The organism is Pseudonocardia oroxyli (assembly GCF_900102195.1).
Classification (GTDB): domain Bacteria; phylum Actinomycetota; class Actinomycetes; order Mycobacteriales; family Pseudonocardiaceae; genus Pseudonocardia; species Pseudonocardia oroxyli.
Window position 1 is genome coordinate 167,926 of the sequence record NZ_FNBE01000013.1, and the last position, 45,074, is coordinate 212,999.

Sequence of the window (45,074 nt, forward strand, 5' to 3'; positions counted from 1 at the left end):
CAGGTCGGGGCGCAGCGGGGCGAGCACGTGCACCCAGTCCTCGACGTAGTGCCGCTGCGCCCGGCGCAGCCGCCGCCGGTCCTCCTCGGCCAGGGTGTGAATCTCCCTGTGGTAGACGGCCAGCACGTCACGGTCCTGGATGGCGACGGCGATGTGGTCCTGGACCAGCGCGGAGAGGTGCTCCCGGTCGCTGCCGGGCCGGGCGAGGATCTCCTCGGCGCCGGACTGCAGCCGCTCCATCACCCGGTCGAGCAGGGCGACCAGGATCGCGTCCTTGCTGCCGAAGTGCCGGTAGATCCCGGACCCGACGATCCCGGCCTCGGCGCCGATGTCCGCCATGCCGACGGTGTGGAAGCCGCGCCGCGCCGCGAGCTCGGCGGCGGCGGCGAGGATGCGCTCGCGGCGGTCCGGGTCCCGGCGGGGCCGGTGTGTGCGCGAGGGTGCGGTGGACACCTGGCCAAGTGTGACAGTCTCGCGGTACGGTCCGCTACGAGTGAACGGAAAATCACTTCAGAGGGAGTCAGGGTGGACTTCACCGAGTCCGACGAGCACCGCGACCTTCGGGCCGCCGTCGGCGCGATCGCCGCCCCCTTCGGCGGGGCGTACTACGCCGAGCACGCCCGGGCGGGCACCGAGTGCACCGAGCTGTGGCACGCGCTCGGCGACGCGGGGTTCGCGGGGGTGAACGTCCCCGAGGAGTACGGCGGGGGCGGCGGCGGGCTGGTCGAGTTGGCCCTGGTCTGCGAGGAGATCGCCGCGCAGGGCGCGCCGATCCTGTTGTTGCTGGTCACGCACGCCATCTCGGCCGAGGTGCTGGTCGAGTACGGCACCGACGCCCAGCGCAAGGAGTGGCTCCCCGGCCTGGCGAGCGGGCGTCGGAAGGTGGTCTTCGCGATCACCGAGCCCGGCGCCGGGTCGAACACCCACAAGCTCACCACCCGGGCCCGCCGGGTCGGGGACGAGTGGGTGGTGACCGGCGAGAAGTACTACATCTCCGGGGTGGACGAGGCCGAGGCGCTGCTGCTCGTCGCCCGGACCGGGGACGAGGGGCAGCTGTCGCTGTTCCTGGTCCCCACGGACGCGCCGGGGCTGCAGAAGTCCGTCCTGCCCGTGGACGTCATGCTGCCGGAGAAGCAGTTCACGCTGCACTTCGACGAGGTGCGGCTGCCCGCCTCCGCGCTGGTCGGCGAGGAGGGCCAGGGGTTCCGGCAGGTCTTCCACGGGCTCAACCCGGAGCGGATCACCGGCGCGGCGCTGTGCGTCGGGATCGCGCGCTACGCCCTGTCCCGGGCCGCGCGGTACGCGGGCGAGCGCGAGGTGTGGGGGAAGCCGATCGGCACCCACCAGGGCGTCGCGCACCCGCTGGCCAAGGCGAAGATCGAGACCGAGCTCGCGGCGCTGATGACCCGCAAGGCGGCGTGGCTGCACCAGCACGGGCATCCGGCCGGGGAGGCGGCGAACATGGCCAAGTACGGGGCCGCGGAGGCGGCGCTGGCCGCCTGCGACGCGGCGATCCAGACCCACGGCGGCAACGGCGTGGCGCAGGAGTTCGGCCTGCTCCCGTACTGGGGCCTGGCCCGGCTGCTGCGGATCGCCCCGGTGAACCGGGAGATGGTGCTCAACTTCGTGGCCCAGCACAGCCTCGGACTGCCGAGGTCGTACTGATGAGCTCCCTGATCCAGCGGATCAACGTGGGTGACCAGCTCACCCGCAGCGCGTTCGCGCGCCCGGAGCAGCTCGCGGTGGTCGACGGGGACCGGCGCTGGACCTACGCCGAGCTCGACGCGTGGGTGAACCGACTGGCCCGCGGCCTGGTCGAGCGTGGGTACGCCGTGGGGGACGCGCTGGCCCTGGCCTCGGCGAACAGCGCCGAGTTCCTCGCCGTCTACTACGCCTGCGCCAAGGCGGGCGTGGTCTGCGTGCCGATCAACCTGGGCTGGCGGGCCTCCGAGGTCGCCTACGTGCTCGGGCACTCGCGGGCGCGCGGGCTGGTGGTGGAGCGCGGGCTGGTCGAGGCGACGGCGCCCGCGGTCGCCGAAGCCGGCGTCGCGGACGTGGTGGTGGCGGAGTCCCTGGCCGACCTGGAGTCCGCGGACGCCTCCCCGGTCGAGGTCGACGTCTCGGACCGCGCCCCGCTGAGCTACCTCTACACGTCCGGCACCACGTCCTTCCCGAAGGGCGTCGTGGGCACCCACCTGGGCATCCACCTGGAGTCGATGTCCGCGGCGCTGGACAACGGCTGGTCCGCGGCGGACCGCTTCGTCGCGATGATGCCGATGTTCCACACCGCCCAGCTGAACGCCTTCTGCACGCCCGCGATCACCGTCGGAGCCACGATCCACGTGCACCGCGGCTTCGAGCCCGAGAGCTTCCTCGACACGATCGAGCGCGAGCGGATCACGCAGGTGTTCGGGCTGCCGATGATGTACCGCGCGGCGCTGGAGCACCCGTCGTTCGGCGGGCGGGACCTCGGCAGCTTGCGCCGCGCCACCTACGCCATGGCCGCGATGCCGGAGTCCCAGATCAAGGCCTGCCTCGACGGGTTCCGGTGCGAGTTCAGCCTGCTCTTCGGGCAGACCGAGATGTCCCCGATCACCACGCTGTTCCGGCCGGAGCACCAGCTCACGCACGTCGGCGCCGTCGGCACGCCGCTCACCGGCGTGCAGGTCGGGATCATGGCCGAGGACGGCACGCTGCTGCCGCGCGGCGCGACCGGGGAGATCGTCTACCGCGGGCCGTCGACCATGCAGGAGTACCTGCGCAACCCGGAGGCGACGGCGGAGGCGTTCCGGCACGGCTGGTTCCACTCCGGAGACGTCGGCCGGTTCGGCGAGGACGGCGTGCTCTGGTTCGCGGACCGCTCCAAGGACGTGATCAAGACCGGCGGCGAGAACGTGGCGTCCCTGGAGGTCGAGCGCGCCGTGTACGACACCGCGCCGGACGTGGCCGAGGTCGTGGTCGTCGGGCTGCCGCACGCGCGGTGGAGCGAGGCGATCACCGCGGTCGTGGTCCCGAAGCCCGGGGCGGTGCTCGACCCGGAGGCGCTCCGGACGGCGCTGAAGGACCGGCTCGACGGGTACAAGGTGCCCAAGGCCGTGATCGTCGTCGACGAGCTGCCCCGCACGTCGACCGGGAAGATCCAGAAGAACGTCGTCCGCGACCGGTTCGGGGAGCACTACTCATGACCGTGCTGACATCCCTGCTCGACACCTCCGCGGAGGCCTACGCGCACAACCGCGCGGCCCAGCTGGAGGTGATCGCCCAGCTCGACGAGCAGCTGCAGCTCGCCGTCGCGGGCGGCGGCGAGCGCTACACGCAGCGCCACCGGGAGCGCGGCAAGCTCACCGTGCGGGAGCGGCTGGAGCTGCTGCTGGACCCGGACAGCCCGTTCCTGGAGCTCTCCCCGCTGGCCGCGTGGGGCACCGAGTTCACCGTGGGCGCCTCGGTGCTCACCGGGATCGGCGCGGTGTCCGGCGTGGAGTGCGTGGTGATCGGTCACGACCCCACCGTGCGCGGTGGGGCGATGAACCCGTACTCGCTGCGCAAGACGCTGCGCGCGTTGGAGATCGCGCGGATCAACCGGCTCCCGGTGATCAACCTGGTGGAGTCCGGGGGCGCGGACCTGCCCACCCAGGCGGACCTGTTCGTGCCCGCCGGTCGGATCTTCCACGAGCTCACCGAGCTGTCGTCGCTGGCGATCCCCACCGTCGCGCTCGTCTTCGGCAACTCCACGGCGGGCGGGGCCTACGTCCCCGGCATGTGCGACTACGCGGTGCTGGTCGACCAGCGCGCCAAGGTGTTCCTCGGCGGTCCGCCGCTGGTCAAGATGGCCACCGGCGAGGAGTCGGACGACGAGTCGCTGGGCGGCGCCGAGATGCACTCCCGCGTCTCGGGCCTGTCGGACTACTTCGCCGCCGACGAGCAGGACGCCATCCGGCTCGGCAGGCGGATCCTGTCGCGGATCAACTGGCACAAGCTCGGCCCGGACCCGGCGCGCGACCCCGTGCCACCGCGCTACGACCCCGAGGAGATCCTCGGGATCCTGCCGCCGGACCCCAAGGTGCCCTTCGACCCGCGCGAGGTCCTCGCCCGCACCGTCGACGGTTCGGACTTCGACGAGTACAAGCCGCTCTACGGCACGTCCCTGGTCACCGGCTGGGCGAGCATCCACGGCTATCCGGTCGGGGTCCTGGCCAACCACCGCGGCGTGCTGTTCAGCGAGGAGGCCAAGAAGGCGTCCGAGTTCATCCTGCTGGCCAACCAGACCGACACACCGCTGGTCTTCCTGCAGAACACCACCGGCTACATGGTCGGCAAGGACTACGAGCAGGGCGGGATCATCAAGGACGGCGCCAAGATGATCAACGCCGTGACCAACAGCCGGGTCCCCCACCTGACGATCAACATGGCGTCGAGCTTCGGGGCGGGGAACTACGGCATGTCCGGCCGCGCCTACGACCCGCGGCTGATGTTCGCCTGGCCCGGCGCCAAGCTCGCGGTGATGGGGGCGGCGCAGCTCGCCGGGGTGATGTCGATCGTCGGGCGGGCGTCGGCCGCGTCGCAGGGGAGACCGTTCGACGAGGAGGGAGACGCCGCCCGCACCCGGGCGATCGAACAGCAGATCGAGGCGGAGTCGCACGCCTTCTACGTCACCGGGAAGCTCTACGACGACGGCGTCGTCGACCCCCGGGACACCCGCACCGTGCTCGGCCTGTCGTTGTCCGCCGTGCACTCCCAGACCGTCGCAGGCCGCCGTGGCTTCGGCGTCTTCCGGATGTGAGGCCGGTGATTCGGACACTCTTGGTGGCCAACCGCGGTGAGATCGCCGCCCGCGTCATGCGCACCGCGCACGACCTGGGCATCGGCACCGTCGCCGTGTACTCCGACCCCGACGCGGACGCCCCGTTCGTGCGGCTCGCCGACGAGGCGGTGCGGCTCCCCGGTGCCGCCCCGTCGGAGACCTACCTGCGCGGCGACCTGGTGATCGCCGCGGCCCGCGCGACGGGTGCGGATGCCGTGCACCCCGGCTACGGCTTCCTGTCGGAGAACGCGGGGTTCGCGCGGGACTGCGCCGCGGCCGGTCTGACGTTCGTCGGCCCGACGCCCGAGGCCATCGCGTCGATGGGCTCCAAGCTCGAGGCCAAGGCGCTCATGGAGTCCGCCGGGGTCCCGGTGCTGCCCGGGGCCACCGTCGGGCCGAAGTCCGACCTCGGGGCGCTCGCCGCGGAGATCGGGTACCCCGTACTGGTCAAGGCGGCCTTCGGGGGCGGCGGGCGCGGGATGCGCGTGGTCCACACCCCGGCCGAGCTGGGCGCCGCCGTGGACGGCGCCCGGCGCGAGGCGGCGTCGGCCTTCGGGGACGGCACGGTGTTCCTGGAGCGGTTCGTCGTCGACCCGCGCCACGTCGAGGTGCAGATCCTCGGGGACACCCACGGCGAGGTCGTCAGCCTGTTCGAGCGGGAGTGCTCCATCCAGCGGCGCTACCAGAAGATCGTGGAGGAGGCGCCGTCCCCCGCGGTGGACCCCGCGCTGCGGGCCGAGCTCGGCGCGGCGGCCGTCGCGGCCGGGAAGGCGATCGGCTACACCGGCGCCGGGACCGTCGAGTTCGTGATGGACCAGCGCGGCGAGTTCTTCTTCCTCGAGGTCAACACCCGGTTGCAGGTGGAGCACCCGGTCACCGAGCTGGTCACCGGGCTGGACCTGGTGGCGTTGCAGCTGCGGGTGGCCGAAGGGGAGCCGCTGCCCGCGTCGGTCACCCGGGCCGCCCTCGACGGGCACGCCATCGAGGTGCGGCTCTACGCCGAGGACGTCCCGGCGGGGTTCCTGCCCGCGACGGGCACCCTGCACCGCGTGCGCATCCCGGAGCTGCCGGGCGTCCGCGTGGACAGCGGCGTGGCGGACGGCTCGGTGGTCGGCCCGCACTACGACCCGATGCTGGCCAAGGTGATCGCGCAAGGCCGCACCCGCGCCGAGGCCGCCCGCACCCTGGCCCGCGCCCTGCAGCAGGCGCAGCTCCACGGCGTCACCACGAACCGGGACCTGCTCGTGGCGATCCTGCGCGAGGAGGAGTTCCTCGCGGGCCGCACCGACACCGGCTACCTGACCAGGCACGCCGAGCTCGTGAGTGGGAAGTGGTGCTCTGGCACCACTTCCCACGCACGGGCGCTTGCGGCGGCGCTCGCGGCACAGGCGGCGGACCGGGCGTCGGCGCGGGTGCTCGGGGGCCTGCCGTCCGGGTGGCGGAACGTGGGCGGACTGCCGCAACGGCGCAGCTACGAGGGCTTCGACGTCTCCTACGCGTTCCGCCGGGACGGGTTCACCGCCTCGGTCAACGGCGAGCCCCTCGAGGTGCGCGTGCTCGCCGCGAGTGCCACGGACGTGGACCTCGAGGTCGGCGGGGTGCGGCGGCACTACGCCGTGCACGCCGTGGCCGACACGACGTTCGTGGACGGGCCGGACGGGTCCGTCGCCCTGGTCGAGGTGCCCCGCTTCGCCGATCCGGACGCCGTCGCGCACGCCGGGTCGCTGCTGGCCCCGATGCCCGGCGGCGTGGTCCGGGTGCTCGCCGCGGAGGGCGACGCGGTCACGGCCGGGCAGCCGCTCGTCGTGCTGGAGGCGATGAAGATGGAGCACACCGTGACCGCGCCCGTGGACGGGACCGTCGCCGAGGTCCGGGTCGCCCAGGGTGACCAGGTGGAGACCCGACAGGTGCTGGCGGTGGTCGAGTGAGCGTCACGTACGAGGTGGTGGCCGGGGTCGCCTGGCTGACCATCGACCGGCCCGAGGCGCGGAACGCGTTGAGCAGGGACGTGCGAGACGGGCTGTGGGAGGGCACGCGCCGCTTCGTCGCCGACCCCGACGCGGCGGTGCTGGTCCTGACCGGTGCGGGGGACAAGGCCTTCTGCGCGGGCGGGGACCTCAAGGAGATGGCGGAGACCGCCCTGGAGATCCCGCCCCCGGACTTCCTGCCGCAGTTCGGGCGCAACGTCGAGGTGCGCAAGCCCACGATCGCCGCCGTGAACGGGGTGGCCTACGCGGGCGGGTTCCTGCTGGCCCAGCAGTGCGACCTCGTCGTGGCGGCCGAGCACGCGCGGTTCGCGGTCACGGAGGTCAAGGTCGGGCGCGGGTCGCCCTGGGCCGCCCCGCTGTCCTGGCTGGTGCCGCCGCGGATCGCGCTGGAGATCCTGCTCACCGGGGACCCGCTCGACGCCGCCCGCGCCCAGGCGTTCGGGCTGGTCAACCACGTGGTGCCCGCGGCGGACCTGCGGGCCCGCACCCAGGAGCTCGCCGAACGGATCGCGGCGAACGCGCCGCTCTCGGTCCGGGCGGCCAAGGAGACGGCCTACCTCGGCAGGCCGGACGTCTGGGACCGGGCCGAGGAGATCTGGGCGCCCGTCTACCGTTCGGCGGACGCCCAGGAGGGCCCGGCGGCCTTCCGCGACAAGCGCACCCCGGTCTGGAAGGGGATCTGAGTGCCCGTCTCGATGCCGCTGCTCGCGGCCGACCTGGAGGCCGAGTCGGCGGTGCTGCGCGCGCTGCTCGCCGAGCTCGACGAGCCGGACTGGAAGCGCGCCACCCCGGCGGTGGGCTGGTCCATCGCCGACCAGGTCTCCCACCTGGCCTACTTCCACGACGTCACGGTCACGTCCGCGACCGAGCCGGAGGTGTTCGCCGCCGAGAAGGCCGAGCTGGAGGCGCGCGGCGGGGTGAACCCGGACGAGGTCGCCGCGCGCTACCGCGGACTCTCCGGCGGCGAGCTGCTGGCCTGGTTCGACGCCTCCCGTGCCCGGCTCGTCCGCACGTTCGCCGCGCTCGACCCGGCGCTGCGGGTACCGTGGTTCGGCCCCGCGATGAGCGCGGCCTCGTCGCTGACCGCGCGGATCATGGAGACCTGGGCACACGGCCAGGACGTCGCGGACACCCTGGGCGTGATCCGCGAACCCTCGGCGCGCCTGCGGCACGTGGCGCACATCGGGGTGGGGGCGCGGGCGTTCAGCCACGCCGTCCGCGGCCGTCCCGTGCCGGACGCCCCCGTGCGGGTGGAGCTGGACGCGCCGGACGGCTCGCTGTGGACCTGGGGGCCCGCGGACGCCGCGGACCGGATCACCGGCACCGCCCTGGACTGGGCGCTGCTGATCACCCAGCGGCGGCACCGGGACGACCTCGCGCTCGTGGTCACCGGCCCGGCCGCGCAGGAGTGGGTGGAGATCGGACAGGCCTTCGCCGGTGCACCGGGCACCGGACGCGAGCCGGGGACGTTCGCGTGACCCGGCCGGTGGTCGTCGGCAACTGCTCCGGCTTCTACGGCGACCGGCTGCGGGCGGCGCGGGAGATGGTCGAGGGCGGCCCGATCGACGTCCTCTGCGGGGACTACCTCGCCGAGCTGACCATGCTGATCCTGGCGAAGGCCCAGGCCAAGGACCCCGACGCGGGTTACGCCAAGACCTTCCTGGCCCAGATGCGGGACGTCCTCGCCCTGTGCCTGGAGCGCGGGATCAAGGTCGTGTCGAACGCGGGCGGGCTCAACCCGGCGGGCCTCGCCGCCGCGATCGAGGCGCTCGGGACCGGGGCCCGGGTGGCCTACGTGGAGGGAGACGACCTGCGCGGATCGCTGGGTGCCGTCCGCCCGCCCGTCGAGGGGAAGCCCGTGTCCGCGAACGCCTATCTCGGCGGGTGGGGGATCGCGGAGGCCCTGTCGGCCGGGGCGGACGTCGTCGTCACGGGACGGGTCACGGACGCGTCGCTCGTCGTCGGCCCCGCGGCCTGGTGGCACGGCTGGTCCCCCGCGGACTTCGACGCCCTGGCCGGTGCGGTCGTGGCGGGCCACGTGATCGAGTGCGGGCCGCAGGCGACCGGCGGGAACTACTCGTTCCTGTCCGAGATCACCGACCGGCGCCATCCCGGCTTCCCGATCGCGGAGGTCGCGGCGGACGGCTCGTCGGTGATCACGAAGCACCCCGGGACCGGCGGGCTGGTCTCCGTCGGCACGGTCACGGCGCAGCTGCTCTACGAGATCGGCGCCCCCGCCTACCTCGGGCCGGACTGCACCACGCACTTCGACACCATCGCGGTGGCGCAGGCGGGGGAGCACCGGGTGCGGATCTCCGGGGTCCGGGGCAGCGCGCCGCCGCCGACGCTCAAGGTGGCCCTGAACGACGCGGGCGGCTACCGCAACACCATGACCCTCGTCCTGACCGGCCTGGACGTCGAGGCCAAGGCCGCGTGGGCCGAGGAGCTGCTGTTCTCCGTGCTCGGCGGCCGGGACCGGTTCGCCGAGGTGGACGTGCGGCTGCTGCGCTTCGACCGGCCCGACGCGCCGGCGAACGAGCAGGCGACCGCCCACCTGCGGATCACCGTGAAGGACCCGGACCCGCGGCTGGTCGGCCGGGCGTTCTCGAACGCGACGATGGAGCTGGCGCTCGGCGGCTACGCGGGCTTCCACACGACCACCCCGCCGACCGCGGAGTCGGCCTACGGCGTCTACCGCCCCGCCGCCGTGCCGCGGGAGGCGGTCACGCACACGGTCGTGTTGCCGGGCGGGGAGCGCCGGGTGATCCCGGACCCGGAGGTCGGCGCCCCCGCCGCCCCGCCCCGCACTGCCGGCGCATCCGCAACGGTTGCCGAGGTGCGGATCGATGCCCCCGCGGCTCCGCCCCGCACTGACGGCGTATCCGCATCGGAAGCCGAGGTGCGGATCGGTGCCCCCGTCGCCCAGCCCCGCAGTGACAGCGCATCCGCACCCGGCGCCGAGGTGCGGATCGGCTGTCAGCGCAAAGGTGCCGCGCTGAGGGACCTGCCCCTCGGGACGGTCTGCGGAGCGCGGTCGGGGGACAAGGGCGGGGACGCCAACATCGGGGTGTGGGTGCGCACCGAGGCCGAGTACGCCTGGCTGCGCGGGTTCCTCACCGCCGACACCGCCCGCGACCTGCTCGGACCCGAGGTCGCGGACCTGGAGATCGAGGTGCACGCGCTGCCGAACCTCAAGGCGCTCAACCTCGTGGTCCACGACATCCTGGGCGCGGGCGTCGCGTCGAGCACCCGCCCCGACCCGCAGGCCAAGGGTCTGGGCGAGTACCTGCGCAGCCGCGTGGTCCCGATCCCGGAGGAGCTGCTCTAGGAGGACGCGCCCGGGACCACCCGGTCCAGCCAGGCGAGCAGGTCCGCGACGACCTCGTCCCGGTTGGTCTCGTTGAACACCTCGTGCCGGGCCCCGGGCCACACCGACAGCGTCACGTCCTTCACCCCGGCGGCGGCGAGCCGGTCGACCAGGGGCGTGACCAGGGCGAGCCCGGCGTTCACCGGGTCCGCGTCACCGACGGTGATCAGCACCGGGAGGTCCGTGCGGATCCCGGAGACGTCGACGACCGCGCGGCCGCCCGCGAACATGCCCTGCGTGCCCTCGACGTCGAGCCCGAAGCCGCAGTCCGGGTCGGCGACGTAGAGGTCGACCTGGGCGGGGTCGCGGGAGAGCCACTCGTACCCGGTGCGCTGCTCGAACGGCGCGTTGAAGGACGACAGGTCCATCGGGCCGGACAGGTCGAGCGCGGGTTCGAGCAGGTCCAGCAGCGCGGTGCCGGACAGGACCAGCCCGTCGACGGCGTCGGAGTGCCCGAGGATCCACTGCTGCGCGGCGAACGAGCCCATCGAGTGGCCGAGCAGCACCACCGGCACGCCCGGGAACTCCGCGCGGCCGAGCTCGAGGAGCACCCCGATGTCGTCGACCAGCGCGGGCCAGCCGCCCGGGAGCACCCCCTGGGTCACGGCGGTGGCGCCGTGCCCGCGGTGGTCCTGCGCCTGCACCGCGAAACCCCGCTCCACCAGCGCGGACGCCAGGGGCGCGTACCGGCGGGCGTGCTCGCCCATCCCGTGGGTGAGCTGCACCAGCCCGCGGGGCTGGGCGGTCGGGGTCCAGCGGTAGGCGGTGATCTCGGTGCCGTCCCGGCCGGGGAAGGTGAAGGTCTGCACGGGGACTCCTCTGCTGCGCTCAGGTGCGGGTCCATGCTCCCAGGACGAGCAGCGTCTTGGTGCCGGCGATGGTGGCCGCGGTCCGCAGCCGGTCGATGACGTGCTGCAGGTGCGGGACGTCTCGCACCCGGACGTGCACGAGCGCGTCCGGGTCGCCCGCGATCGTGTAGACGGCCTGCACCTCGGGGACGGTGGTCGCGGTGGCGACGATGTCCGCCACCCCCGTCGAGCCCGCGTAGCGCAGCTCGGTGAACGCCTCCACCCCCCAGCCGAGCTTCGCGTGGTCCACCCGCACCGTGAACCCGGTGATCACGCCGATCTCCTGCAGCCGGTCCACCCGCCGCTTCACCGCCGCCACCGACAGCCCCACGACGCCCGCCATGTCCGAATACGTCCGCCGCCCGTCCTCCAGGAGCAGCCCGAGCAGTCGGTGATCCAGGTCATCCACGTCCGCCACGCGCAAGAGACTACGGCCGACAACGGCGTGCACGGCAAGATTTTGCGTTCTCGGGGGCACTTCCCCCGAGTCGCTTGCGCCCCGCGTCGTCGCTCGCTGCACTGTGACCATGGTGACCCTCGACGACCGCTACGCCGCGCACCGGGGCCGGGCGCTGCTGACCGGCATCCAGGCACTCGTCCGGTTGATGATCGAGCAGCGCGCCCTGGACGCCGAGCGGGGGCTGGACACCCGCGTCTTCGTGTCCGGCTACCAGGGCTCGCCGCTGGGCGGGTTGGACTCGGAGCTGCTGCGCTCGCAGCGGTTCCTCAACGGCATCGTGTTCCAGCCGGGGGTCAACGAGGAGCTCGCCGCCACCGCGGTCGCGGGGACCCAGCTGCTGGGCCAGGTGCCGGGGCGGCGGCACGACGGCGTGGTCGGGTTCTGGTACGGCAAGAACCCCGGGCTCGACCGGGCGGCGGACGCCATCCGGCACGGCAACCTCGCCGGCACCGCGACCCTCGGCGGGGCGGTGGCGATCATCGGTGACGACCCGGCGTCGAAGTCCTCGACCGTGCCGAGCTCGTGCGAGCCGATGGCACAGAGCCTGGTCATGCCGCTGCTGGCGCCGGGCACCGTCGAGGAGATCATCGGGCTGGGGCTGCACGCGGTGGCGCTGTCCCGGGCGTCCGGTCTGTGGACCGGGTTGAAGATCGTGGCGGACAACGCCGACGCCTCCGCGACGGTGGACCTCGCGCACCTGCACGACGGCATCCCGCTCCCGCCCGCGCAGGCCCGCCCGGCCGCGGCAGCACTCGTCGGGCCGTCCGCGCTCGACGCCGAGCACGACATGCTCACCCGCCGGCTCGACCTGGCCCGCCAGTACGCGCGCGAGACCGGCCTGAACCGCGCGGTCTTCGCGCCGGCGGGCGCGACCCGTGGGCTCCTCGCGAGCGGCACCGGGTTCGCGGTCCTGCAGCGTGCGCTCGACGACCTGGGCCTCGACGAGGCCGCGTGCGCGCACCTGGGCATCCGGCTGATCCGCCTCGACATGCCCTGGCCGACCGACGCCGCCGAGCTGCGCAGGCTCACCGCGGGCCTCGACGAGGTGCTGGTGGTGGAGGACAAGGTGCCGTTCCTGGAGGGGCACCTGCGCGAGGCGCTCTACCGCGTCCCGGACGCGCCGCTGGTGATCGGCCGCCGGGACGACCACGACCGCCCGTTGCTCACCGCGCGCGGTCAGCTCGGGGCCGAGGAGGTCGCGCAGGCGCTGGCCGCGCGGATCGGGGCGGACCGGCTGCCGCGCCCGCTGGTCGAGGTGCGGCGCCCGTCTCGGATCACGCTGCCGCTGGCCGCCCGCACCCCGTTCTTCTGCTCGGGCTGCCCGCACAACACCTCGACCAAGGCCGCGGACGGCACGCTGGTGGGGGTCGGGATCGGCTGCCACGCCATGATCGCGATCAACCCGGAGGGCCGCGGGACGCAGATCGGCCTGACCCAGATGGGCGGCGAGGGCACCCAGTGGCTGGGCCTGGCCCCCTTCACCGACGACCGGCACTTCGTGCAGAACCTCGGCGACGGCACGTTCCACCACTCCGGCTCGCTCGCGATCCGCGCCGCGGTCGCGGGCGGGGCGACGATGACCTACAAGCTGCTCTACAACGACGCCGTCGCGATGACCGGCGGCCAGCAGGCCGTGGGGCGGCTGTCGGTCCCGGAGATCGTGGCGCTGCTGGAGACCGAGGGCGTCCGCAAGATCGTCGTCACCACCGACGACCCCGCGAAGTACCGCGGAACCGCGCTCGACGTGCGGCACCGGGACGACTTCGCCGAGGTGGAGGACGAGCTCGCGGCGCTCGACGGGGTGACCGTGCTGATCCACGACGACCGCTGCGCCGCCGAGGAGCGCAGGCTGCGCAAGCGGGGCAAGCTCCCCACGCCGGCCGAGAAGGTCGTGGTCAACGAGCGGGTGTGCGAGGGCTGCGGGGACTGCGGGGACCAGTCGACGTGCCTGTCGGTGCAGCCCGTCGCGACGGAGTTCGGCCGCAAGACCCGCATCCACCAGTCGTCCTGCAACTCCGACCTGTCCTGCCTGAAGGGCGACTGCCCGTCGTTCCTGCTGGTGGAGCCGGGCACGGTCGTGCGGACCCCGCCGGAGCTGCCGGTCGCCCTCGTCGAGCCCGAGCCGCGGTTCGACGGCGACGAGACCCTGGTCCGCATGCCCGGCATCGGCGGGACGGGCGTGGTCACCGCCTCGCAGATCCTGCAGATGGCCGCACACCTGGACGGGCTGTTCGCGGCGGGGCTGGAGCAGGTCGGGCTGGCGCAGAAGGGCGGCCCGGTCGTCTCGGACGTCCGGATCGCGAAGCAGCCGGTCCGCGGCGCGGTGCGGGCCTCGCGCGGCACCGCGGACGTGCTGCTCGGGTTCGACGTGCTCGGCGCGGCCGCGGCGGCGAACCTCGCCGTGGTCCGGCCCGAGCACACCGTGGCGGTGCTGAACACCGCGGTCGTGCCGACCGCCGCCATGGTTCGGGGCGGGGTGCTGGACACGGCCGACGACGCCGTCGCCCGCATCGCCGGCGCCACCGCGAGCGTGGTGGCGGTGGACGCGCAGGCCGTGGCCGAGACCCTGTTCGGCGACCACATGCCCACCAACATGGTGCTGCTCGGCGCCGCCTACCAGGCAGGCTGCCTGCCGGTGTCCGCCGGAGCCCTGGAAGAGGTGATCCGGCTCAACGGGGCGTCGGTCGAGAAGACCCTGACCGCGTTCCGGTGGGGTCGCGCCGCGGTACTCGACGCCGCGGCCGTGCGCGCGGACCTGCACCCGCAGCCCGGCACCGGCCCGGCGGAGACCCTCGACGAGGTCCTCGCGGTCCGCGTCGAGGACCTCACCGGCTTCCAGGACGCCGCGCTGGCCGCGCGCTACGCGGAGGAGGTCCGCCGCGTCGCGTCGATGGCAGGCGAGCGGGTCGGTGCCGCCTACGCCCGAGGCCTGCACAAGCTGCTGGCCTACAAGGACGAGTACGAGGTCGCCCGCCTGCACCTGGACCCGGCGGAGAAGGCCCGGCGGGACGCCGAGTTCGGGGCGGACGCGAGAGTCTCGGTCCTGCTGCACCCGCCCGTCCTGCGGGCCCTGGGGATGAAGAACAAGATGCGGCTCTCCGGGCGCACCGCCGAGCTGGCCTTCCGCGGGCTGCGGGCGGCGAAGGGCCTGCGCGGCACCGCCTTCGACGTCTTCGGCTACGCCGGGGTCCGCCGCGTCGAGCGGGAGCTGGTGGGGGAGTACCAGGCGCTGGTCCGCGAGGCGCTGTCCCGCACCGCCGACGAGGACGCCCTCGTCGAGATCGCGGAGCTGGCCGACCTGGTGCGGGGCTACGAGGACATCAAGCTCGCCAACGTGGAGCGGTTCCGGGCCGAGGTCGACCTGCGGCTGCGCCGCCTGTGAGTGGTAAGTGGTGCTCTGGCACCACTTCCCACTCACGAGCGCCGGAGGCGCTCTACCATCCGCGGGTGGACCTTCCCGAGCGAGCGGCGAGCGTGCTCGACGCGCTGGACCTGCCCGCGGGCCGGGTGCTCACCGGGCGTGCTACGCGCACGCGGTGCCGGTCGTCGCCCGCGGGGCGGGGACCGGGCTGTCCGGCGGCGCGAACGCCGTCGACGGGTGCGTCGTGCTCGCCCTGGACCGCATGGACCGGGTCCTGGAGATCGACCCGCTCGAGCGGCTGGCCGTCGTCCAGCCGGGCGTGGTGAACGACGACCTGCGCGCCGCCGCCGCGAAGGAGGGTCTCTGGTACCCGCCGGACCCGGCCAGCTCGCCGTGGTCGACGATCGGCGGGAACGTCGCCACCAACGCGGGCGGGCTGTGTTGTGTGGAGTACGTGCTCGGCCTGCAGGTCGTGACCGGCACCGGCGAGCTCGTCCGGCTCGGTCGCCGCACGGCGAAGGGTGTCGCGGGCTACGACCTGGCCGGGCTGATGGTGGGCTCCGAGGGCACGCTGGGGATCGTCACCGAGGTCACCGCGGGCTGCTGAAGCGGGCGGGGCTCGCGGCGGAGCTGAGCCCGGCGGTGCTGGCCCTGCACCGCTCCGTCAAGCAGGCTCTCGACCCGCGGGGCATCCTCAACCCCGGCAAGGCCTTCTAGCGACAAGGGGAGCTCCCATGTCCTCCGACACCGACGTCGGCCGGGACGAGCAGCTGGTCCGCTCGGGTGTGCGCCGGGCCGGGCGGCGGCTCATCCCGCTGTTGATCGTGCTGTACTTCGTCAACTACCTGGACCGGGTCAACATCGGGTTCGCGGGCCCGAACGGCATGAACGACGAGCTCGGGCTCTCGGCCACGATGTTCGGGGTCGCGGCGGGCGTGTTCTTCATCGGGTACCTGCTCCTCGAAGTGCCGAGCAACCTGCTGCTGCACCGCTTCGGGGCCCGGCGGTGGATCGCGCGCATCCTCGTGACCTGGGGGATCGTGGCCACGATCATGGCGTTCACCCCGAACGCGACCGTGCTGATCGTGCTGCGGTTCCTGCTCGGGGTGGCGGAGGCGGGCTTCTTCCCCGGCATCATCCTGTACCTGACGTACTGGTTCCCGGCCGGGCAGCGCGCCCGGATGACCGCCTGGTTCATGACGGCCGTCCCGATCTCCACCGCGCTCGGCGCCGTCGTGTCCTCGCTGATCATCGAGCACGGCCACGGGCTGTGGGGGCTGTCCGGCTGGCGGGTGATGTTCCTGGTGGAGGGGATCCCCGCGATCCTGCTGGCCGTGGTCGTGTGGTTCGCGCTGACCGACCGCCCGGCTGCGGCGAGGTGGATGCCCGCCGACGAACGAGACGCCCTGGAGCGGGCCGTCGCGGCCGAGGGCGCGCAGGTCTCGGAGGAGGGGCCGAAGTCCGTCCTCGGCGCGCTCAAGAGCCCGCGGGTGCTGGCGCTGAGCTGGGTGTACTTCGGCATCGTCTACGGCCTGTACGCCCTGGGCTTCTTCCTCCCGACGATCGTGAAGAACTTCGCGGTGCAGTACGGCACCCGGTTCACGACGGTGCAGCAGGGGCTCATCACGGCGATCCCCTACGCCGTCGGGCTCGTCGCGATGATCCTCTGGACCCGGCGCGCCGCGAACCCGACGATCCGGGTCGCCGTCCCCGCGCTGGTCGGCGGCCTGTCCATCCCGGTCGCGCTGTACATGGCGAACCCGTGGCTGGCGGTCGTCGCCGTGACGGTCTGCGGCGGCGGGGTGCTCGCCGCGCTGCCCGGGTTCTGGTCGCTGCCGACGGCGTACCTGACCGGTGCCGCGGCCGCGGCCGGGATCGGGTTGATCAACTCGCTGGGCAACCTGTCCGGGTTCGTGGCGCCCTACGTCACCGGCGCGTTGTCGGACGCGACCGGCAGCAACCGCACCGGCCTGTGGGTGGTGGGGGTCGTCATGGTCTCCGCGGCGGTGGTGACCTGGGCGCTGCGCGCGCGGGCCCGGACCTGAGATCCGACGGATGGATGCGGCGGCCACGTTCGCCGCCGTTCGGGATCTCGGCTGCTGGGCCGAACGGCGGAGCCGAGACCCGGCCGTGGTGTCGGCGGTGGCGCAGGGGGCACCATCGACCCGTGCGCCCGTATGTGATCGCCTCGGCGGCCGTCTCACTCGACGGGTACATCGACGACGTCGCCGACGCCCGGCTCCTGCTGTCCGACGACGAGGACCTCGACCGCGTGGACGAGGTCCGCGCCTGGTCGGACGCCCTGTTGGTCGGGGCGGGCACCATCCGGGCCGACGATCCCCGGCTGCTCGTCCGCTCCGCGGAGCGGCGGGCGGCGCGGGTCGCCGCGGGCAGGCCCGCGTCGCCGGCGAAGGTCACGCTGACCCGCTGCGGCAAGGTCGACCCGCACGCGCGGTTCTTCACCGCGGGGGACACCGCCCGGTACGTCTACACCTGTGACGCGCAGGTGGCGCGGCTGCAGCGCACCCTCACCGGCGCCACCGTGGTCGGCGCGGGCGACCCGCTGACCGTCGAGCGGCTGCTCCACGACCTGCACGAGCGCGGGATCGAGCGGCTCATGGTGGAGGGCGGCGGCGCCGTGCACACCCTGTTCCTCGCGGCGGGCGTGGTCGACGAGCTGCACGTGGTCTACGCGCCCTTCTTCGTGGGACAGCCGAAGGCGCCCCGCTTCGTCAACGCCGCGGCGTTCCCCCAGGGGCCCGGGAACCGGATGACGCTGGGTAAGTCCCGACAGATCGGGGACCTGATGTTCCTGCAGTACTTCCCCCGGTCGTCGTGAGAGCGCTGTGAGGGCACTCTGGACCACCCCGGGCGCGGCCGCCCTGGTCGAGGGCCCGGACCCGGTGCCGGGACCGGGCGAGGTGCTCGTCCGGACGCTGCACTCCGGGATCAGCCGCGGGACCGAGGCGCTGGTCTTCCGGGGCGGGGTCCCGGCCACGCAGGCCGCGGAGATGCGGGCGCCGTTCCAGGAGGGCGAGTTCCCGGGGCCGGTGAAGTACGGGTACCTCAACGTCGGGCGCACGGCGGCGGGTGAGGTGGTGTTCTGCCTGTACCCCCACCAGGACGTCTACGCGGTGCCCCCGTCCGCGCTGGTGCCCGTGCCCGACGACGTGCCGGCGGCGCGCGCGGTGCTCGCCGGGACCGTCGAGACGGCGGTCAACGCCCTGTGGGACGCGGGCCCGCGGGTGGGGGACCGGATCGCCGTGGTGGGGGCGGGGATGGTCGGCTGCTGCGTCGCGGCGCTGCTCTCGGACATCCCGGGGGTGCGCGTGCAGGTGGTGGACCCGCGGGACCGGTCCGCGGTGCTCGCGCCGTGGGGGGTGTCCTGTGTGGACGATCCTGCGGAGGACTGCGACCTGGTGTTCCACACGTCGGGCACCTCGGCCGGGCTGCAGCGGTCCCTGGACCTGCTCGGTGTGGAGGGCTCGGTGATCGAGCTGTCCTGGTACGGGGACGCGCCGGTGTCGGTGCAGCTGGGCGGCGCCTTCCACCCGCGGCGGCTGACCGTGCGGTCCTCGCAGGTCGGGATGGTCGCGGGGGCGCGGCGGGCCCGGTGGGGCTACGCCGACCGGATGGCACTCGCCCTGCGGCTGCTCGCCGACCCGCGGTTCGACGCGGTGATCACGGACGCGGTGCCGTTCTCCGCCCTGGCCGAGCGCCTGCCGGGAATCCTGGGTGAACCGTCCGGCCTCTGCGTCCGTGTGGACTACTGAAAGGGGCTCACATGTTCGGGATCACGGTGCGCGACCACATGATGGTCGCCCACAGCTTCACCGGTGCGGTCTTCGGGCCCGCCCAGCGCCTGCACGGTGCGACGTTCGTGGTGGACGCGACCTTCCGCCGCCCCGAGCTCGACGCCGACGACCTGGTCGTGGACATCGGGCTCGCGTCGGAGGCGCTCAAGGCCGTGCTGGCCGAGCTGACCTACCGCAACCTCGACGACCTCCCCGAGTTCGCGGGGCGCAACACCTCCACCGAGTTCCTGGCGCAGGTCGTCGCCGACCGGCTGGCGGGGCGGATCGCCGCAGACGAGCTGGGCCCCGGTGCCAGCGGGCTCACCGCCCTCGAGGTGACGCTGCACGAGTCGCACGTCGCCTGGGCCACCTACACCCGCCCGCTGTGATGCGCGCGGTCCTCCCCGCGGACGTCGACGACCCCCGCCGCCCGAGCGGCGGAAACGTCTACGACCGCCGGATCCTCACCGCGCTCGCGGGACCCGACGCGGCGGTGGCGCCGGGTTCCGCGAGTCTGGGGGGTCTCGCGGCCCCCGGCGCCCCCTACCCTGTCGCGGAGGTCCTCGCCGCGGGAGCGTGGCCGCATCCCGCCCCCGCCGACCTCACCGCGCTCGCCGCGGCGCTCGCGGCGGTCCCCGCCGGCGAGACGGTCCTGCTCGACGGGCTGGTGGCCTGCGCCGCGCCCACCGTCGTCGTGCCGGAGGCGGGGCGGTTGCGGCTGGTCGTGCTGGTGCACCTGCCGCTCGGCGACGAGGCGGGCGCCCACCCGGCGCTCGAGTCCCGGGAGCGGGCGGTGCTGCACGCGGCCGCCGCGGTCGTCGCGACGAGCGCGTGGTCGGCGGTGCGGCTGCGCGCGGTGCACGGGCTCGCCGACGTCGCGGTCGTCCGGCCGGGCGTCGACCCGGCCCCCGTCGCGCCGGGCTCGGGCGGCGGGGCCCTGCTCTGCGTCGGCTCTCTGACCCCGACCAAGGGGCAGGACGTGCTGCTCGCGGCCCTCGACCGGCTCGCCGACACCGCCTGGACCTGCCGGCTCGTGGGCTCGCCGGACCGGGCGCCGGAGTTCGCCGCCGCGCTGGCGCGCCATCCGCGGGTCGCCCTCGTCGGGCCGCTCACCGGGGCCGCGCTCGACGCGGAGTTCGCCGCCGCCGACCTGCTGGTCCAGCCGTCGCGCCGCGAGTCCTACGGCATGGTGGCCACCGAGGCCCTGGCCCGCGGCCTCCCGGTCGTCGCGTCGGACGTCGGCGGGGTGCGCGAGGCGGTCGGCGACGCGGCGCTGCTCGTCCCGGCGGAGGATCCCGCCGCTCTGGCCGCGGCGCTGCGCCGCGTCCTCGCCGATCCGGCCCCGCTGCGCCGCGCCGCCCTCGCCCGACGCACGGGCCTGCGCACCTGGCCGCAGGCCGCGCGGGAGCTGCACACGATCCTGGTGGGAGTCGCCGCATGACCATGACCGAGCGCCGGTCCCGGTCCGGCACGAAACGTGTCCTCACCCATCCCCGCACCCGCACCGTGGCGGCGCTGGTGCTGCTGGGGGTCGTGGTGTGGCGGCTCGGGGCCGGGCCGTTCGTGGACGGCCTGCGCGCGGTGGACCTCCCCGCGGTCGCCGCGGCACTGGCGATCGGCGCGGCGACCACGGTGTGCGGGGCGTGGCGGTGGGCCCTGGTCTCGCGCAGGCTCGGGATGCCGATGCGGCTGCGCCCCGCGGTCGCCGACTGCTACCAGGCGCTCTTCCTCAACACCGTGCTCCCGGCGGGCGTGCTCGGGGACGTCGGGCGGGCGGTGGCGCACGGTCGTGCCACCGGAGACGTCGGGCGCTCCGCCCGCGCCGTCATGATCGAGAAGTCCGCGGGCCAGATCGTGCTGGTGCTGGTCGGTGCCGCGGTGCTGGCCGTCGAGCCCGCGGTCCTGCAGGTGCTCCACATCCCGTGGGCCCTCGTCCTGGGGGCCGCGGGACTCGCGGTGGGCCTGGTCCTCGCCGTCCGCCGGGTCCGGTCGGCGCTGGGCACCCTCCTGCGCGACGCCGTGCGCGGGACGTCCCCGGCCGTGCTCGGCCTCTCCCTGCTCGCGCTGGTCGGGTACCTCGGCCTGTTCCTGGTCGCCGCGCGCGCCGTGGGGGTGTCCGCGCCGACCGTCGAGGTGCTGCCGCTGCTGGTCCTGGCGCTGTTCGTGATGGGTCTGCCGGTCACCGTCGGCGGGTTCGGCCCGCGCGAGGCCACCGCCGCCCTGGCCTTCGGCGCGGTCGGCCTGGGCGCGGCCCAGGGCCTGAGCGCCGCGGTGGTCTACGGCGTGCTCACCATGGTGAGCACGCTCCCGGGCGCGCTGGTCCTGCTGGGCAGGCGGATCGGGCTAGCGGGGAGGACTCAGGTGGCGCTCGCGTCGAGCACCATGACCTCCCCGGCCCCCAGCAGCGTGACGTAGGCCTGCCGCCCGTTCGGCAGCATCGACACGCTGGTCGGCGACGGTGCCGGGATGGTCGCGGTGATCTGGTTCGTGGCGGTGTCGATCACCGAGACGGAGTTGCCGTCGACGTTCGCGGTGTAGAGGTAGTGCCCGTCCGCGGTGTAGGCGATGTCCTGCGGCTTCTTGCCCACCGGCACGGTCGCGACGACCGCGTTCGTGGCGGTGTCGATCACCGAGACGGTGCTGCTGTCGAAGTTGACCACCGACACGCGGGAGCCGTCCGGCGACAGCGCCGTGGCGTGCGGGCTGGTCCCGACCGGAATGGTGGTGCGGACGGTGTTCGTGGCCACGTCCAGCACGGAGACCACGTTGGACTCGTGGTTGGCCGTGTAGAGCGTCTTGCCGTCCTTGCTGAACACCACCCAGTGCGGGTTCGGCGGCACGGTGATCTCCTGGACCACCGTGTCCGTGGTCGTGTCGATCAGGTCCAGCTTGCCGTCGTCGTGGCTGGGGACGTAGAGCAGCTTCCCGTCCTGTGTCGTCGCCGACGCGAACGGCCGCTTGCCCACCGGGATGGTGGTCAGCAGCGTGTTCGACGACGTGTCCAGCACGCCGATCAGGTTCACCGTCTTCTCGGTGTTGTAGATGCTCACGTAGGCCCGCGAGCCGTCCGGTGAGAACGACACGAACTGCGGCGGACCGGCCGGGATCGGGATCGTGGCGGTGACCTGGTTGATCTTGGTGTCCAGCACCGTGACGACGCCCGCGTCCCGGTTGGCGATGTAGGCGAACCGGCCGTTCGGCGCCACCTCCAGGTACCCGGGGGTGGGGCCGACGGGGATCGTGCCGTTCACCGTCGGGACGGCGATGGCCGTCGCGACCTGCGGGGCGGCCTGCTCCGCGGCCGGCACGGCGGCGTTCTGCGCCACGGTCGGGACCGGGCCGGTCGGTGCGGCCGCGTCGTGGTCGTGGGTGGCGGCGGCCGGCGTGCCGGGCCGCACCAGCACGAAGACCAGCACGGCGGCCAGGGCGGCGGCGAGCACGGACGCACCGACGGCCACCCAGGTCCGCCCGCGCCCGGACTTGGGGGCGGAGAGCGGCGGCGGGGGCGTCCCCGCCCCGATCACCACGGTGCGGTCGCCGTCGTCGGTGGGCGGTGGCTCCGCGCCCGCGGGCGGGGGCGGGACCTCGCCCAGCGTGATCCGGGTGGTGGCGTCCGGGTCCGCGGGCGCGGCGACGGGCTCGTCCGCGACGGGCTCCTCCACCACCGGCGGTTCGGGAACGGCTGGTACGGCAGGCAGGGGTGGCTCGGCCACCGGCGTGGCGGTGCGCAGGTCCGCGGGCGGCGCGGCGAGCACCGACTGCACGGTGCGGTCCAGCGGCCGCGCGGGTGCGGCGGGCGCCGCCCCGCTCTGCAGCGCCACCTTGGCCGCCGCCGCGAGGGCCGTGGGGGTGGGGAACCGGCCGTCCAGGGACTTCGCCATGCCGCGGGTCACGACGTCGTCGAGCGCGGCGGGCAGCCCGGCCTGCGCCTCGCTCGGTCGCGGCGGGTCGGTGTAGAGGTGGTTGAACATCAGCGACGGCAGGTCCTCGCCGGGGAACGGGCCGGTCGCGGTGAGGCACTCGTAGAGCAGGCAGGCCAGCGAGTAGACGTCCGTGCGGCCGTCGATCGTCTGGTTGGTGAAGCGCTCCGGCGCCATGTAGTCGAGCGTCCCGACGGTCACTCCGGTGATCGTCACCGAGGTGCGCGCGGTCCCGACGGTGCGGGCGATCCCGAAGTCGACGACGTACACGAACCCGCCGGGGGTCACCAGCACGTTCGACGGCTTGATGTCCCGGTGCACCAGCCCGTCCGCGTGCGCCGCCTCGAGCGCCTCGGCGACCTGGGTGATCACCGCGACGGCCTCCTCGGGGGCGAGCGGGCCGGTGCGTTCGAGCATGGTCCGCAGGTTCTCGCCGTCGACCAGGCGCATGTCGATGAACAGCCGGCCGTCGAGCTCGCCGTAGTCGTGGATCGGGATGACGTGCGGCTCCCGCAGCCGCGCCGCGACGTGCGACTCCCGCCGGAAGCGCCGGAGGAACTCGGGGTCCTTGGCCAGCCCCTCCGGCAGCAGCTTGAGTGCCACCATCCGGTCCCGCCGGGTGTCGAACGCGCGGTAGACCTCGCCCATCCCGCCGACCCCGAGGAGCTCCTCCAGCCGGTAGTGCCCGATCTGCTGCAACGCCGCCTCCCCCGCCTCGCCGGTTCCTCGGTGCAACGGGCCCCGGCGTTAACGATCGAGCGCGCCGCCGTGTCCGGGCAGCCCGCCGTCTTCGGGCACGGGGGCGTCCGCGACGTCCGGCAGCCCCTCCGACACCACGATCCCCAGCTCGGCCAACCCCGTGGCCAGCCGGGCGTAGTAACCGGTCACGGCCGTGAAGGCGGCCTCGACGGCGGCCACCAGCCGGGCTCCCGCCGCCTCCCGGACGGCCTCCTCGTGCTCTTCGAACGCGAGGATCCCGTCCCGCAGGGCGAGCGTGATCTCCGACAGCAGCCGGACGTCCTCGGCCGCGAGCAGCCGGCACGCGGGAACCAGCGCGCTCGGCGCCCGCCCGCCCCGCTCCACCTGCCCGACCAGGTCCTTGAGGTGGGCGGCGACCCCGCGCACCTGCCGGTACCCCGCCGTCTCGGCCAGCGCGGCCAGGGTCCGGTCCGCCGTGCGCAGGTCCACGTCGTCCGCGCAGTACCCGGCGGTGAGCCGCCACAGGGTGCGCAGGTCGTCGTCGAGCAGGCCGTCGAGGTAGCTGACCAGGAAGCGGCGGTGCCCCTCGACGAGGAACTGGGCCTTGTAGGGGGTGAGCTCGCCGGGATCGTCCGGCCCGGTGGCCGCCCGGTCCGCGAACCCGACGTCCGCGACCAGCGCGTTCTGCATGCCGACGACCAGGTAGATCGTGCGCACCCACGTCGTGAACAGGTCGTCCAGCGAGAGGAACCGCAGCCCCTCCGCCGTGGGCACCACACCCCAGCGGCCGCCGAAGCGCAGCCTGCGCAGGGTGCCGATCTCGTACATGCCGAGCTGGGCGTCGATCTCGGCGTGCGCGTGGTGCAGCACGCGCTGGTAGGCGTCCGTGCCGTCGAGCCCGCAGTTGTTGAGCACGATGTGCGGCCCGCCCACGTGCAGGTGGACGAACTCGGTCATGTCATAGACCTTGCCGCTCACCGCCATCCACGGCGCCGCGGCGGTGGCGGGATGGCGGACCAGCTCCGAGACCTCCAGCATCCGACCCTGCTGGGCGTGCCCGCCGTAGGTGGTGAAGACGTCCAGCTGCAGCCGGTCCTCCGCGACCAGCCCGCGCACGAACTCGTCCGGATCGGTGCGCGGCCGCGCGACCTCCTTGAGCGCCTCGATCACCGAGACCGCGAAGTCGGTGCGCCCGCACACGTAGACCCGGGCGGTGCGCAGCAGGTCCCAGGGGTCGTGCGCGGCGATGAGATCCGGCACCCGGGCCCGGGTGCCGGCGGACGGCGTGTGGGCCGTGCCGTCGAACGTGAGCGTCGCGTCCTCGCGGGACAGGGCGGTGTGCAGGGTGAACCCGCCGCGGGCGGCGGCCGCGTCGAAGTCCGCCAGGTCGAGGTCGCCCGCCGTGCGCGCGCCCACGTACAGGACCGCGGGCCGCTCCTCGCGGGCCGCGACGAGCCCGTGGAACGGCGCGACCCCGGAGCCCGCGGCGAACATCAGCAGGGGGGTGTCCGGGTCGTCGGGCAGCCGGAACCGCGGCGCGGGCACGATCCGCAACGACAGCCGCTTGTTGCGGTGGCGGGGGTCGGTGGCCATGCGCCGCAGGAAGTGCGAGGCCGTGCCGCGGCGCTCCCGGGCGGTGGAGAACGCGGAGCGGGCGGAGGTGTAGCCCAGGCCGCGGACCACCAGCGACAGCGTCTCGGCGGGCTCGCCGGGCTTCGTGGCGCCGGCCAGCGAGTACAGCCGGAAGGTCTCCGGCGGCACGAGCGCCGCCAGCGACTCCTCGACGTGCCCCGCCCACAGCCGCGTGACGTCGAACCCGCCCGCGTGCAGCAGGTTCAGCACGTCCCACAGCTCCCACTGGTCCTCCATCCGGGCGTCGACGACCCGGCCCAGCGCCCCGGACGCCGACAGCGCGAGCAGGCGCTTCGCCACCGGTCGGTCCATCGGCCGGATCCGGGCGAAGCGCAGCAGCGTGCGCAGCGGCAGGACGTCGACGTCGTCGGAGAACCCGGCCCGCAGCCGGACCGCCTGCCGCCACCGCTCGGTGAGCGGGACGAGCTCGTCCCCGGTGGCCTGCAGCGCCCGCAGCGTCCGCTCGACCAGGTCGTCGTCGTTCTCGGGCAGGACGCCCAGCCGGTCTCCGGGCAGGTGGTACACGCCCTGCCCGCTGACGTCGAGCTGCAGGTGGCAGGTCCAGCCGCCGCCCTCGGCGTCCGCCAGGAGCCGGCCGCGCACCGGCCTGCCGAACACCACCGGCCTGCCCACGGGGGGCCTGCGCTCCTCGCGGACCAGGGCGAGCTCGCCGTCCACGGCGTCCCAGGTGCGGTCCTTGAACAGCCCGGTGAAGCGGGCCCCGGTGGTGACTTGCCTGCCCACCTTGAACGCGACCTCGAGGAACCCGTACGCCTTGATCCGGTGCAGGCCCATCCAGCCGCGGTCGCCGAGGTAGGCGTCGAGCACCGCGTTGTACAGCCCGCGCAGGTCCGCGCGGCCGCGCTGCTCCACGAAGGTCCGCACCGAGACCTCGCGCAGCGCCGCGACGAACTCGGTCCAGTGCCGCGGGAAGTGGCCGGCGAGGTAGGTGCTCTGCCGACCGACGAGCGAGCCGTACTCGGCGCGCTCGAGGAACGCGTCGATCGCGTGGACGTGCGGCTGCGCCGTGCCGCTGGGGCTGGGGGCGCCGTCGACGACCGGCACCCCGGCCGTCCCGACGGTCTTCGCCCAGACCACCTGGTCGAGGAAGTGCCTGCCGCGCGGGTTGGGGTCCAGCTGCGGGTAGATCACCTGGGTGGCGGCCCGCAGGCCGTCGAGCACGCGGAGCAGGGCCTCGCCGACCTCGGTCTCGTCCTCGCGCAGCACGGCGTCCTGGGCGTCGACCATCGCCGCCAGCACCGGGGTGAGGCTCATCGCGAACTCGGTCGTGACCAGGTAGAAGATGCGTTCGGCGCCGTTGCCCCAGTTCGGGACGAGCAGCTCCATGTTGTCCAGCGCCCGCGGCCCGGCCGGGTCCCGCAGCCGCCAGTTGTAGAGGAAGAGGTCGGTGTAGGACATCGACGGCAGCTCTTTGCCCAGCCGCGTCGACACGGCCGTCCACGGCCGCAGCACCGCGGGCGGGAGCGCGCTCGGCGGGTCGGTCGTCAGGTACTGGTAGGCGTGCGCGAACGTGCCGAGGATCGTCGAGGCGCGGTACAGCGCGTCGTCGGGCAGCGCGTCGGGGGAGGTGTCCAGCTCGGGCAGGTTCTCCAGGACGCGGCGCAGGTGCAGGCCGCCGTAGCGGCGGGGGAGCTCGGCCGCCACCTCGTCCCAGGCGGCGTGGCTCTCCGGCAGGGACAGCAGCGGCGGCGCGGCGGGCAGCAGGCCGAACTCGGTGGAGAGGAACCCGTCGAGCTCGTGGCCCTGCACCCGGTTGGTCCGCTCCGCGGTGGCGACGACGACCCGGGCCGGCGACACCGTCGGCCGGGCCGGGGCGGGGGCGGTGCCGACGAACGTCACCGCGTCCCGCTGTGCCCCCGGGGCCCGCCACCGCAGCTCGAAGCGCCCGAGCCGCAGGACGTCCGTCGGCCCCACGACGTGCCGGGTGACCACCTCGTCGTTGACCCGGGTGCCGTTGGAGCTGCCGAGGTCGGTGACCACGACCTCGCCCTCGACCAGCTCCAGCCGGGCGTGGCTGCGGGACACCTCGGGGTCCGGCAGGGTCAGCGTGCCCGCGCCGTCCTGTCTGCCCAGCACCACGGGCAGCAGCAGGGTCCGCTCGGCCGTGCGCCCGCCGACGAGATCCGTGATCGCGACGAGGATCCGGACGTCAGGCATGGTAGAGGACCGCCCGGCAGACGTCCGCGCGCGAGACCGTGCCCAGCAGCGTCCCGTCGACGACCACCGGGATCCGGCGCATCCCCCGGTCCAGCAGCGCCACCGCGACCTTGGCGAGCGGATCGTCCGGGCCCACCGTGACCGCCTCCCGGCGGACCAGCGGGTCGATCGGGCGGTCCGCCACCTCGCGCCCCCGCTCGGCGAACACCCGGAACGCGTCCGCCATCGTGGCGCCCGCGGCGAGCACCCCGTCCAGGTCGGGGACCAGGGCCCGGATCAGGTCGTCCTCGGCGAGCTGCCCGACGAACCGGTCGTCCGCGTCGAGCACCATGAGGTGACCCACCTCGGACACGCTGAGCAGCTCCGCGGCCCGGCGGACGTCCGCTCCGGTGCGGATGACGGCGGGGAAGGCGGACATCACGTCGCGGACGAGCACGGTCTGTTCTCGCCGGGGACGGGCGGGGTGTTAGCCGTGCTCCCGGGGGAGTGCCGACCCGACCCGAACGACGCGCTCGAACAAACTCGCGGCCTGCGATCAGAAGCCTGGTAGCCAGGCTGTCGAGCCTCATGAACAATCCGCGGGGCGAAGTATCGAGAGCACGCCGAGCCTACTGATCGCCGCGGAGTACGCCCGCTCGGTCATCCCCGCGGACGTCGCCGAACCGCGATCCGATCAGACTCGCCAGTGGGGAAGAACGACGTCCCTCAGATCGCGCTGCCGGAGCAGCCACGCCACTAGGCGTTCCACTCCGATCCCGAAACCACTCGACGGGGGTGGCGTCGCTGACGGGCTCTGCCCTGCCCGGCGCCAGAGGTCGGCGGCCGTGCCCGGATCGCGATGCCCGCCGGACAGCACCTCGCCGAACCCGTCGGGCAAGAGCAGCTCGAACGTTTCAGACAGGTGCGTGCCCGGGACAGCGCTGTTGACCACGAAGAACGGGTTCTGAGGAAGGTGGAGCACCCAAGTCGCGACGGCGGGGTCGACTGTCTCGGCGAGCCATTTGTCGTAGGTGTCATGGGTGGGGGGCACAGCGAGATCCAGCAGGTCGAGGGTGGCGACGGTGCCCAGGTCTCGCCCGCAGAACTGCGCGCTGATCTCGCCGAGAAGGGCGAGTGCAGTGTCACGGGCGGCAGCGGCGTCAGCCCCCTGCAGTTCGACTTCGATCTGGTGGAAGGTGTGCAGCGCCGAAGTCGCCGAGCGCTCGGGTGGTTCTCGGCGGTAGCAGGGCGCGACGCAGTAGACGGAGCCGATCAGGCCGCACGCGACTTGCTTTTGGAGCGTGTTCGACGCGGGCAGCAGCAGGTCCGGTTCCTCGGCGCCGCCGACGAAGTAGGACCGCTCGGGGACGAACTCGAAGCTTGATGCCAGCGGTGCGGGTGGCACCTCCGTGACCTGGGCTGTCCACATGAACGAACGAAGGGCGGAGTGCACGGTCGCATACGCCGCATACAGCGACGACGCGTCGGGCGCAGGAGCAGTCGCAGGGCTGCCGTAAAGCCTCGCCGTCGTCACCGACGAACTCAATCACGGGTGGGGCCTCATGCGAAGGAAGCCGCGCCGACATGTCAACCGTCGGGGTCGGCCGGTCATCCTTCGTCGTCGGAAGGTCTGTCGTCGTCCCAGCGACGGCGACGCTCCGCCGCGATCATCCGCCACACAGCGCGTTGCCGCGCCTCCATGAGGCCCACGGTGATGCCCACGGAGACGAGGGCTACGACTCCGCCACCGACCACCAGCACGATCCAGTCCATCGCCATCTCCCCGGTCGCGGACACCGCCGCAGCAGACCGTGAACATCAACACGTATGACATGTTTGATATGTATAAGTTCACCATGCTGGCAGCGGTAGGGCAAGGTTGCCGACGGAAGGCTCGAGCCGGGCGGAGGCGGAGATGGCGAGGGACAGCGAGTCGGTATACCAACAGATCGCGAGCGACATCGCTGAGCGCATCGAGAACGGAGAGCTCAAGGACGGGGCACGCCTTCCGACGGGGGTGGAGCTCGAGAGGGCCTACAAGGTCTCGCGGCAGGTCGTTCAGAACGCGTTGAACCTGCTGCACCACGAGGGCTACCTGGACTCGAGGAGCTCTCGCGGCACCTTTGTCGTCAGGCGCCCCCGGCTCGTGCTGCCGATGTACGCGTTCGAGCAGGAGGAGCGTCCGGTCGACGCCTTCGCCGCCGTGGTGGAGGAGGCCGGATACCGCTCGCGCACCGAGATTCGGGTCGAGTACGTCCGTTCTGATCCGGAGGTGGCGATGCTGCTCCAGCGTCCCTCCGGTGATCTCGTCCTCGTCCGCAGGCGCATCCGCTACGTCGACGACGTGCCTTACGCGCTGTCCGACTCCTACTTCCCCCACGAGATGGTCAAGGACTCGCGAATCGCAGATCCTGCTGACATCACCCGAGGTGGACGGCACGTGCTCGCTGACCTCGGGCTCGGTCTCGCGTCGTACCGCGACTCGATCGTGGTGCGTCGCCCGACGCGGGACGAGGTTCGACAGCTCGAGATAGCGCCGGGCTGCGCCGTGATGGCGCATACTCGTGTCAGCAGGACCTCGGAGGGCACGCCCGTCCGGGTCCTGGTCTCGATTCTCCCGTCAGACCGGTGGGAGATCACCTACGAAGATCTGGGGGGCGTCGTTGGCCCGACACCGGATTCGGGCCGCGCGCCAGGCCGACCTCCCGTTGATCATGGGCCTGTTCGAGGCTCGGGTCCGCTGGATCCGCCGTCATCACAGCAGTGACCAGTGGAGTTCGGTCGGGCGATGGCACGGCAGGATGGCCGGGAACATCCGGGTGGGGGCAACCCACGTTCTCTGTCGGGACGGGATCGACGAGGAGGTTGTCGGCACGATCACCGTCAGCCGGGCGGGCGACCCGCAGTTCTGGCCGAGCCCGGGGTCGTCGCTCTACCTAGCGAAGCTCGCCACCGACCCGCGCTGCGCGGGGAACGGGTATGGCTCGCTCCTCTTGGACTGGTCGGTGGATCAGGCGGCGCGGCTCGGTCTGCGCGATGTCCGGCTTGACGCCTGGAAGACGTCACCAGGCCTGCATCGCTACTACCGCATGCATGGCTGGCGCTACATCGGGACAGTCCACGCGCCCGCCCGGGACTCAGGGGCGCTGTTCTGTCGACCCGCGAGGCTCCTTGACCTGCGGCACCGGTTGGCCGAGCCCGTGTCCCCGACTGGGGGCATGCCGTCCGCGAACGACGTCCATCTGGTCAGTGACGACGCCATGGAACCCCGAGGCGGAATCACACCTCAAGTCAGCGCTTGAATCCGTGTGCGAGGCTTGAACCCTTACTTCCTGCTCGGGAACTGGCATCTTGAGCCAGCGCGGTTGTCATCCAGGTTCTGGCCGGGTGTCGTCAAGGTCGGTGTGGTCACGTTCTCGACGACTCGGGGCGCGGCGACCACCGCCGCCCGCCGCGACCGCGCCTCGGCGAATCCGGCCGGAGCGCGGCGGCACCACGGGGACAGCCGTGGCCGTGGGGAGGGAATGCCCAGCAGCCCGGAGAACGGGCTGGGGATGCACGGGATCGACCCCTGTGATTCGTGCGTGTGTGTCCGAGGGGGGACTTGAACCCCCACCCCCTACTCGGGGACTAGCACCTCAAGCTAGCGCGTCTGCCATTCCGCCACTCGGACCTCACCGGGCGCTGCCCGGTGCGACGGGGAAAGCATAGCGGAGCGGTTCGGGGGGGCCTGCAGGTGGTAGGAACATGGTCATGACCGGCCCTGTCACCGCTGCTGACGAGGTGGTCGAGCTGTGCTCGGACCTCATCCGCATCGACACGTCCAACACCGGCGACCCGACGACCGTGGTGGGGGAGCGCGCGGCCGCCGAGTACGTCGCCGCGAAGCTGTCCGAGGTCGGCTACGAGGTCGAGGTCCTGGACTCCGGCGCCCCCGGGCGCAGCAACGTCTTCGCCCGCCTGGCGGGGGCCGACCCGAGCCGCGGCGCGCTGCTCGTCCACGGCCACCTCGACGTCGTCCCGGCCGAGCCGAGCGAGTGGTCGGTCCACCCTTTCTCCGGCGCGGTGCAGGACGGCTTCGTGTGGGGCCGCGGCGCGGTCGACATGAAGGACATGGTCGCGATGACGATCGCCGTCGCGCGGCGGTTCAAGCGCGAGGGCTACGTGCCGCCGCGGGACATCGTGTTCGCGTTCCTGGCGGACGAGGAGGCGGGCGGCGCCTACGGGTCGCAGTGGCTGGTGAAGAACCGGCCGGACCTGTTCGAGGGGTGCACCGAGGCCGTCGGGGAGGTGGGCGGGTTCTCCCTGACCCTGGCCGAGGACCAGCGCGTCTACCTGATCGAGACGGCCGAGAAGGGCATGGCCTGGATGCGGCTGCGGGCCAAGGGCAGGCCCGGCCACGGCTCGTTCCTGCACGACGACAACGCCGTCACGATCCTGTCCGAGGCGGTCGCGCGGCTGGGCAACCACCGCTTCCCGCTGGTCATGACCGACACCGTGCGGGCCTTCGCGGACTCGGTGCGCGAGCTGACCGGCATGGAGTTCCCGGACTCCGACATCGAGGGCGCCTTCGCCAAGCTCGGCCCGGTCGCCCGCATGGTCGGCGCGACCGTCCGGGACACGGCCAACCCGACGATGCTCAGCGCCGGCTACAAGGCGAACGTCATCCCGTCGACGGCCGAGGCCACGGTCGACTGCCGCGTGCTCCCGGGCCGTCGCGACGCCTTCTTGGCGGAGGTCGACGAGCTGCTGGGGCCGGACGTCACGCGCGAGTGGATCCAGGACCTCCCCGGCCTGGAGACCGAGTTCGACGGCCCGCTGGTGGACGCCATGGCCGCCGCCCTGCGCACCGAGGACCCGACGGCCCGGACCGTGCCCTACATGCTCTCCGGCGGCACCGACGCCAAGGCCTTCAGCGAGCTGGGCATGCGCTGCTTCGGGTTCGCCCCGCTGCGCCTGCCCCCGGACCTGGACTTCGCGTCGCTGTTCCACGGCATCGACGAGCGGGTGCCCGTGGACGCGCTGGAGTTCGGCGCCCGGGTCATGGACACGTTCCTGCGGAACGTCTGATGGTCGCGCTGGTCACCGGGGGTGCGTCCGGCATCGGTGCCGCCGCCGCCCGCAGGCTCGCCGCGGCGGGCGAGCACGTCCTGATCGTCGACCGGGCGCCCGCCGAGGAGCTCGCCCGCGAGCTGGGCGGGTCGTCGCACGTCGCGGACGTCACCGATCCGGAGGCGGTGGCCGCGGCCGTCGCGGCCGCCGAGGAGATCGGCCCGCTGCGCACGGTGCTGCTGAACGCCGGCATCACCTCCGGCCAGTCCGGGGTCGAGGACCTCGACCTCGCAGGCTACCGGGCGATCATGGGCGTGAACGTGGACCACGTGGTCTTCGGCACGGCCGCCGCGGTGCCCGCGCTCACGCGGGCGGGCGGCGGCCGCATCGTCGCGACGGCGAGTCTGGCCGGCCTGGTCGGCATGCCCGGGGACGCCCTGTACACGGCGTCGAAGCACGCCGTCGTCGGGTACGTGCGGTCCGCCGCCGCGGCGCTGGCGCCGCGCGGGATCACGATCGACGCCGTCTGCCCCGGGTTCGCCGACACCCCGCTGATCGTGGAGCAGAAGGCGCAGTTCGGGGACTTCCCGCTGCTCACCGCCGAGGACGTCGCGGACGCGATCGAGGCGATCCTGGAGCGCGGCGAGCCGGGGGAGTGCTGGTTCGTGCAGCCGGGCCGCGACCCGGCCCCCTACGGCTTCCGCGGCGTCCCCGGCCCGAAGGGCTCCGCCGCCCCGCCGCCGCTGACCTGGGAACACTGACCGCATCGTGGAGCCACAACCGTCGTTTCGGGCCCCGAGAACGACAGTGGTGGCTCCACGATGCCGGGGGTCAGTAGGAGAGTTCGGGGAGCATGTGCTTCGTGCGCTTGCGGCGCAGCCACACCTTGCGGACGCCGCCGGGGTACAACCGCACCCTCGACAGCTCCCACCCCGCGTACTCGGCCTGGATCGCCAGGCGCACCGCCGCCGTCATCCGCGGCACGTCGCCGTCGATCCGGAGGGGTCGGTACTCCCAGTCCCCCTCCACGGTGATATTCCCGTCGGGATCGACGGCCTCCACAGAACCGGTCGCCACCGGTCACCTCCCCGCCGTGCTCGCGCCCCCCGGTGAACCGGGGGTTACACGAAGCCACCATACGGAAATCACGGGGTGCTGACATCGTCCAGCGCCGCTCGGATCTCCGGCGGCAGCGTGATCTTCTCCGTCGCCAGGGACGCGGCCAGCTGCGCCGCGTCCCGGGCCCCGACGACGGCCGCCGCCACGCCCGGCCGGTCCCGCACCCAGGCCAGGGCGACCGCGAGGGGCGAGGTCCCGAGCCCGTCCGCCGCCGTGAGCACGGACTGGACGATCCGGGCGCTGCGCTCGTTGCGCCGCGCCTCGACGTAGGCGGCGAGGCTCGGCGAGCCGGCCCGCGAGTCCGAGGGGGTGCCGTCGGTGTACTTGCCGGTCAGCACGCCGCGACCGAGCGGCGCCCAGGCCAGCAGCCCGAGCCCGTGGTGGCGGGCCGCGGGCAGCAGCTCGCGCTCGGCCGAACGGGTCAGCAGCGAGTACTCGACCTGCACCGACACCGGCGCGACCAGGTTCCCGACGGACCGCGCGCGCTCGGCCACGGTGGCCAGCTGCCAGCCCGACGGCGCGACCAGACCGGCGTAGCGCACCTTGCCTGCGAGCACCGCGACCTGGATCGCGGACAGCGTCTCCTCCAGGGGCACGTGGGTGTCCCAGCCGGGGAGCTGCCAGAGGTCGAGGTGGTCGGTGCGCAGCCTGCGCAGCGTCGCGTCGAGCCCGCGGAGCAGGGCGCCGCGCGCCGAGCCGCCGCCGAGGGCCCCGCCCGCGGGGACGCCGCGCGCGGCGATCACGACGTCCTCCCGGGCGACCAGGCCGTCCGCGAGGTGCCCGCCGAGGACCTGCTGCGCGGTGCCGTCGCCGTAGACGTCCGCGGTCTCGACGAGCGTGCCGCCCGCCTCGGTGAAGGCGAGGAGCTGCTCGCCCGCGCCGTCCGCGTCCGTGTCCTCGCCCCAGGTCATGGTGCCCAGCCCGATCCGGGAGACCTGCAGACCCGATCCGCCGACCCTCCTGCGCTGCACGGGGGGAGCGTGCCATCCGGGGGTGCGGGCGAGGTCGGCCACCCCGCTGCCGCTACGGTGACGCTCCGTGAGCTGGCTTGAGGTCATCGTCCTGGGGCTCGTCCAAGGACTCACCGAGTTCCTGCCGATCTCGTCCTCCGGCCACCTGCGGATCGTCTCCGGCGTGTTCTTCGGCCACGACCCGGGCGCCGCGTTCACCGCGGTCACCCAGATCGGCACCGAGCTCGCGGTGATCGTCTACTTCGCCAAGGACATCGGGAACCTCGTCGTCACCTGGTTCCGCGGCCTGCGCGACCCCGAGGTGCGGGCGACGCAGGAGTACCGGATGGCCTGGATGGTGATCATCGGGACCATCCCCATCGGCGTGCTGGGCGTGCTGTTCAAGGACCAGATCGAGACGGTCGCGCGCAACCTGTGGCTCATCGCGACCACGCTCGTCGTGTTCGGCGTGCTGCTCGGCCTCGCCGAGCGCTTCGGCACGCAGGAGCGCCCGGTCGAGAAGCTGACCATGCGAGACGGCATCATCCTCGGCTTCGCGCAGGCCATGGCCCTGATCCCGGGCGTCTCGCGGTCCGGCGGCACGATCACCGTCGGGCTCTTCCTGGGCCTGCAGCGGGCCGCGGCGGTGCGGTTCTCGTTCCTGCTCGCCATCCCGGCGGTGTTCGCGTCCGGGCTGTTCACCCTCCCGGACGTCTTCGCCGGCGACGGGCCCAGCCCCTTCCAGATGATCGTCGCCGTCGTCGTCGCGGGCGTCGTCGGGTACGCGGTGATCGCCTGGCTGCTCAAGTTCGTGGAGAAGAACACCGTCTACGTGTTCGTGGCCTACCGGATCGCCCTCGGCGTGGCCCTGATGGCGGCACTGGCGATCGGCGCGGTCTCCGCCACGTAGGGTCGAGTCCGTGCCCACCTTGATCCTCGTCCGCCACGGCCGTTCGACGTCCAACACGTCCGGCGTGCTCGCGGGCCGCACGGCCGGGGTGGAGCTGGACGACAAGGGCCGCGGCCAGGCCGAGCAGCTCGTGGAGCGGCTCGCCCCGGTCCCGATCGCCGCGATCGTCACCTCGCCGCTGACCCGGTGTGCGCAGACGGTCGAGCCGCTGGCGAAGGCCCGCGGGCTGGATCCGTCGGTGGAGCCGGACCTCACCGAGGTGGACTACGGGGAGTGGACCGGCCGCGAGCTCAAGGACCTGGCGAAGGAGGACCTCTGGCGGGTCGTCCAGGCGCACCCGTCCGCGGCGGTCTTCCCGGGTGGGGAGGGGCTGGCGCAGATGCAGTGCCGCGCCGTCGCCGCCATCCGGCGCTGGGACCGGCGGATCGCCGAGGAGCACGGGCCGAACGCCGTCTGGGTCGCGTGCAGCCACGGGGACCCGATCAAGTCCGTCGTGGCCGACGCGATGGCCACCCACCTGGACAACTTCCAGCGGATCGTCGTCGACAACTGCTCCCTCTCGGTGATCACCTACACCCCGACGAGGCCCTTCGTGGCCCGGGTGAACGACGTCGGTGGGGACGTCGCGGCGCTGATCCCGAAGAAGGACGAGAAGCCCGCCGAGGAGGCCGTGGTCGGCGGGTCCACAGGGGCCTGACCACGACCTGGTCATACCGGGGTGCCGGTGGCCGTCGAGTGGCCTAGTCTGGATATCGCCATGTCACGCGTCATCCACGTCTTCCGTCAGCCCGAGCGGTTCGTCGCCGGGACCGTCGGCGAGCCCGGGGACCGGGCCTTCTACCTGCAGGCCGTCGAGGAGGCGCGCACCATCAGCGTGCTGTTGGAGAAACAGCAGGTGTCGGTGCTCGCCGAGCGCATCGAGGCGCTGCTGACCGAGGTCGAGCGCCGGTTCGGCGGCGACGCGGGGCCCGCCGCCGCGGTCGCGCCGTCGGGGCCGTCCTCGGACAACGACCCGCTCGCGGTGCCGCTCGAGGAGGAGTTCCGGGTCGGCACCATGGGCCTGGGGTGGGATGCCGACAGCAGGTCCATCGTGGTGGAGCTGCTCGCGGTCACCGAGGAGGAGGTCGACGAGTCCGTCGTCCTCGACGACACCGACGAGGGGCCGGACGCGTTGCGCGTGTTCCTGTCCCCGACGCAGGCCAAGGCCTTCGCGGACCGGGCCGAGAAGGTCGTCTCCGCCGGCCGGGCGCCGTGCCCGCTGTGCGCGGAGCCGCTCGACCCGCAGGGTCACGTCTGCGTGCGGCTCAACGGGTTCCACCAGCGCTCGCCGATGGGCGCGACCGGCGACGAAGCGGCCGAGTAGTACGGCCTTGACCGGACACACCGGGCCCGACCTGCGCGATCCCGAGATCCTCGAGGTGCTCCGACGTGGGCGGATCGAGGTCACCGGGCGGATGGTCGCCGCCTCCAACGCCACCCTGTTCGGCACCATCGCCGCCCACGGGCACACCTTCGAGTGCGTGTACAAGCCGGTGCGCGGCGAGCGCCCGCTGTGGGACTTCCCCGACGGCACGCTCGCCGGGCGCGAGGTCGCGTCCTACCTGGTCAGCGAGGCCGCCGGGTTGCAGGTGGTGCCCCCGACCGTGCTGCGGGACGGACCGTTCGGCCCGGGCATGGTCCAGGCCTGGGTGGACACCGAGACCACCGAGGACCTCGTGGACGTGTGCTCGCCCAAGGAGATCAAGCCCGGCTGGAAGGGCGTCCTGCGCGCGCGGGACGACGACGGCGCACCCGCCGTGCTGGTCCACGCGGACGATCCGCGGCTGCGTGCCATGGCCGTGTTCGACGTCGTCGCCAACAACGCCGACCGCAAGGGCGGGCATGTCCTGGCGGGCGACGACGGTCGGGTCTACGGCGTGGACCACGGCCTGACCATGCACACCGAGGACAAGCTCCGCACCGTGCTGTGGGGATGGGTCGGCGAGGAGCTGTCCGAGGCGGAGATCGAGGCGCTCGGCAGGCTGCGCGCCGAGCTGGCGGGCGACCTGGAGGACCGGTTGGGCCCGCACATCACCCTGTCCGAGATCCGGGCCCTCACCGAGCGGGTGGACCTCATGCTCGCGGTCCCGCTCTTCCCCGAGCCCTCCGGCTACGGCCCGGCCATCCCCTGGCCTGCGTTCTAGGTCCGGTGCCGGCGGGACCCTGATGCTTGGGACGCCCAAGCGCCGCTGAGTGACGCTTGGGACGCCCAAGCGTCGGGGGGTGGTGGGAGCGCTGATGCTTGGGACGCCCAAGCGCCGCTGAGTGACGCTTGGGACGCCCAAGCGTCACTCAGCGTCGGGAAGCGCTCGGCGGCCCCAGCGGTGCGCTCATTCTGGGTACGCAGGTCCACGTATGGTCCCGCGGCCCGGAGCACACCGATGCTGGGCGGATGGGGGAGGTGCGTCGGGCGCTGCCCGTGGCGCCCGCGGACTGGGAGCGGCTCGTCGACTCGGTCTCGTCCGCTGTGGACCCGGCGACGGCGCGGCGACTGCGCGCCGCGCTGCTCCCCGCGACGACCGCGCGGCGCGAACCGTGGCGGCTGAGCCCGCCGCTGGTGTTCGTCCGGGTCCGGCCGGAGGAGGTCGCGGCGATCGGCGCCGCCGCGCGCAGGCTCGGGAGGCAGCTGTCGCCCGGTCGTCGCACGCCGGCCGCGCCCGCGGCCACGGAGGCGCTGGCCGTGCTGGTCCGGGACCTGGCGCCGGTGCACGGCCTGCTCGACCTCGATCCCGGCGAGGACGCCGAGGTGCCGCGGGGTGCCCGCCTGGGGCGTCGCGGGCCGGCGGGGGTCCGTCGGACGCTCCCCAGCGCATGTGCTTTCCCACTGCACTCGCCCCGGGCGGGCGGCGCGCGGCAGGATGGACGGAGGACGGCACCCCGGGTCGGATCGGGCGGGGTGCCTCGGCGACGGAGAGGAACCCATGGCGGAGAAGAGCCGCATCGGCGTCACCGGCCTCGCGGTGATGGGGGCCAACCTGGCCCGGAACATCGCGAGCCGCGGGGTGCCGGTGGCCGTGCACAACCGCACGTACGCCAAGACCGAGCAGTTCATGGCCGACTACGGCGCCGAGGGCGACTTCACGGCATCGGAGTCCGTGAAGGACTTCGTGGACTCCCTCGAGACCCCCCGCAAGATCATCGTCATGGTCAAGGCGGGCAAGCCCGTCGACGGCGTCATCGAGGAGCTGACCCCGCTCCTCGACGAGGGCGACATCATCATCGACGCGGGCAACTCGCACTTCCCGGACACCGTGCGCCGCACCGCCGAGTGCGAGGCGAACGGGCTGCGGTTCATGGGCGTCGGGGTCTCCGGCGGCGAGGAGGGCGCACTGCTCGGGCCGAGCATCATGCCCGGCGGCGACCCCGCGGCGTACGAGGAGGTCCGCGAGATCTTCGAGTCGATCGCGGCCGTCGTCGACGGGACGCCGTGCGTCACGCACGTCGGGCCGGGCGGGGCCGGGCACTACGTCAAGATGGTGCACAACGGCATCGAGTACGCCGACATCCAGCTCATCGCCGAGGCGTACGACCTGCTCACGAACGTGGTCGGGCTCGACGCGCCCGCCGTGGGCAAGATCTTCGAGGAGTGGAACACCGGCGACCTCGACTCCTTCCTGATCGAGATCACCGGCAAGGTCCTCGCCAAGACGGACGCCAGGACCGGGCGCCCGCTCGTCGACGTCATCGTGGACCAGGCGGGCCAGAAGGGCACCGGGACCTGGACGGCGATCGACGCCCTGCAGCTCGGCATCCCGCTGACCGGCATCACCGAGGCCGTGTTCGCGCGCGGGCTGTCGGCGCTGCGCTCCGAGCGCAAGGCGGCGGCGGGCGTGCTCGCGGGCCCGACGCCGTCGAAGGAGGTCGACGAGTCCCTGGTCGAGGACATCCGCCTGGCGCTCTACGCCTCCAAGGTGGTCGCGTACGCGCAGGGCTTCGCCCAGATGCGCGCCGCGTCGGTCGAGAACGGCTGGGACCTCAAGCTGGGCGAGATGGCCACCATCTGGCGGGGCGGCTGCATCATCCGGGCGCGGTTCCTCAACCGCATCCGCGAGGCCTACGACGAGCACCCCGACCTGGACAACCTGCTGATGGTCCCGTACTTCACCGAGGCCGTCGCGAACGCGCAGGACGCCTGGCGCCGGGTCATCGTCAAGGCCACCGAGCAGGGGGTGCCGATCCCGGCGTTCTCCAGCTCGCTGTCCTACTACGACGGCTACCGCCGCGAGCGCGGCCCGGCGAACCTGATCCAGGGCCTGCGGGACTTCTTCGGCGCCCACACCTACAAGCGCATCGACGCCGAGGGCTCCTTCCACACCCGGTGGGCGCAGGACGGCACCGAGGTCGAGGCCTGACGCTCCGTGGGCGGTGCCGGCGGCCGAGCCCTCGCCACCGCCCACGGACCCCGCCGGGGTGGGGCCACCACCACCGCGCGGACGCCTGCTGATCACCTGGGGTGGGACGGGCGCCGTTCGTAGCGTTCCCCCATGCGACGACTGCTTCTCGCCTCCCTGTTCCTGGCCACCCTGGCGGGTTGTTCCGCGCCCGCCACGGCCGCCGCGCCCGCCGTGGCGGCGGACGCCCCGCCCCAGGCGCAGGTGCGGTTCACCGCCGATCCCCGGGCCGTCGCGGGTACGCGGACCTACGACCTGACCGGCGTGGCCGCCGACGGCCGGTGCACCCCGGAGGCCGTCAGCATCCGTGACGACGCCGCGGCCCAGGGCGAGCTCGACGGCCTGTACCTCACCCTCGGGTCGACGCCGGTCGTCGAGCCCTCCCTCAACACCACCGGGGCCGGGTGGAGCTACGACACCTCGTACGTGACCTCGGACGGGAAGGCGGGCTCCGCCACCGCGACCGCCACGGTGCGCGACGGCCGCCTCGAGATCGTCTTCGACGGGCGCACGTGGGACGGCTCGACCTTCTCGGGGACCGCGTCCTGCGCCGTCGCACCGTAAAGGAAGACCCTCGGGACGACCAAGGAAACCCCAGTTCAAGGTGGGGGCTAGGGTCGCCCCGTGAGCGTGGGGAAGCGGGTGGCGCCGCGCCGCGCGGTACTCGGGGCGGCCCTCGCCCTCCCGGTGCTCGCGGCGTGCTCGACCACCGAGCCCGGGACACCCGTCGCGAACCCGCAGGCACCCACCCCGACACCCCCGAGACCCCCGACGGCCCCGTCCGCCCCGCCGGCCGGCGAGGTCGAGCGGGCCACCACCGGTCGCCCCGAGGTGGCGCTGACCTTCCACGGTGCGGGTGACCTGGACCTGGCCCGCCGGGTCCTGACGGCGTTGCAGCAGGGTGGGGCGGCGGTGACGGTGCTCGCCGTCGGGACCTGGCTCGAACAGCACCCCGACGCCGCGAAGGTCGTCACCGGCCTCGGCCACGAGATCGGCAACCACACCTACGCGCACCGGGACGTCGACGCCCTCGGCGCGGCCGCCGCGCGCAGCGAGATCGAACGCTGCCGCGACCTCATCGCCGCCGCGACGGGCGGGCCCGGGGCCTTCTTCCGCCCCTCCCAGAGCCGGCATGCGACGCCCGAGGTCATCGCCCTGGCCGCGGCGGCCGGATACCCCACCGTCCTGAGCTACGACGTCGACTCGCAGGACTTCACCGACCCCGGCGTCGCGGCGATCCGCCGCAACGTGGCGGCGGCGACCGCGGGCAGCGTCGTGAGCATGCACCTCGGCCATCCCGGGACCCTGCAGGCCGTCCCGGGTGTGCTCGCGGATCTCGCCGCGCGCGGACTCACCCCGGTGACCGCGACCAGGTTGTTCGGCTGAAGGAGACACGTTCGGTGGGAATGCGCTCTCGGCTGCTCGCGGCCGCCGTCCTCGTCCTGGCCACGGCCGGGTGCAGCACCGCGCCCGCACCGGCCCCGACCGAGCCGCCACCGGCCGCCCCGCCCACGGCGGCGGCTCCGACGGGCATGCCGCCGGTGACCGACCCGCACAACGTGTACGCCGCCGCGGGCGCGAACATGCTCTCCGACGCGGTGCGTGGGGCCAAGCCGCTGGTCTACGTGCCCGAGACCAAGTCCGGTGACGTGCAGGTCATCGACCCCACGACGTTCCAGACGGTCGGGACCTACCACCTGGGCGGCGAGCTGCAGCACGTCGTCCCGAGCTGGGACATGCGCACCCTCTACGCGACCGACGACACCACGAACAAGATCGTCCCGTTCGACCCGACGACCGGGACGCCGGGCGCGCCCATCCCGGTCGTCGACCCGTACAACATGTACGCGACGCCGGACGGCACGTCGGCGATCTCCGTCGCCGAGGCCCGCCGCAAGCTGGTCTTCTACGACCCGCACACCTGGCAGGAGCAGGGCGAGCTGCCGACCCCGGACTGCGCGGGCATCGACCACGCCGACTACACCCCCGACGGCCGGACGGCCGTGTTCACCTGCGAGTTCGCCGGCCGGGTCGCCGTCGTCGACCTCGAGCACCGCACCCTGCTGCGCATGATCGACCTGCCGACGCGGAACACGATGATGGGCCCGCAGGACATCAAGCTCGCCCCGGACGGCTCGGTCTTCTACATCGCCGACTCCGACCAGAACGGCGTCTGGGTGCTGGACGGCGCGGCCACCCACGTCGTGCGGGAGATCCCGACCGGCGGCGGCGCCCACGGCCTCTACCTCTCCCGGGACGCGACGCGGCTCTACGTGACGAACCGCCACGAGGGCTCGGTCAGCGTGCTCGACGCCTACACCGGCGACCCCGTCGCCAAGTGGTGGATCCCCGGCGGCGGCAGCCCCGACATGGGCAACGTGACCGCGGACGGCACCCAGCTCTGGCTCTCCGGCCGCTACGACCGGGCCGTCTACGTGCTCTCCACGGCGGACGGCTCGCTGATCCGCAAGATCGACGTCGGGGACGGACCGCACGGCCTCTGCGTGTGGCCGCAGCCCGGCCGGTACTCGCTGGGACACACGGGCATCACGCGATGAGTAGGACGGAGCGGCTGTTCCGCATCGCGCTCGTCGTGAAGGGGGTCGACGGCGCGGCGGAGCTGCTCGGCGCCCTGCTCCTGGCGGTCGTGTCGGGCGCGACGGTCCATCGCCTCGTCGCCGAGGTCCTGGCCAGGGACCTGCTCGGCGACCCCGACGGCTCGCTCGCCCGCCACTTCGTCGCCGGCACGTCGGAGTTCGTGTCCGGCGACCGCACGTTCGCGGTGCTCTACCTGGCGCTGCACGGCGTGGTGAAGCTCGCGCTGGTGGTCGCGCTGCTGCGCAAGTGGCTGCCGGCCTACCCGGTCGCGGTGCTCGTGCTCGGGGCGTTCGTCGTCTACGAGATCCTGCGCGCCGTGCACACGGGGTCGATCGTGCTGCCGTTCCTCGCGGCGCTGGACGTCGCGATCCTCGTGCTGGTGATTCGCGAGTACGTCACGCTGCGCCGGGAGCGGCAGCGGACCCCGTGAGGAACGCGGCGATCTCCCGGGCCGCGGCCCGACCCGCCCGGTTGGCGCCGATCGTGCTGGCCGAGGGGCCGTAGCCCACGAGGTGCGCCCGGGGGTCGGCGACGGCGCGGGTGCCGTCCAGGGCGATGCCGCCGTGCGGCGAGCGCGGGTGCAGGGGAGCGAGGTGGCCGACCGCGGGCCGGAACCCGGTGGCCCACAACAGCACGTCCGCGGGCTCCTCGTGCTCGCCCCAGCGCACCCCGGTCGGGGTGACGGCGGTGAACATCGGCCTGCGCTCCAGCACCCCCGACTCGATCCCGGCCCGGTTGGCGTCCGTCAGCGGCAGCCCGGTCACGCTGACGACGGCGCGCGGCGGCAGCCCCTGCCGCACCCGTTCCTCGACGAGCGCGACCGCCTCCCGGCCCGCGTTCTCGTCGAACGGCCCGGACCGCCACCGCGGCGGGGTGCGGGTGACCCAGGTGGTCGCGGCGGCGACCGGCGCGATCTGCAGCAGGAACTGCACGGCCGAGCTGCCGCCCCCGACCACGACGACCCGCTGCCCGGCGAACGCCTCGGCGCCCGGGAAGTCCACGGTGTGCAGCTGTCGCCCGCGGAAGGTCTCCACGCCCGGATAGTGCGGCACGAACGGCCGGTTCCAGGTTCCGGTGGCGTTGACCAGCGCCTTCGCGGTCCAGTCGCCCCGGTCGGTCTCGACCCGCAGGAGCTCCCCGACGGACCGGACCGCGCTCACCCGCACCGGCCGGACGACCGGGAGGGCGAATTCTCGTTCGTAGGCCGCGAAGTACTCGGGCACGACCCGGTTGGCGGGGCGGGACGCGTCCTCGGGGGCGAAGTCCATCCCGGGCAGCGGGTGGACGCGGTGGGCGTCGGAGAGTCGCAGCGAGTCCCAGCGGTGCCGCCACGCCCCGCCCGGCCCCACCTCGCCGTCGAGCACCGTGAAGTCCAGCCCGGTCCGCGCCAGCCCGTAGGCCGCCGACAACCCGGCCTGCCCGGCCCCGATCACCACCACGTCCTGCACGTCCACACCCCGCACAACGCCGCGACCCGCTCTGGAATTGCGCCTCCGGCGCTCGTGCGTGGTAAGTGGTGCTCCAGCACCACTTACCACGCACGGGCGCCGGAGGCGCTAGACGTTCCCGCCGCAGATCACCAGGCCCAGGCGGGCGTCCGGGTGGCGTTCCAGGACCCGGCGGGCGGCCGGGAGCAGGCAGCCCGCGGCGGGCTCGGCCCAGACCTTCGCGTGGTCGGCGAGGTCCCGGGAGCCGCGCACGGCCTCCTCGTCGCTGACGACGAGGACCTCCTCGACCAGCTTCCGCACGTGCGCGAGCGTGAGCTCCGACACCGCGGGCGCGCTCAGCGACGTGACGATCGACGACAGCGTGACGGTCGTCGGCGCGCCCCCGCGCAGCGCCGCCGACATCGCCTCGGCGCCGGTGGTCTCCACACCCCAGACCCGCACCCCGGGGCGCAGCTCGGCCAGGGCCGCCGCGACCCCGGAGATGAGCCCGCCGCCGCCGATGCTGACCATGACGTCGGTCAGTGGGCCCGCGTCCTGCGCGAGCTCCAGCCCGACGGTCCCGGCGCCGGCGATCACCCGGGGGTCGTCGAACGGGTGGACGAGAGTCAGCCCGTCCGCCCGCAACGTGTCGACCAGCGCGAACGCGCCCGCGATGTCCGGGGTCAGGCGCACGTCGGCGCCGGTGGCCCGGCAGGCCGCCACGATGCCGGCGGACGCGGCCTCGGGCATGACCACGGTCGCCGCGATCCCGAGCCCCGCGGCGGTGTCCGCGACCGCGATCGCATGGTTGCCGCCGCTCACCGCCACGACGCCGGCCGCCCGCTCCGCGGCGGTCAACGAGCGGAGCTTCACGGTGGCGCCGCGGGCCTTGAAGGAGCCGGTGCGTTGCAGCAGCTCCAGCTTCGCCGTGACGGGGACGCCGAGCAGCGCGGACAGGCCGGGGCTGGGCACGGTGGGGGTGCGCACGACGTGCCCGTCGATCTCGCGGGCGGCCGCCTCGATCGCGTCGAGGCCGATCAGGGAACTCACGTCCCGAGTCTGCACCCCCACCGTGCCGGGGGCCGACGGGGCACTAGATGGTGCCCTGCTCCGCGGTGCCCGCGGGGACGCCGGTCAGGTAGCGCACGTCCAGCGGTGCGGCCAACCTGCCCTTGAGCGCGCCGCCCAGCTCGGCCAGGGCGGGCGCGGCGCCGTGGGCCTTCAGGTCCTGCCCGGACTCCCAGCGCTCCAGCATGACGAACTCGACCCCGTCGTCGACGGACCGCTCGTGCAGCGCGTACTTCCCGCAGCCGGGCTCGGCGTGGACCTTCGGGACGGCGGCGAGCAGGGCCTCCTTGACGGCGGCCTCCTCGCCGGCCTTGGGCGTGATGGTGGCGACGACGATGACGGCACTCACAAGCGGTTCCTATCTGTTGAGGATGCGGTTCAGTGCTGGTGCGACGTCGCGGTGGGTGTGTACCGGGGTCAGGGTGCCGTGGCCGAGGCGGGCGAGGTCGCGGCCGAGGGGGAGGTCGTGTTCGCCGTCGGTCTCGAGGAGGAC

The 45,074-nt window shown here is 73.5% G+C and carries 41 protein-coding genes, 1 tRNA gene and 1 pseudogene (1 of these 43 running past the window's edge); 29 read left to right on the forward strand and 14 right to left on the reverse strand.

Annotated features, from left to right (window positions below; translation table 11 throughout):
- A protein-coding gene (locus BLS43_RS20080; protein ID WP_093087281.1) for a TetR/AcrR family transcriptional regulator crosses the window boundary here: on the reverse strand, window positions 1-453 show its 5' portion. It extends 165 nt beyond the left edge of the window; 453 of the gene's 618 nt are visible here — the first part of the coding sequence; the start codon lies at window positions 451-453; the stop codon falls past the left edge of the window.
- Window positions 454-525: 72 nt separating this feature from the next.
- Between BLS43_RS20080 and BLS43_RS20085 the strand changes: the two genes are divergently transcribed.
- From BLS43_RS20085 to BLS43_RS20115, 7 genes are read left to right on the forward strand one after another with little or no spacing between them, the layout of a single operon-like run.
- Window positions 526-1,665, forward strand: coding sequence for an acyl-CoA dehydrogenase family protein (locus BLS43_RS20085; RefSeq protein ID WP_093087283.1), 1,140 nt, complete (start codon window positions 526-528; stop codon window positions 1,663-1,665).
- Complete coding sequence (locus BLS43_RS20090; RefSeq protein WP_093087285.1) at window positions 1,665-3,185, forward strand: AMP-binding protein; 1,521 nt, start codon at window positions 1,665-1,667, stop codon at window positions 3,183-3,185. The genes BLS43_RS20085 and BLS43_RS20090 overlap by 1 nt, the downstream gene beginning before the upstream one ends.
- Window positions 3,182-4,780: an acyl-CoA carboxylase subunit beta gene (locus tag BLS43_RS20095; RefSeq protein WP_093087287.1), complete on the forward strand. Its 1,599-nt coding sequence runs from the start codon at window positions 3,182-3,184 to the stop codon at window positions 4,778-4,780. Before BLS43_RS20090 ends, BLS43_RS20095 begins: the two co-directional genes overlap by 4 nt.
- 5 nt (window positions 4,781-4,785) lie before the next feature.
- Window positions 4,786-6,729, forward strand: coding sequence for an ATP-binding protein (locus tag BLS43_RS20100; protein WP_093087289.1), 1,944 nt, complete (start codon window positions 4,786-4,788; stop codon window positions 6,727-6,729).
- Complete coding sequence (locus BLS43_RS20105) at window positions 6,726-7,472, forward strand: enoyl-CoA hydratase/isomerase family protein (protein WP_093087291.1); 747 nt, start codon at window positions 6,726-6,728, stop codon at window positions 7,470-7,472. Before BLS43_RS20100 ends, BLS43_RS20105 begins: the two co-directional genes overlap by 4 nt.
- Window positions 7,473-8,267, forward strand: a complete 795-nt coding sequence (locus BLS43_RS20110; RefSeq protein WP_093087293.1) for a TIGR03084 family metal-binding protein — start codon at window positions 7,473-7,475, stop codon at window positions 8,265-8,267.
- On the forward strand, window positions 8,264-10,117 hold the full coding sequence (locus BLS43_RS20115; RefSeq protein WP_245707622.1) for an acyclic terpene utilization AtuA family protein: 1,854 nt from the start codon (window positions 8,264-8,266) through the stop codon (window positions 10,115-10,117). Before BLS43_RS20110 ends, BLS43_RS20115 begins: the two co-directional genes overlap by 4 nt.
- On the opposite strand, the gene BLS43_RS20120 is transcribed toward BLS43_RS20115, so the two are convergent.
- Together BLS43_RS20120 and BLS43_RS20125 are read right to left on the reverse strand one after the other, a co-directional pair.
- Window positions 10,114-10,965 (reverse strand): alpha/beta fold hydrolase, encoded by an 852-nt coding sequence (locus tag BLS43_RS20120; RefSeq protein WP_093087295.1) that lies wholly within the window; start codon window positions 10,963-10,965, stop codon window positions 10,114-10,116. The two genes, BLS43_RS20115 and BLS43_RS20120, sit on opposite strands and share 4 nt — an antisense overlap.
- A 19-nt stretch (window positions 10,966-10,984) precedes the next feature.
- On the reverse strand, window positions 10,985-11,422 hold the full coding sequence (locus BLS43_RS20125; RefSeq protein WP_093087297.1) for an Lrp/AsnC family transcriptional regulator: 438 nt from the start codon (window positions 11,420-11,422) through the stop codon (window positions 10,985-10,987).
- 109 nt (window positions 11,423-11,531) lie between these two features.
- On the opposite strand from BLS43_RS20125, the gene BLS43_RS20130 reads away from it, so the two are divergent.
- The 9 genes and pseudogenes from BLS43_RS20130 (at window position 11,532) to BLS43_RS20170 (ending at window position 21,034) form a co-directional block, all read left to right on the forward strand.
- The gene (locus BLS43_RS20130) at window positions 11,532-14,846 is read left to right on the forward strand and encodes an indolepyruvate ferredoxin oxidoreductase family protein (protein WP_093087400.1); all 3,315 of its coding nucleotides are present in this window, start codon (window positions 11,532-11,534) and stop codon (window positions 14,844-14,846) included.
- Between the two features lie 10 nt (window positions 14,847-14,856).
- Window positions 14,857-15,420: pseudogene (locus BLS43_RS20135) on the forward strand (FAD-binding oxidoreductase); the annotation flags it as partial.
- A 47-nt stretch (window positions 15,421-15,467) separates the two neighbouring features.
- Window positions 15,468-15,542 carry an FAD-linked oxidase C-terminal domain-containing protein gene (locus BLS43_RS32100; protein ID WP_425438559.1) on the forward strand — a complete coding sequence of 25 codons (75 nt, stop codon included), beginning with the start codon at window positions 15,468-15,470 and terminating at the stop codon, window positions 15,540-15,542.
- Between the two features lie 17 nt (window positions 15,543-15,559).
- Window positions 15,560-16,870 carry an MFS transporter gene (locus BLS43_RS20145; protein ID WP_093087302.1) on the forward strand — a complete coding sequence of 437 codons (1,311 nt, stop codon included), beginning with the start codon at window positions 15,560-15,562 and terminating at the stop codon, window positions 16,868-16,870.
- Between the two features lie 122 nt (window positions 16,871-16,992).
- Window positions 16,993-17,664, forward strand: coding sequence for a RibD family protein (locus BLS43_RS20150; protein ID WP_237197166.1), 672 nt, complete (start codon window positions 16,993-16,995; stop codon window positions 17,662-17,664).
- A gap of 7 nt (window positions 17,665-17,671) precedes the next feature.
- Window positions 17,672-18,598 (forward strand): zinc-dependent alcohol dehydrogenase, encoded by a 927-nt coding sequence (locus BLS43_RS20155; RefSeq protein ID WP_093087306.1) that lies wholly within the window; start codon window positions 17,672-17,674, stop codon window positions 18,596-18,598.
- A gap of 11 nt (window positions 18,599-18,609) precedes the next feature.
- Window positions 18,610-19,008 (forward strand): 6-pyruvoyl trahydropterin synthase family protein, encoded by a 399-nt coding sequence (locus tag BLS43_RS20160; protein ID WP_093087308.1) that lies wholly within the window; start codon window positions 18,610-18,612, stop codon window positions 19,006-19,008.
- Window positions 19,008-20,060, forward strand: a complete 1,053-nt coding sequence (locus tag BLS43_RS20165) for a glycosyltransferase family 4 protein (RefSeq protein WP_093087311.1) — start codon at window positions 19,008-19,010, stop codon at window positions 20,058-20,060. The genes BLS43_RS20160 and BLS43_RS20165 overlap by 1 nt, the downstream gene beginning before the upstream one ends.
- The gene (locus BLS43_RS20170) at window positions 20,057-21,034 is read left to right on the forward strand and encodes a lysylphosphatidylglycerol synthase transmembrane domain-containing protein (protein WP_218129909.1); all 978 of its coding nucleotides are present in this window, start codon (window positions 20,057-20,059) and stop codon (window positions 21,032-21,034) included. Before BLS43_RS20165 ends, BLS43_RS20170 begins: the two co-directional genes overlap by 4 nt.
- Here BLS43_RS20170 and BLS43_RS20175 read toward each other — a convergent pair.
- The 5 genes from BLS43_RS20175 to BLS43_RS30120 all read right to left on the reverse strand — a co-directional run bounded on the left by BLS43_RS20175 (window position 20,977) and on the right by BLS43_RS30120 (window position 28,800).
- A complete protein-coding gene (locus tag BLS43_RS20175; RefSeq protein WP_176921436.1) occupies window positions 20,977-23,274 on the reverse strand; it encodes a protein kinase domain-containing protein in 2,298 nt (765 codons plus the stop codon). The genes BLS43_RS20170 and BLS43_RS20175 overlap by 58 nt on opposite strands.
- 12 nt (window positions 23,275-23,286) lie before the next feature.
- Window positions 23,287-27,048, reverse strand: a complete 3,762-nt coding sequence (locus tag BLS43_RS20180; RefSeq protein ID WP_093087318.1) for an FHA domain-containing protein — start codon at window positions 27,046-27,048, stop codon at window positions 23,287-23,289.
- A complete protein-coding gene (locus tag BLS43_RS20185) occupies window positions 27,041-27,484 on the reverse strand; it encodes a CBS domain-containing protein (protein ID WP_093087321.1) in 444 nt (147 codons plus the stop codon). The genes BLS43_RS20180 and BLS43_RS20185 overlap by 8 nt, the downstream gene beginning before the upstream one ends.
- Before the next feature lie 237 nt (window positions 27,485-27,721).
- Window positions 27,722-28,561 (reverse strand): amino acid--tRNA ligase-related protein, encoded by an 840-nt coding sequence (locus BLS43_RS20190; protein ID WP_093087323.1) that lies wholly within the window; start codon window positions 28,559-28,561, stop codon window positions 27,722-27,724.
- A gap of 74 nt (window positions 28,562-28,635) precedes the next feature.
- On the reverse strand, window positions 28,636-28,800 hold the full coding sequence (locus BLS43_RS30120; RefSeq protein ID WP_176921437.1) for a hypothetical protein: 165 nt from the start codon (window positions 28,798-28,800) through the stop codon (window positions 28,636-28,638).
- A 142-nt stretch (window positions 28,801-28,942) separates the two neighbouring features.
- Between BLS43_RS30120 and BLS43_RS20200 the strand changes: the two genes are divergently transcribed.
- Both BLS43_RS20200 and BLS43_RS32105 read left to right on the forward strand, forming a co-directional pair.
- Window positions 28,943-29,794 (forward strand): GntR family transcriptional regulator, encoded by an 852-nt coding sequence (locus BLS43_RS20200; protein ID WP_093087327.1) that lies wholly within the window; start codon window positions 28,943-28,945, stop codon window positions 29,792-29,794.
- 34 nt (window positions 29,795-29,828) lie between these two features.
- A complete protein-coding gene (locus tag BLS43_RS32105; protein ID WP_176921438.1) occupies window positions 29,829-30,329 on the forward strand; it encodes a GNAT family N-acetyltransferase in 501 nt (166 codons plus the stop codon).
- Window positions 30,330-30,616: 287 nt separating this feature from the next.
- Here BLS43_RS32105 and BLS43_RS20210 read toward each other — a convergent pair.
- Window positions 30,617-30,700: transfer RNA gene (locus BLS43_RS20210), tRNA-Leu, on the reverse strand.
- A gap of 80 nt (window positions 30,701-30,780) precedes the next feature.
- Here BLS43_RS20210 and BLS43_RS20215 point away from each other — a divergent pair.
- Together BLS43_RS20215 and BLS43_RS20220 are read left to right on the forward strand one after the other, a co-directional pair.
- Window positions 30,781-32,097: a M20/M25/M40 family metallo-hydrolase gene (locus BLS43_RS20215; RefSeq protein WP_093087402.1), complete on the forward strand. Its 1,317-nt coding sequence runs from the start codon at window positions 30,781-30,783 to the stop codon at window positions 32,095-32,097.
- Window positions 32,097-32,840 carry an SDR family oxidoreductase gene (locus BLS43_RS20220; protein ID WP_093087331.1) on the forward strand — a complete coding sequence of 248 codons (744 nt, stop codon included), beginning with the start codon at window positions 32,097-32,099 and terminating at the stop codon, window positions 32,838-32,840. Before BLS43_RS20215 ends, BLS43_RS20220 begins: the two co-directional genes overlap by 1 nt.
- Before the next feature lie 70 nt (window positions 32,841-32,910).
- Here BLS43_RS20220 and BLS43_RS20225 read toward each other — a convergent pair whose 3' ends face one another.
- Complete coding sequence (locus BLS43_RS20225; RefSeq protein ID WP_093087334.1) at window positions 32,911-33,156, reverse strand: DUF5703 family protein; 246 nt, start codon at window positions 33,154-33,156, stop codon at window positions 32,911-32,913.
- A gap of 68 nt (window positions 33,157-33,224) precedes the next feature.
- Window positions 33,225-34,169: an aldo/keto reductase gene (locus BLS43_RS20230; RefSeq protein ID WP_093087404.1), complete on the reverse strand. Its 945-nt coding sequence runs from the start codon at window positions 34,167-34,169 to the stop codon at window positions 33,225-33,227.
- Between the two features lie 67 nt (window positions 34,170-34,236).
- On the opposite strand from BLS43_RS20230, the gene BLS43_RS20235 reads away from it, so the two are divergent.
- The 9 genes from BLS43_RS20235 to BLS43_RS20275 all read left to right on the forward strand — a co-directional run bounded on the left by BLS43_RS20235 (window position 34,237) and on the right by BLS43_RS20275 (window position 42,516).
- Window positions 34,237-35,058 carry an undecaprenyl-diphosphate phosphatase gene (locus tag BLS43_RS20235; protein ID WP_093087336.1) on the forward strand — a complete coding sequence of 274 codons (822 nt, stop codon included), beginning with the start codon at window positions 34,237-34,239 and terminating at the stop codon, window positions 35,056-35,058.
- Window positions 35,059-35,068: 10 nt separating this feature from the next.
- Window positions 35,069-35,755 carry a histidine phosphatase family protein gene (locus BLS43_RS20240; RefSeq protein WP_176921439.1) on the forward strand — a complete coding sequence of 229 codons (687 nt, stop codon included), beginning with the start codon at window positions 35,069-35,071 and terminating at the stop codon, window positions 35,753-35,755.
- 60 nt (window positions 35,756-35,815) lie between these two features.
- The gene (locus BLS43_RS20245; protein ID WP_093087340.1) at window positions 35,816-36,421 is read left to right on the forward strand and encodes a DUF3090 domain-containing protein; all 606 of its coding nucleotides are present in this window, start codon (window positions 35,816-35,818) and stop codon (window positions 36,419-36,421) included.
- 7 nt (window positions 36,422-36,428) lie between these two features.
- Window positions 36,429-37,241, forward strand: coding sequence for an SCO1664 family protein (locus BLS43_RS20250; RefSeq protein ID WP_281245852.1), 813 nt, complete (start codon window positions 36,429-36,431; stop codon window positions 37,239-37,241).
- Window positions 37,242-38,018: 777 nt separating this feature from the next.
- The gene (gene gndA, locus BLS43_RS20255; RefSeq protein ID WP_093087343.1) at window positions 38,019-39,449 is read left to right on the forward strand and encodes an NADP-dependent phosphogluconate dehydrogenase; all 1,431 of its coding nucleotides are present in this window, start codon (window positions 38,019-38,021) and stop codon (window positions 39,447-39,449) included.
- A gap of 132 nt (window positions 39,450-39,581) precedes the next feature.
- The gene (locus BLS43_RS20260; protein WP_093087345.1) at window positions 39,582-40,052 is read left to right on the forward strand and encodes a hypothetical protein; all 471 of its coding nucleotides are present in this window, start codon (window positions 39,582-39,584) and stop codon (window positions 40,050-40,052) included.
- 60 nt (window positions 40,053-40,112) lie between these two features.
- A complete protein-coding gene (locus tag BLS43_RS20265) occupies window positions 40,113-40,874 on the forward strand; it encodes a polysaccharide deacetylase family protein (protein WP_093087348.1) in 762 nt (253 codons plus the stop codon).
- A gap of 20 nt (window positions 40,875-40,894) precedes the next feature.
- Window positions 40,895-42,046, forward strand: coding sequence for a YncE family protein (locus tag BLS43_RS20270; RefSeq protein WP_093087350.1), 1,152 nt, complete (start codon window positions 40,895-40,897; stop codon window positions 42,044-42,046).
- Entirely contained in the window at window positions 42,043-42,516 is a 474-nt protein-coding gene (locus BLS43_RS20275; protein ID WP_093087352.1) for a DUF2127 domain-containing protein, read from the forward strand. Before BLS43_RS20270 ends, BLS43_RS20275 begins: the two co-directional genes overlap by 4 nt.
- Here BLS43_RS20275 and BLS43_RS20280 read toward each other — a convergent pair.
- The 3 genes from BLS43_RS20280 to BLS43_RS20290 form a co-directional block, all read right to left on the reverse strand.
- Window positions 42,482-43,540: an FAD-dependent oxidoreductase gene (locus BLS43_RS20280; protein WP_093087354.1), complete on the reverse strand. Its 1,059-nt coding sequence runs from the start codon at window positions 43,538-43,540 to the stop codon at window positions 42,482-42,484. The two genes, BLS43_RS20275 and BLS43_RS20280, sit on opposite strands and share 35 nt — an antisense overlap.
- A 102-nt stretch (window positions 43,541-43,642) precedes the next feature.
- Entirely contained in the window at window positions 43,643-44,563 is a 921-nt protein-coding gene (locus tag BLS43_RS20285) for a threonine/serine dehydratase family protein (RefSeq protein ID WP_245707624.1), read from the reverse strand.
- A 43-nt stretch (window positions 44,564-44,606) separates the two neighbouring features.
- A complete protein-coding gene (locus BLS43_RS20290) occupies window positions 44,607-44,930 on the reverse strand; it encodes a putative quinol monooxygenase (RefSeq protein WP_093087356.1) in 324 nt (107 codons plus the stop codon).
- Between the last annotated feature and the right edge of the window lie 144 nt (window positions 44,931-45,074).

Excerpts from the sequence above, each read along its gene's own strand:
- BLS43_RS20090 (WP_093087285.1), top strand. The coding sequence starts at position 1,665 with ATGAGCTCCCTGATCCAGCGGATCAACGTGGGTGACCAGCTCACCCGC.
- BLS43_RS20095 (WP_093087287.1), top strand. The coding sequence starts at position 3,182 with ATGACCGTGCTGACATCCCTGCTCGACACCTCCGCGGAGGCCTACGCG.
- BLS43_RS20130 (WP_093087400.1), top strand. The coding sequence starts at position 11,532 with ATGGTGACCCTCGACGACCGCTACGCCGCGCACCGGGGCCGGGCGCTG.
- BLS43_RS20145 (WP_093087302.1), top strand. The coding sequence starts at position 15,560 with ATGTCCTCCGACACCGACGTCGGCCGGGACGAGCAGCTGGTCCGCTCG.
- BLS43_RS20160 (WP_093087308.1), top strand. The coding sequence starts at position 18,610 with ATGTTCGGGATCACGGTGCGCGACCACATGATGGTCGCCCACAGCTTC.
- BLS43_RS20165 (WP_093087311.1), top strand. The coding sequence starts at position 19,008 with ATGCGCGCGGTCCTCCCCGCGGACGTCGACGACCCCCGCCGCCCGAGC.
- BLS43_RS20170 (WP_218129909.1), top strand. The coding sequence starts at position 20,057 with ATGACCATGACCGAGCGCCGGTCCCGGTCCGGCACGAAACGTGTCCTC.
- BLS43_RS20180 (WP_093087318.1), bottom strand. The coding sequence starts at position 27,048 with ATGCCTGACGTCCGGATCCTCGTCGCGATCACGGATCTCGTCGGCGGG.
- BLS43_RS30120 (WP_176921437.1), bottom strand. The coding sequence starts at position 28,800 with ATGGACTGGATCGTGCTGGTGGTCGGTGGCGGAGTCGTAGCCCTCGTC.
- BLS43_RS20200 (WP_093087327.1), top strand. The coding sequence starts at position 28,943 with ATGGCGAGGGACAGCGAGTCGGTATACCAACAGATCGCGAGCGACATC.
- BLS43_RS32105 (WP_176921438.1), top strand. The coding sequence starts at position 29,829 with ATGGCCGGGAACATCCGGGTGGGGGCAACCCACGTTCTCTGTCGGGAC.
- BLS43_RS20215 (WP_093087402.1), top strand. The coding sequence starts at position 30,781 with ATGACCGGCCCTGTCACCGCTGCTGACGAGGTGGTCGAGCTGTGCTCG.
- BLS43_RS20220 (WP_093087331.1), top strand. The coding sequence starts at position 32,097 with ATGGTCGCGCTGGTCACCGGGGGTGCGTCCGGCATCGGTGCCGCCGCC.
- BLS43_RS20245 (WP_093087340.1), top strand. The coding sequence starts at position 35,816 with ATGTCACGCGTCATCCACGTCTTCCGTCAGCCCGAGCGGTTCGTCGCC.
- gndA (WP_093087343.1), top strand. The coding sequence starts at position 38,019 with ATGGCGGAGAAGAGCCGCATCGGCGTCACCGGCCTCGCGGTGATGGGG.
- BLS43_RS20260 (WP_093087345.1), top strand. The coding sequence starts at position 39,582 with ATGCGACGACTGCTTCTCGCCTCCCTGTTCCTGGCCACCCTGGCGGGT.
- BLS43_RS20270 (WP_093087350.1), top strand. The coding sequence starts at position 40,895 with ATGCGCTCTCGGCTGCTCGCGGCCGCCGTCCTCGTCCTGGCCACGGCC.
- BLS43_RS20275 (WP_093087352.1), top strand. The coding sequence starts at position 42,043 with ATGAGTAGGACGGAGCGGCTGTTCCGCATCGCGCTCGTCGTGAAGGGG.